The following is a 57,139-nucleotide window of genomic DNA, read 5'->3' as shown; positions in this document are numbered from 1 at the left end:
TAACTCGTTCATCACAGGGAAAACATCAATGATGTCACCACGCCGACTCCATTGCCCTTCTGTTTCCACCAAAGTTGTCCGCTCATATCCTAATTCTGCCAACTGTTCACAAAATGCCGTCAGACTGTATTCCTGTCCTGCTTGTAAAACGATCGTTTTTGCTTGTAATTCCCTGCTACTGGGAAGATGAATCTGTAAAGCCCGATCGGTACAAACTATTGCCCGCTTGTGTTCTTGGTAGAGTAAATCGGTTAAAACTTCCATCTGTCCCCACATGATCTCCACATCGGGAACGTAGGGTTCGTAGGGTAGAGCGTCAGAGGTGGGATAGAGAAAGACAGAAGACCACCCCATCATCTCTAACTGTACCGACCAACGACCAGCTTCTTCTATCGTAGAGGTGACTAGTAAAAGGTTCTTGCCTTCTGCTAAAGCAGTACTAATTAATCCCTTTCCTATCCGATTTAACCCGCATAATTCCAATTGCTGACGGGTTTGCAGCTTGTCATTTAGTTCTTCCAGAAAAGGAGAGCGAACAATAGTACGCAGCACAGAGGTCAAAGGCATAGGGCACAGGAGACCTTTCTCTACATCAACTATAGCTTAATTCCCCATCAGTCCTGCGGTCAGCCGTTTGATTGCTGCCATTGCCACATCCCGATAGCGCAGTTGCCCACAGAGAATTTGTCCCATGCGCCGTGTGGAGACAGGACGTTTGACCCCAATGCGATAGGCAATCCCTGGTACCCTGTAGAAAATCGCTGCCAGTTTCTGTGCCCAAAACATGTCTTCTCCCCACTCTGTCTGCACTTTTTGACTGTATTCAGCCAGGGCTTGGCTGTCTCCCGCTAAAGCACGATCGATGGCTACCGCTGCCAACATTCCCGTTAAAAGGGCAGGTCTGATACCCTCAGCGGTAAAGGGGTCAACTACACAGGCAGCTTCCCCCGCTAATAGGGCATTCTGGGTGTGTAGCTTCTGATGTCCGTCCCAGAGACAGAGGGGATGTCCATATTTCTTGATTTTGCTAATGTCTACACCAAAGGTACGGGCATAGGTTTCAGCAATGTCTTTTAGGTTCTGTTTTTCTTCTGTTCCTCGAAAAGTGCCCGCGCCAATGGAATAACCGTCCGCCTTGGGGAAATTCCACAGATAGCCGTTGACTACGGAACCAAAGTCAAAGTGAGCGGCCAGACGGTCTGGTTCACTCAAAGGCACTTCCACTTCCAATGCCGCGCCCATGCGTCGTTTGCGCTCCCTGAACCCCAGCAACTTGGCCATTGTCCCCTTGGCTCCGTCCGCCCCCACGAGGTAGAGGGCTTGGAAATCTCCCCGTTCTGTATGTACCGTCCAGCGGTCATTGTGCCAGGTCAATCCTGTCACGGTGGTCTGGGTCTGCAGTTGGGCTCCCGCCTTTTGTGCTTGCTGCAGCAAAAAGTAGTCAAACACCTCCCGCCGTACCATCCACACTGCTTCCGTGCCATCGAGGGGAGCCAGAAACTCATCTCCCATCTGCCAGGTGTAGCGAATTTGGCTAATTTTGTTGGCTATGGCGGGGCTGAAGTCAAAGTCAAACCATTTTTGCACGGCAGGGGATACCCCTCCTCCACAGGGCTTGTAGCGAGGTAGGGCTTCTTTTTCTAATACCAGTACTTCCCGCCCCCGTTTTGCTAGATGGTAGGCTGCCGACCCCCCCGCCGGTCCCGCCCCCACCACAATACATTCCACCATCCCTAGGTACCCAAGACGCACTCAACAATTGTTTGAGGGTCAATATCGGCAATATTCCCCGTCCCTGACTGCACAAACTTGTACTTGGCAAGGGGGGGTAACAATTTCTTGGGGTCAGTCGGTCCAAACAACGCTACTAGAGCTGTGCCCACGGCTACTCCCAGGTGCATAGGCGCACTGTCCGTACAAAGTAGTAAATTTGCCGCCGCTACCATCCCCGCTGTTTTGCCAAGGTCGCTGGGACTAGTCACTTTCACTTCAACAAGATTCTGCAGTTTGCTGACAAACTCCCCATCCTCCGGTCCCTGTAACACCACGATCGGTAGATTTACCCGCTCCCGCACCTGCTGCAATACCGCTGCCCATTGCTGGGGGGGATAGATTTTGGCGATGCCCTTTTTCACTGCCAGTTCACTTGACCCGCCGTGGAGGAGGATATAGCCACTCTCCTTGATACCTAGGCGCTGCTGCTCTGCCTCTGCCCACTCTAGGTCACTCTGGGGGACTTGAATTTTGATGGGGGGGCATGGGGCTTTTATACCAAAACCTTGCAGTAGGTCATGGTACATCTCCGCTGCATACTGCTCCGTCTTGAGGGGAATCGGGTCAGTTAGCCAAAAATTACTGCCGTCAGCAAAGGCTATACGCTTGGGAATGCCCGTCAACCAGAGGAAGAAACCCACTGCCCAGCTCTTACCCAAAGACATCACCGCGGCGTATTCCTGCTCCCGCACATTGCCTAGGAGGTTGCCCCAGTCCGCCAGGCTGTTGCGGTCTTTGAAGTCAAATTCCCAAACCTTGTCCACCAGGGTTGTGAGGCGATAGGCTCCCACCGATCGGGGTTCCACCACCACATCGATCGTGGCTTGGGGGTATTTCCCTTTTAGGCTTGCCAGGGTGGGAAAGAACAGGAGTTGGTCACCAATGCCACCGGGTACCAGAGCAAGGACACGCATCATAGGTATTTACCGCTTTAACCTTTGTCATCCTAGCGCAGTTTTAGCTTTCTTGTAAGGGCGAAATTAACAGAGTATCGGGTTTACCAGTGTTCCCCTCCAGGTTAATGCGGAAGTTAGCGTCTAGGTGGCGCACAATGTGATAAATTGCTTCAATGTCTCCGCCCGTTTTGCTAGCGAGTTCCTCTAGGGTCATAGGGCGATTCTCTTTAGCCAAGACTTCTAGTAGCTGGGTTTGCAATTGTAGTACTCGCTGTGCCTCTTTTTTCCCTGCTTCTACCCCCGGTTGGTCGTAGGCATTGATGTTGACCAGACTGGCATAGAACCCCACTGCCCTTTCGTAGAGAGCAATCAGGGCACCCACGGTTTTAGGCGTGACATCCCCGATCGTGATCGTAATAGAATCCCTGTTGTTGTCATAGAGTGCTTTCCGCGTGCCTAGGAGTGCCCCCATCAGGTAATCCCCGCTGTAAATGCCTGGTTCTACTTCGGGAGCAGGGTTGTCAACTTCGCGGGGGGGACGATCGGTCAAGACCTCAATAAACGTGGCAAAGAAGTTGTTGACACCGTCCCGCAGTTGTTGCACGTAGGCATGTTGGTCGGTCGTTCCTTTGTTACCATAGACAGCGATGCCCTGTTCCACTACTTGCCCTTGGCGGTCTTTGGCTTTCCCCAGGGATTCCATCACTAGCTGCTGCAGATAACGACTGAGGAGTACCAGGCGGTCTTTGTAGGGCAAGATCACCATATCCTTTTCCCCCTTACCCTTGGTCTCCCAGTACCAAGCCATTGTCAACAGAGCCGCGGGATTGTGGCGTAAATTGGGCACACGGGTGGCACTGTCCATCACCTTTGCCCCTTCCAGTAATCCCAGCACATCAATTCCCTCTAAAGCTGCTGCTAGCAAACCCACCGCTGACATCTCGGAAGTGCGACCCCCAATCCAGTCATACATAGGGAAGGTATCCAACCAGCCCTCCTGCCGTGCCTGTAAATCTAACTTGCTGGCTTCCATCGTCACCGCTACTGCATAGGGGGGAAACTCCAAACCCATCTGGGCGTAGGCATGGCGCACTTCCTTCATCCCATTGGCGGTTTCAGGCGTACTGCCGGATTTAGAAGTCACGATCGTCAGAGTTGTCTGCAGTCGCTCTCCTAGTTGGGCCAGTAACCGATCGATGCCGTCGGGGTCAGTGTTATCGATAAAGTGGAAGCGCAGGGGGGGGCGGAGGGGTGCCAGGGCCTGGGAAACAAACTGGGGTCCCAAGGCGGAACCGCCAATACCAATCCAAATCACATCGGTAAAGTGGGTCAGGGCTGGGTTAGGGGGGGAAATCAAGCCATTGTGCACATCCTGGGCAAAGCTGAGGACTCGTTGCACCGTCCCTTCTATGTCCTGGCGGATACGGGGTGTAGGAGCTAACTCTGGCGCGCGCAGCCAATAATGTCCGACCATCCTGCCTTCATCGGGATTGGCAATCTCCCCTGCCTCCAGGGCTTTCATCTCCGCAAATGCCCTCTCAAACTGAACTTCCATTTCATTGACAAACTCAGGCGTAAACCTTACCCGACTGATGTCTACATAAAAATCCAGCTGCGGATGGTAGTAGAGCCACTCTTTATATCTTTGCCACATGGATTTACCTTCTCTCCCTTGGCTTTAGCTTACCACTCCCTGCTGCCCTGCCGAATATTACCTAACGTTAACCTTTTGTTAAGATCGTCTTAGCATTCTCCCTGAACGTCGGCAAGGGTGATAGTGTGAAAGTAAGACCGATCGTGACCAAACCACTGTAAACATACCTAGATCGGTGATTTCAGGAGGTAAATGTATGAAATTAGTGATTCAGGGCAAAAACATTGACATTACTGATGCCATTCGCGACTATGTCCGTCAAAAGATCGACCGGGCAGTCAGCCACTATCAAGCCCTTACCCACGAAGTCGATGTCAATTTGTCGGTAGCGCGCAACCCCCGCATCAGTGCCAGCCAGGCAGCAGAAGTGACAGTGTACGCCAATGGTACAGTCATTCGGGCGGAAGAAAAGAGCGATAACCTCTATGCCAGTATCGACCTGGTAGCGGATAAAATTGCCCGTAAGCTGCGCAAGTTCAAGGAAAAGAAGAGTAGCAAGACTCCTGAAAAAACCTCGATCGCAGTGGAACATCTGCAGCTGCCTGCTCCCACCACTAATGGCAAAGGGCCTGTGTTACCACCCCCAGTCATTCGCAATAAGTTTTTCGCTATGCCCCCTATGTCCGTAGAAGAGGCATTAGAGCAACTGGAGTTGGTAGATCACGATTTCTATGTCTTCCGCAACAAAGCCACGGGTGAGATCAATGTCATTTACGAACGCAATCACGGTGGCTATGGTCTAATCCAGCCGCGGCAAGTAGCTACAAGCTAAGTAGTCCCCGCTTTGGTCCGTGAATAGGGTCTTCGATAATGATTGTCTGACCCCGATTTGCTCCCAGGGAGACAATAGCGATGGGGATTTCCATCAGGTCTGCCAAAAATTTGAGGTAGTCCCGCGCTTCCCTGGGCAGTTCACTGAGGGAACGACAATGTTGGGTGGAGGTGCGCCAGCCGGGTAGGGTCTCGTAGATGGGTGTAGCTTTGGCAAAGGCACGGCTGTTGCTGGGGAAGTCCCGTACTACCTTGCCCTCAATTTCGTAGGCAATACAGACCTTTATTTCTGGTAGCTCGTCTAGGACATCCAGTTTGGTGATGGCCAGACAGTCCAAGCCGTTGATGCGCACGGCGTAACGTCCAATAACCCCATCAAACCAGCCACAGCGTCGCTTTCTCCCTGTTGTTGTACCGTATTCTGCGCCCCGCTGGCAGAGATATTCACCTATGTGGTCATGGAGCTCCGTCGGGAAGGGTCCCTCCCCCACACGGGTGACATAAGCCTTGGCTACACCAATAATACGGTCAATCATTGTGGGCCCTACCCCCGCGCCAATACAAGCTCCCCCCGCAATGGGATTAGAGGAGGTGACATAGGGATAAGTGCCGTGGTCCAAATCCAGTAAAGTACCCTGCGCCCCTTCAAACAGGATGTTGCGCCGCTTCCTGATCGCTTCACTGATTTTGAGGGAAGCATCCACCACATGGGGACGGAGCCGCTCGCCGTATGCCAAGTACTGCGCCACGATCGCTTCCGCATCAAGGGGTGGTAACCCATACAACCGCTCCAGGACTAAATTTTTGTGCTCCACTGCCCAGCGGATTTGTTCTGCCCCCGCTTCCCGATCGAGTAAATCTAAAACCCTTACTCCAATCCTTTCCGACTTATCCGCATAGGTAGGACCAATCCCCCTTCCCGTCGTACCAATGCGGTGTTTTGCCCGCTGCTGCTCCACTGCCTGGTCGATCAAGCGGTGGTAAGGCATTGTCACATGGGCAGTTTCGGCCACATACAACCGCTCAGTAGAAATTCCTAGGTCGTGCAAACGATCGATTTCCTCCAGGAGAGTTTGGGGGTCGACCACCGTCCCGCCGGCAATGATACAGTCCTTGTTGGGGTAGAGAATGCCCGAAGGGATTAAGTGTAGCTTGAAGACTTGATCATTGACTACTACTGTATGCCCTGCGTTGATGCCACCCTGATAGCGCACAATCACATCCGCCGAGCGGCTCAATAAATCCGTGATTTTTCCCTTCCCTTCGTCCCCCCACTGGGTACCGATTACAATTACGTTTGCCAAGGCTCTTACCAAAGTCCACAAGGCTTTAATTTTTATTCCCCTGCCCTTTCTTGTCAAGTATTCTGTTTACATTGCTTCATACTTGCGTTAGTAAGATTTTAGAGAAACCCTTAAGTTTGGTGAAGGGGATTGGTGATTGGTAAAGGGATTGACAAATAGTGGCTAACTCGTAGTAAACTATTCTCCCTAGTTGTTGTGCTCAGGGGAAGGTTATAATAATTCATTTGATTGTATTAGCTAATGTTAGATATTAAACTAATTCGCCACAACCTGCAGGAGTGTCAAACAGCCCTCAGACACAGAGGAGATAATACAGACTTAGCGGCTATAGTTGCCCTTGATGACCAAAGACGGCAATTAGAACAACAGCGATCGGCATGGGAAGCACAGGCTAACGAATTACAAAAGCAGGTAGGTAAATTAAAGCAGACTGACCCAGCGCATCCCCAAATTGATGACCTCAAACACCAAGCAAATCAAATTAAAGAACGAATTGCTACCCTAGCGGAACAAGAAGAAGTTGTCAGACAACAACTCCATCAACAACTGCTCACAGTTCCCAACTTACCCCATCCCTCCACACCGATCGGGACTTCCGAGGCAGACAATCGGGTAGTGCGCACTTGGGGAGAAGAGTACAAGCCCACCTATCCTGTCCTACCCCACTGGGAAATTGGTGAGAAGTTAGGCATTTTGAACTTTGAGCGAGCAGTGAAGGTAGCGCAAACCCGTTTTGTCAATCTAGTGGGGGCAGCAGCACAGCTGGAGCGGGTACTGATTAACTTCATGCTTGACCAACACCGCCAACGGGGATACACAGAGGTCATGCCGCCCTTTTTAGTGAACTCCCAATCCCTGCAGGGGACAGGGCAATTGCCCAAATTTGCTAGTGATGCCTTCCGCTGCCAGGATGATGACCTATGGTTAGTCCCCACCGCTGAGGTACCTGTAACTAATCTCTACCGTGATGAAATCCTCGACAGCAGTCAACTACCCATTAAGCACTGCGCCTACACTCCTTGCTTTCGGCGGGAGGCAGGCAGCTACGGTAGGGATACCAGGGGATTGATTCGTTTACACCAATTCAACAAGGTAGAACTAGTGAAATTTGTCTTGCCAGAGGAATCAGAGCGAGAACATGAGACCCTTGTTCAAGATGCGGAACACATCCTCCAGCTGCTCAAGTTGCCCTATCGGGTAGTGGAACTCTGCACGGCTGATCTAGGCTTTGCGGCACGTAAATGTTATGACCTGGAAGTATGGTTACCTGCAGCGGGGCAGTATCGGGAAATTTCTAGTTGTTCTAACTTTGGCGATTTTCAGGCGCGGCGAGCTAACCTGCGCTACAAAACCAAGGGTAAGAAGGGCACAGAGTTTCTCCATACCCTCAACGGTTCAGGGCTAGCTATTGGTAGAACCATGTGTGCTATCTTGGAGAACTATCAGCAACCAGATGGTACAGTGCTCATGCCAGAAGTTTTGCACCCCCTCTTGGGCTGGCAGTCTCTCTAGGCACTTTGGGGCAGCCTGTACTTGTTGATTATCCCCATAATTTTAACCCGATCGATCGGTTTGCTGATAAAGTCTGTAGCTCCTACCATCTTTGCTCTGACGCGATCAATTAAGCCATCATTCCCCGTGAGGATGATAATAGGTGTATGTTGGAAAGCCTCTACCCGCCGCAGTTGGGCACAAATTTCGTAGCCATTCACAATAGGCATGTGTAAATCCAAAAATATGAGGTCAGGTTTCACCTTGAGTAGAGTAGTCACTGCTACCATAGCATTACTAATTTGCACTAGCTGACAGTTACAGCCCTCTAGGAGGTGTTCCAGAATTTTCCCTTCGCTAGGGCTATCGTCAATGTGAGCTATGGTCATTTTAGGGACAAAATTGTTCTGTAGTGCTATCCCAGTCTTTTTCTCTGCTCGCCACAGAGTCAACTTGCCCCCCGTCTCAACTACCAAGCACTCAATCCCCAAGTTGCGATATTTTTCTGCCATAGAGAGAACAAAGGCTTGGGAAGTACCAGGAAAGGTGCCCCCTTCCAAAAACGTTTGCCCCTGGAAACTCAGCTTTCCATCACCTAGGACAGCTGCACCTGCTGCTTGCAGTTCATCAATTGTCAAAATTTTCATAGCTACGTAATGCCTAAGTTATGGTTAATTTTTTATTATAGCTAGGGAAAGTAAGACGGCGATAAAATGAAGACAATTGTAACAAATTGTTCACTAAGACATATGCCAAAGGGAATTTTTACTGTGACGTTTGGGAAAACTATGCTAGGTAACAAAATTAGGTTATAATTTGCAGAATTAACATCATTGTGCTGAATTTGGTCGCAACTAGCCCTTATCCTGCGGGCTGATTTCTGGTAGTATGAAAGCAATTGCTGCTAATAACCTTGCCTAACCATGACAGGGGACAACTTTCCCGACTTCTCGGCACAGGGCTATCAAGTCCTCCGTGAACTTGGACGTAATCCTATTGGTGGGCGTGTCACTTACTTAGCACAACATCAGTCGGGTAACTTCGTTGTTATCAAACAATTCCAGTTTGCTAAAGCTAGTAATTGGGAGGGGTTCAAGGCGATCGAGCGGGAAATCCAAACCCTCAAAGACCTGAACCACCCTGGCATCCCTCGTTATCTGGATACATTTGAAACAAGAGATGGTTTTTGCCTGGTACAGGAGTACAAGCAAGGACAAATGCTTTCCCAAGTCCGTAGTTTCACAGCGGACGAGGTCAAACAGATTGCTATCAAACTCCTGGAGATACTAGTTTACTTACAAGACCGTATTCCTCCCATCGTTCATCGTGACATCAAACCGGAAAATGTCCTCATTGATGAGGAGTTGAATGTTTACCTGATTGATTTTGGCTTTGCCAGAGTAGGAACTCATACTATAGCTATCAGTAGTGTCAATGCGGGGACATTGGGGTTTATGGCTCCCGAGCAAATTCGCAATCTCAATCTCACTAAGTCCTCTGACCTGTACAGCCTTGGACTGACGTTAATTTGTCTGTTGGGAGAAATTCCTTCCCATGGGATTGGGGACTACATCGATTGGAATAATCAACTAAACCGTAAAAAAATTGCTGCCAAGTTAAAAGAATGTAATCCCCGTTTCCTGCGATGGTTGCAGAAGATGACAGAGGCTGACCCCAGCAAAAGATATAGAGATGCCAAGACAGCTCTGGCAGAACTCAGACCTCTTGTTATTAGGGGTGGCTATAAGTTTCTGTGGCTAGAGATATTGTTGGGGAGACAACAAAGGTCACTGGATTATTTCTATCAAGCCAAGGCTAGGTATGATGCGGGAGACTATGTAGGTGCAATTAAATACTACACCCAAGCCCTGCAAATTAATCCTAAAGATGTATATGTATATTACAATCGTGGTCTTGCTAAGTCTGCCGTCGGTGATTACCAAGCAGCAATCTTGGACTACAACCAAGCCTTGACTATTAATCCGCGCCTAGCGGAGGCTTTTAATAATCGCGGTATAGCAAAGTTCATGGTGGGAGACTATCAGGGAGCAATTGCTGACTATACTGAAGCAATCAAGCTCAATCCCAAATTAGCGATGGCTTACAGCAATCGTGCCTCGGCAAAGTTTCTCCTCGGTGATTATCAGGGATCAGTGGCTGATTACAGGCAAGCTATTCAGGAAAATCCTAATTTAGCTGAGGTCATTAACCCGAAATTGGTGGAGGCATATCATAGTGACGGCATTGCCAATTACATGTTAGAAAACTACGAACGGGCGATCGCCAATTATTCTGCGGCTATTGCTATCAATCCCCAGGATGCGGAAGCTTATTATAATCGTGGCATTGCCCACTATGATTTACAAAACTATCAAGAAGCTATAGAAGATTATACCCAAGTCATTGCTATCAATCCGCATCATCCAGAAGTGTATTACAATCGGGGACTAGCAAAATTTGCTCTGGGTGACTATCATGGTGCTATCGCAGACTATACCCAGTCTATTGCTATTAACCCCCACGACACTGCTGTCTATAACGATCGGGGTATAGCTAAATTTGCTCTAGGGGATCAGCAGGGAGCAATTCAAGACTTCGATCGGGCACTTGCAATTAATCCTAAGTATGTAAAAGCCTATGTTAATCGGGCAAAGGCTAGGTGTGAAACAGGAGATTACAGAGGTGCTATTGCTGATTGCAATCAGGCGTTAACAATAAATCCCAAGTTGTCACTCGTGTATTACTTGCGTGGTAATGTCAAACATGGGTTGGGAGATAGACAGGGAGCAATTTCCGATTTCACCCAGGCATTGCAGATCAATAAAAAGTTTGCTGAAGCATACTTCAGGCGTGGGCAAGTTAAGTATGAATTGCAAGATTATTTGGGAGCGATCGAGGACTACACAAAGGCAATTCAAATTAATCCCAAATATGCCAATATCCGTTTTAACCGCAGAAAGACAAACATAACCGATCGTGCTACAGATAGCCCAGTTCAGTAGCGTTTACAGTGAGTTCGGTTGCAAAAATATTTGTGTCTAGCCCAGAGTGACATCCAGGACTATCATAGCGATGGGTTATGCCAAATTACTGGTACCAACCTCTTTGATGTCCACCAAAAGGGCAACTGCATTGTGCTTATCAAGACGATTTTACCTAGTCATAGCATTCCTGTTTAACCAATTGCAAAGTGTTTAGTCTGCATAGGACAAAACCTGTCTATGGGCGCACCAAGTCAAACAATAAGAATTCACTAGACTGGGTTCCCACAACTTCAATCTTGTTTTCCTCTGTAATTGCTACTCCATCGCCAGCCGCAAGGGAATAATGCCCATTGAGTGTTACCTGTCCTCTTGCTACCTGTAACCACGCCATCCGATCGTCTTGCAGTTGGTAGCTAACTCCATCACCGGGTTCCAGTAAAGAAGCAAACAAGTTGACATCTTGGTGAATAGTGACTGAACCATCCCGTCCATCTCTGGAGCCAACTAGCTTCAATCTACCCCGCTTTTCTGCGGCACTAAAAGACTTCTGCTCATAACTAGGTGGTAGATTTTTTTGCTCAGGCAGCACCCAGATTTGCAAGAAGTGAACTACATCCCGATCGGAGGCATTGAATTCACTATGACTGATGCCTGTACCAGCGGACATTCTCTGTACATCCCCAGGATGAATAACTGAGCCTGTACCAATACTATCTTTGTGTTCCAAGGCACCTGACAAAACATAGGAGATAATCTCCATATCCCTGTGGCTGTGAGTGCCAAAACCCTTGGCCGGCTGCACCTTGTCCTCATTGATAACCACCAGGCTACCGAAACCCAGAAATTGCGGGTCGTGGTAGTGACCAAAAGAAAAAGTGTGACGACTAAAGAGCCAACCTAAATCAGTCAAACCCCGATCGTCTGCCTTTCTAATGCTGATCATCGCTCCACGCCATTTAACTAGTTTTCATCCCTAACAGTAGAAGATCGGCACTATAGTCGTCTATCGGTTTGTTGTAATTTTTAGCAGATTCTTGCCATTAAGTACGCATTTGCTTTGGGGTTATCCCTACAATACGCTTAAAATGCTTAGTAAACTGACTTTGACTCGCAAATCCCACTTCTAATGCTACCTCAGCAATGCTTTTTTCTCCCTGAGAGAGAAGTTCTTTTGCCCGATCGATACGACACTCAATTACATACTGATAAGGTGAAATACCCATAGATTGCTTAAACAAACGGCAGAAATAGTAAGGACTCATACCTACTGCAGTTGCCATTTCTGCTAGGGAAATATCTTCTGTTAAATGAGCCTGGATGTAAGTAATCACTTGTTTTAGTTTGAGTTTTGATAATCCGCCTACATAGCTTGGTAATTGAACTTTGCTATGGCAATATCTACGCGCCAGATGAGCAACCAGAAAAGCAGCAGCAGATTCAGCATAGAAACGGTCACTATTCCCCTGTTCAAGCTCCGATTTCAAGGCTAATCCAATTTCCTGAATTAATGAGTCTCGTATACCAACCTGGGGCAATAATTCAGTAACGGTTGTTTGCCTAAAATCTTCACTAAGCTCAACAAAAAGCTGTGGCTCCAGGTACAAATGGATAGATTGTACCTCTGCATGCCAACAATGCTGGATAGGCTGTTTAGCAGGATAGATGTAAATATCACCGCTTCTGTCATACCTGGCTTTGCATTGCCCTTGCTCTTTGCGCTCGTTCAGGTAAGGATGCTCAGTTGTAACTATCGAGATGATATGTTCTTGGGCAAGAAACTCAGGTGTTGCCCAGGGTGGCTGCTGGTGATATTCCAATCTAATGCCACCCCAATCTGTTCCTTCACTGGATAAAAGGGGATGTCTGGGTAGCACCTGCAGTGCGGCTTTCTGCTGGGAGAAGTTAAGAAGAACAGGTTGTTTAGGGTTATCTATATTCATTTTTTCTTGACCTACTTGGAAAATAAAGTTAGGCAAGGCACACAACTATTTACAGTAGCACGGAATGTTCTTAACTTGACTAGTTGTTAAGTATAAAATTGGAATAAAAAGTGCTGCTGTAATTACTAAACAACTGACTGGATAACACGGGGTTACGATGGTAGAGGCTACAAATCTGCCTAGAAATCAAAACCTAGCTGCAGCTGACACAAGATTATCACTTCCTCCACTGCTCAGCGAAATGATTGATTATAAAATCGGTACAATTACGGGATTATTGATTATCACTAAATTCTTCAAGATCAGGCATGGTTTTATGGAAATAAGAGTAGTCAATAATCACTTCATCAGATTGAGTCTCTGTAATTACATCCATAAAATGGTGTTGGAGACGAATATCGTGCATGCGGTAGTCATGGCGGGCATAAATAGTCTGAGAAAAGGTATCATCAATCCCAATCAATGTTACCACTAAGACCGTATCTTCATCTATTGCTTTGTTGTGGAGAGGACTTGCCTCATTAATTGGGTGCATTACTAACCAAGTCAAGAAAAAGACAGGGGTTTCAGAACGAATTAAAGCTAAGTCATAAAATCGCCGCATCCTAAAACCTTCAGCACTGACTTCATGGCGCACACAAGTTACCCTGACTTGAGCTTCCAGTATCTGATTACTCCGTTGATTTGCCATGCGAAACATTAGGGTAGGTACACCATTAAATTTTGTAATTACAGCCACCTTACTAAACAGGACACGGGCAGAAGGATTAGAGAAACGGGCAAAAGCTAGCCCAGTAATCATTGCTACCCCCAATAACCCAACCAGGGATTCAGCAGTAACTAGTAGATTTGCTACTATCCCTTGCGGGTGCATATTACCATAACCAATGGTAGCCAAAGTTTGAACACTGAAAAAGAAGTAATCGCTCAAGTGCTGCTTACTAGCATTCGCCACCTCAGCAAATGTCATATACAAAAAACCAAACAACAAGTTAATTAATACATATACGCAGCTAATAATTAACCAAAACATTGCCCAAGAAATGTTGAGTAGACGATGATAAAGATCGTTCCAAAAAGATGATGCAGTGTTGAGTAGTACTACTTTTGCCCCACCAAATCCTTCTACAATTTGCTGGCGATGGCTGTACCAACGGTATATCATTAGAGTTTAGCTACCTCACTTACTAGTATACATACTACTACTGTGACTGAAGTCATAAATCATTTCATCTAATTCTTCTAATCGATCGGGGGTGATGTGATTTGTTGAGACCGATCGGTTCTGCTGCATTGAAGGTGTATCGTAGCAGATTTGCCTAGGCAAAGATAAAACAGCATTTCCTGGGATATGGCGCAAATCATCTGATGTAAACATCCTCTCAATCTGCCAGTTCGGCAAGCGTTTGACTGCAACATCCCAAACTCTGGGGATGATACCAGGGTCAATTCCCTGCCATCCACCAACCTACTGAGGAAGAGCCAGTCTTGTACCGGCTTCTGTATAGCCTTTGTTCAAGTGCGGTATGTCATTCCCATCCTTTTCATGCGAATTGAACCCACGCCAACGGGGAAGTTGAGTATAAGTAGCAGACTTTAGCGTGCCAAGCGACCTAAGTGTCATGTTTGATACAGGTGTAACACCAAAAGATGTGATGCCAAAGCCAATTGCTGAGGTTTCAGACAAGCTTAAGAACTTTCGTCGTGTTAGATATAGCATAGTAAGAATTCCCTTTTGTTCGCCCGTTTGAAAAGCCGCACTAAGTAGGTAACAGTGTATCTGCAAATGCCTGCTTACGCAACGGGCTCGCCTAACGACGGCGACAAACGTTATTGACTGACAGACCACTCTCGACAATCAACCCTATAGGCATCCAGTTTCCAATTTTTACGTAACGCGTTGAAGTTCATCTGTAATGCTTGATAGCAGAAAGCTGATGGTTCAAGCTCGTATTCAATAATGAAAACAGGCTTACCAACTTGAACAAAGGGCAGCAGCAATTCGCATTCTCTATAGGAGAAACACTCTTCGTTGAGAATCCAATCAAAATGCGATATCAACTCCGGAACTTGCCCTAAATCATTCTTCAGACCAATTGAAAGCCCCCTTTGATGAGCCGCTTCCGTGAGAAAGATGTTATAACGTTTCTGGTCCTCAGACATCAAAGGAAATCCTGTATCGTTGGTATATCCATTGACATTATCAGGATCGACACCATCGCAGCCTTTGCTAACCGCAAGGTCAAGCCTCGCTTTTATAATGGGCGCAAGCAGATCAATGCGCCGAATGTCTAACCATTTCTCGCCTGGCCAGCCTTCCATATTATTTCCCAGCACTTCGGTTGGAAACCTGTTGGCATCGGGCCGCCACTCTTCATAGGAACCTGCGCTGAAATAACACATTACAAAAATACCACGCCTGTGTAAGGACGCAATAGTGGAAGATGACACATCAAATAGGTCGAGGTTGAACACATCAACCTTGAGACTCGTGTCGATTTCTCCGGTGTATTGGATTTGCCAAAAGGCTTCCTGAGGCGGTAAGCGAATGCTCCTTGTATCAGCGGTGACAGTAGATACAGGCGTAGCATTTTGCGACCGACGCAACACGACGATGTTGTCGGCAATCTTGCGCACAGTTGGGTGGAGTTCAGTATGAATAGCCAGGTACGATGAATAGAGTTCGTTGTCCCAACGCCACATATACCACCAGGCACCACTTATTTCTGGACGGCTATACACCAGGCTTGCATAGTCCCACATTTCCTCGCTGGTGGGCATGCGGAGATCGTCCGCATAGTACTCAAACGCGGGCATGGTCCAGATCAGCCGCGATTCGGGCGCTAAGCGTCGCAATGTTGCGATCTCACGCTGTATATGAGTGATTAGTTCATCGCGTTGGTATGTTCCATCAGTGAGGAAAGGATAGAACCCGGTTTGACAATAGTCACAAACCCCAGGCGCAATAGCTTTCTCAGGGGTTGCCTCAGCCCAGAAGGTAAAGCCGTTGATCTCAGAATATATCGGTACAGGCGCAATTTGCTTGATCGCCTGGTAGAGCGCTTGTTGTTCGGCCGTTGTGTAGCCGCATGTGTCGCACTCCATCCAGTAAGGTTCATGCAACGCATATACAGCAAAGGTTGCCGGATGTTCAGCAACGGTTTCGAGGAACCGCCTTGCTGTTGCATCAATTGTCCAGACACCTGTTTGGCGGTTTAGCTTCCAGCCCTCGGGCCAGAGCCAGGGAATTACCCGCATACCTAACGACCAGGCTGTGTCAAGATATTTAACCCATTCGGCTGGGTCTGCATTGTAGGCGAAATCGGTGAGGACTAGGTCGAAGCCAAGGGCACGCACTTGTGGCAGTTCCGCTAGCGGAACATACTGAATGCCGTAGAATGGCAATGCTAGACTGGCTTGGGATGCGGTATCTGGTGTTACTAATGGCATTGGCTTTGCCGTAGAGTGATTGTCCGAAGCTGATTGAGTAGGCACATTCGTGCGTAACCAGTAAGAACTGATCGTAGCTAAGACTACTAGGGCAAGCAGAATAATAGCCCGCAAATAGGTGCGCATACGCGACCCTCCTCTGTTAACTAACTGTGTCCTTTGTCTAATTTTCTCTGAGGTACGGCTAGAAGTGTCTCGAGGAGACCATTTAAGCGGGGCAATCAGCTCCCCTAATCCGCTCAGAGCATCAACCAAACCAATTACTGAGAGCAAGGAATTGGATGGGGTAAGGGGCAGAACAAAAGATAAAAACCCGATCGAGTCGCTAATATAGTTCATCAACGGTTGTGAAATCGAATAATATATCTGCTAGTTCTTCCAACCTATCGATCGGGAGCAAGATTGCCAAAACTTTCGGTGTAAACGATTCCTTTAGCCCCGCACTGGGAGAACATTTTGACAATGGTATAAGCCTTGTAGTTGAGACCTTACCAGCTGCTACCCATCTGATGGTGCTTACCGCCAATTCGATCGTTTGTGATAAAGCGATCGTGGCATACCCGTCCTTTTCCCCTTTCGGATTTGCAAAAAGTTTTTTAGGTATCTATACTACGTTTGTGGATAAATACCAAGCCTCCCAGATTAATGGGCTTTCTCCAAAATACACCTAACAAATGGTAACGATCTCATCGAGAGTGTTCACTATGTCAAGCCCAACAGCAGTATTATTTGCTGCAATGCTAAGCTGCTCACGGACTGAATGTAAAATCCCCATGACCAGGTAGTTCATCAAAGGGCAATCGAAATCTATCAGCTAGGATTGTTGAGTCGCAAGGGGAACCGCTCCTAATGACTGACATCTACATTGCCTCTAATACGCTAAGGTTTGCACTGGGGCAATCTGGTGATCGACCCGTCCTAGTTCTAGGTCTCAATCCCAGCACTGCCACTGACGTTAAATCTGACTTAACTTTGAGCAAGGTCAGGCGTATCAGCCAGTGCAAAGGGTTTGATGGATTTATCATAGCCAATCTCTGCCCCATCAGGTCTACTCATATCCTGGCATTGCCAATCCGTGTTCCCGATCCTGTTCATGTACAAAATCTAGCCATTATCAGTCAAATCGTGAAGGCTTATTCTCTAGCCTTTGTCTGGGCGGCATGGGGAGCAGGGATCATCAAGAGACAATACTTTGTACGCGCACTCAAAGAAATTGTTAGTTGTCTCGATCGGGAGGGATTGAATTGGCTGTGTTATGACTACTTGACCAAAGAAGGGCATCCTCGCCATCCATCGCGGGTGGGTTATGGAAAATCCTTTTATCCCTTTGATGTACACGAGTACACAACGAGGCTAGAAAGTATTTACAAAGACCAGTAATACAGGAGCTGAAAAAGTCTTATTCAATGGGAAATACAAACTTTCCACAAATCTAAAGCTCACTACTGGAGAGGGCTTGAGGTTATCGGAGCGGCGGGATTTGAACCCACGACCCCCACTACCCCAAAGTGGTGCGCTACCAAGCTGCGCTACGCCCCGACTGCAAGCCATATAATAATACCAGAATTAGTCCCCCGTGCAAGACCTAATTTTGCCGTCCTACCGAGGTTAGGGAGATTTATGTAACCTCTGTCTCCTGATTTTAGTAAACAGCCAAATACCTAGGTAATAACTAAATACACTGCTCACACTAGCCATCACGAATGAACCAAAAAACAGCACTATGAGTACAGTTTTGCCCAGCTGCCAGATATCCGATTGGTAGCTAAAGTTTATCTTTGTCCTCAGCAACCACTGCCCTAGGTAAAAGTTAAAGGTATAGATGGGCACATAGGTGAGAGGGTTGCTAACCCAAGTTCCTAGGGCTGCTACTAACTGGTCACCTCTAATCAGGGTAGCCAGTAGAACTGCCACGATCGTTTGGAACCCAAAGATCGGAAACATGCCGGCGAACACACCTGCTGCCAGTCCCCTAGCCAGGCGAGGGGGGGTACTACGCCGCCGCAACCGTAAATACCAGTAACGCACTAACCGCCGCATAATTTTATGCTAGATTGAGCTAAGTCTTGATATTTAATCTGGAGAAGGTTTCCATGCTTACCCTTAAGATAATCGTTTATGTGGTTGTGATCTTCTTTGTCTCGCTGTTTGTGTTTGGTTTCCTCAACAGTGACCCTGCCCGTAACCCCAGCGGTAAAGACCTGGAGTAAGTTAGCATGGGGGGGTAACGCTTGTCCCCCTAGCTATGGCAGAGACAACCAAATTAACTGACTGGCAACTATTCCGCTACCTCCTCCCCTATGGCAATCGCTATCGGGGGCAGTTTGCTGTATCTATTCTCCTATTAGTACCGCTAGCAGTGGCAGGTGCAGTCCAGCCTGTTATTGTGCAAAGGGCAATCGATGGTCCCCTACAGTCGGGTAATAAAGCCTGGCTAGGGATAGTGTGTTTCGCTCTGTTTCTGTCTGTGGTGGTACGCCTATTGTTCTTGGGCTGGCAGGGGTTTGTCGTGCAAAAGGTGGGGCAACAAATTACAGCAGACATTCGCCAAGACCTCTTCCAGCATATTACTTCCCTATCTACCAGTTTTTTCGATCGCATGCCTGTCGGTAAATTGATTACTCGGCTGACGGGGGATGTGGAGGCATTGGGGGATGTCTTTGCTACGGGAGCGGTGGGGATTTTTAGCGATATTGCTAGTATTGCAGTCACGATTGTGGTGATGATCTCCCTGCGCTGGGATTTATCTTTGTTCTTGATTGCTCTGATTTTCCCTGTCACAGGTTTGATTATTTATTTCCAACTGGAATACCGCCGCGCTAACTTCAAAGTCAGGGAGTATTTATCAGAATTAAATTCTATTTTACAGGAAAATATCATCGGTATCAATGTGGTACAACTCTTCCGTAGAGAGGATTATAACCGTCGTTATCACCAACAGGTCAATCAAAAGTACAATCAAGAGGTCAATACTACAATTTTCCATGAATCAGCGGTTTCTGCTACGTTGGAGTGGGTAGCCTTGATTGGCATCGGCGGGGTTCTGTGGTTCGGTAGCCAGCAAATTTTAGGGGATAGATTGACGTTTGGGGAGTTGTCGGCGTTTATTTTGTTTGCCCAGCGGTTGTTTGAACCCCTGCGTCAATTGGGGGAAAAGTTTACTGTCATCCAGTCGGGATTTACAGCGATCGAGCGGATTCAGTTAATCATGCAACAGCCGATCGAGATTCGTGACCCTGCCCAACCACTCCATCTACCAAGGACAGGACGGGGGGAAATTTGTTTTGACCACGTGTGGTTTGCCTACAAGGAGGGGGAATATGTCCTCAAGGATGTGACATTTACAATCGCGCCTGGGGAAAAGGTGGCTTTGGTGGGTGCAACAGGGTCAGGGAAAAGTACGATCGTGCGCCTGCTCTCCCGCCTCTATGAACCAACTGCAGGAAGAATACTGATTGATGGCGTGGACATCCGCCAGCTGACCCAGAGGGAACTGCGCACCTATGTGGGGGTAATTTTGCAAGACCCCTTCTTGTTTTCGGGGGATGTGGTAACCAATATCACCCTTGGGGATAACTTTTCCTTGGCAGAAGTGGAAGCAGCAGCAAAGCGGATGAATGTCCATGAATTTATCCAGGCACTGCCCCAGGGCTACTTTACGGAAATTAGGGCACGGGGGACAAATCTATCAGTGGGACAAAAACAACTGATTGCCTTTGCTAGAGCTGCTATCCGCCACCCCAGAGTGTTGGTTCTGGATGAAGCTACCGCCAACTTGGACGTGGGAACAGAGTACCTAATTCAGCAAGCACTGGCGGATTTATTGCGAGACCGTACTGCTATCATCATTGCCCATAGGCTATCGACTGTGCGCCAGGTCGATCGGATTTTGGTCATGCGGCGGGGGGAACTGGTGGAAATGGGTACCCAGGCAGAATTACTGGCAAAGGGGGGAGTTTTTGCTAGTATGTACCAATTGGAGCAGCTGGGGGTGTAATTGCCCATTGGCGGAGGAGGTGGTCACAGAGAACTAGGGCTACCATTGCCTCTACCATGGGCACAGCACGAGGGAGAACGCAGGGGTCATGCCTGCCTTTTGCTTTTAAGGTAGTGGCTTCCCCAGTCACCGAGACGGTCTGCTGTTCTTGTAAAATTGTAGCGGTAGGCTTGAAGGCTGCTCGCAGGATAATGTCTTCCCCGTTGCTGATGCCCCCCTGAATACCCCCCGATCGGTTGGTCACTGTCCGCAATCTGTTGCCTTCCATGTAAAATTCGTCGTTGTGTTCTCTGCCCGTCAAGTAGGTGCCAGCAAAGCCAGAACCAATCTCAAAACCCTTGGTGGCAGGGAGAGAGAGAATAGCTTTAGCTAGATCGGCTTCCAATTTGTCAAAGACAGGCTCCCCCAAGCCTGGCGGTACATTACGGGCAACACACTCGATTACCCCCCCCACAGAATTCCCCTCATTGCGCACTGCCTCGATCGCTCTGATCATCTGCTCAGCTACCTTTGGGTCAGGACAACGGACAATATTGCCTTCGATTTGCTCAAACGTGACCGTACGAGGATCAATTTGGGCGCTGATGTCCTTGATACGGGTAACATAGGCAAGAATTTCTGTATTGGCATATTGACGGAGAATTTTTTTGGCAATTGCTCCCGCTGCCACCCTGCCGATCGTTTCCCTAGCGCTAGCTCTACCCCCCCCTTGCCAGTTACGAATACCATATTTTGCCTGGTAAGTAGCATCGGCGTGGGAAGGACGGAATTTAGTTGCCATTTCCTCATAGTCCTGACTGCGGGCATCGCGGTTTTTCACCAGAATCATAATAGGAGTACCCAGGGTTTTCCCCTCAAATACCCCCGATAGAATCTCACACTGGTCTTCCTCTTGGCGGGGAGTAGTAATTTTGCTCTGCCCTGGGCGACGGCGATCGAGTTCCCGCTGAATTTCACTACTATCGATGGCGATTCTGGGCGGACAGCCATCAATAACTACGCCAATAGCCCCACCGTGGGACTCACCAAAGGTAGTAATGCGAAACAGGTGACCAAAGGAATTGCCCATGATATATAACATCGGGTGGAGCGATATTATACCGCAGAAACACAGCATATTTAGTAATGGTGACCTGATTTGCGATGATGAATAGCCGTCAGGCTGTTTTCCTGTAACACCTTACCAGTGGTAGCAGTGGCATAGACCAGCCAGTGATCCCCGCATTCCATTCTTTGACTGACTTGACATTCAATGTAAGCCAAACTATCCGTCAGAATAGGGTTGCCGTGGGGAGAGACAGTAGTTGCCAGGGCACTTAGGCGGTCCTCCCCGGGTGCAAAGGTTTTCATAAAGTATCTCTCTGTCTTCTTGCCCTGTTCCAGGATGTTTAGTACGAAATAGTCCCCCTCTTGCAGATAGGTCTCGATCGCTCTGTCTTTTGCCACTGCCACCGTCAGCCCAGGGGGGGAGAAGGAAGCCTGGGATACCCAAGAAGCTAGCATGGCACTAGTGACATCATCTTTCTTTACTGTCACCACACACAGAGAACCCACAATCCGCCCGACTGCCTGCTCGATCGCTGTGGCATAGCCCGATCGGGCTTTAATTCTTCGCACTTCTTTCAACTGCTGGGCAAAATCTGTACCTGTTTCTTCACAGAATTGTAAAGTGGCTGCTGTAGGCGTGAATTTAACCCTGATTGGTTCAAAGGCTAAAGTAAAACCAGCGTCTTTTAACTTTTGGGCAATCACCTCTACGGCTTCCCCACTCCAGCCATAGGAGCCAAACACCCCTGCGGGTAAACTCTTGGGCGCACAATCCAAGACAATCCCCAACGCCGTCTGCACCTGGGTCGGAATGTGACCACCGAGGGTGGGAGAGCCAATCAGAAACCCCGCCGATCGTTCTATCGTCTGACGAATCTCCTGCGGCTCTGCCATCTCACAGTTGATCAGTTCCACCGCCACGCCCACTTTTTCAATCCCCCGCGCCAGGGCATGGGCTAGGGTAGCTGTATTGCCATAGGCAGAAGCATAGATCATTGCTACCATGACATTCTTTTGCTGCTGATTTTGCAGCCATTCACGATAACTCTGCACTAACTGATGTAAACCATACTTGAGAATAGGACCATGACCAGGGGCGTACATTTGGGCAGGATACTGTTGCAAACGATCGATAATGGTCAACAACTGGCGACTCTGTTGTGCTAACACACAGTCAAAGTAATAACGCCGATCGGGTAAGTAGGTTAAATAGCCTTCATCAAAAATCTGGTCAGTACAGACATGGGCACTAAACAACTTATCAGTAAAGAGAATCTGAGTTTTTCTATCAAAGGTACATAAAGCTGTAGGAAAGCGGGGGATAGGGGTAGGAACAAACACTAACTCATGCCCTCTGCCTAAATCAAGAGTTTCTTCCCCACGGACAACAATTGTTTTGAGGTCTTGTTTTTGCAGGGTGTCTGTATATTTCTGTTCCAAAATCTCTTGCAATGCCTTAATTGAGGGATTAGACCCAATAAAAGTAATTTGAGGCGCTAATTGCCACAGAGTATGCAGAGTCTCTACACGGTTAGGGTTGACATGACCCAAAATTACATAATCTATCTTTGCCAAGTCTTGGCGCGCTTGTAATTCAGGTAAGAATATTTCCGTAAAAGTTGCCCCTGGGGGGTCAAATAGAGCTACCCGATCGGCTTGAATCAAATAACTATTGGCTGTGGTGCCCCGCTCCCTAGCATATTCAATTTCAAATCGCAGGCGCTTCCAACTCCTACCTCTGACAATGAGAGTATCTGTGCCGATCGGTGCTACTTGGATATCCCTTGGCTTTGTTGTCATTGCTGTCTGCCCATTCTGACAGCTTTATTGTAAGCCCACCCATCTATGAAATGGGATTAGGAATTCAAATTACTGGCATTAGTTTCCTAGGGGACAGGCAGATTTTTCAGCACCATGGGCAATAGGGAGCGATTGTTGACACAGTTCTCAGTTAAAGAATGACCATAATAAAATCGGGGCAGAATTTACCCCGATCGTTCATTCAACAAGTCCTTAACTAGAAACTAGGACAGAGAGTTGATGAGGTAGTCAAGGAGAGCGTTGTACTCCGTCAGAGCTTGAGCGGACATATCGCGGGGAGCGCAACCACGATTGCGGGCAAAGGTCAAAGCAGCCACATAGGGAGCAGTAGGCAGCCCCAGCGCGCGATAAACTTCCCGCTGACCAGCAATACCCCACTCATCCAGAGGGCCAGTACCACCTACGATCAAGCAGTATTGGATTAGACGCAGGTAGTGCTTGATGTCGCGCAGGCACTTAGCCTTGAAAGTATCAGTAGAGTTAGCTTCCCCAGGGTTGTTGAGGTAGGGGTACTTCTTGATGGCAGCTTCATAGGCTTCCCGCGCTACAGCATCGAGGTTAGCGCCCAACTTTTCAGCCGCTTCCAGGCGAGCAGCAGCCCGTTGGATAGAACCTTGTACTGCTTCCAGGTCAGAAGTAGAAGGGAAACGACCAGCCGCATCAGCAGCCGCGATTACAGTGGTAACTACAGACTTCATCTCTTATCTCCGTATTATTAAGGGTGGACAACAAACTAGCTCAGAGCAGCAATTACCCGATCGAAGTAGCTGCAAGCTTCTGCAACCAAGTTAGCGCAGCGGTCTTCTACCAAGGGAGGATTCATCTTACGCAACTTAGCACCAGCAAACTTCTCACTGGGGTTGTCTTGAATATGAGCTACAGCTTGTGCCTTCATGATTTGGACAGCACGGATAGCGGAAGAAGTGGGTACCCCCAGAGCCGCATAGGTTTCCTTCAGACCGTTTAGGCAACGATCGTCCAGTACGGAGGAATCCCCAGCCAACAGAGCGTAGGTTACATAGCGGAGAATGATTTCCGCATCGCGCAAGCAGGCAGCCATACGACGGTTGGGATAGCAGTTACCACCGGCTTGAATCAACCCTTGGTTTTCGCAAATCATACCGGCGACGGCATCGGACACCATGCAGCTAGCGTTGCTGGCAATAGCATTAACGGCATCCAAACGGCGGTTACCGTTGGCAACAAAGTTTCTGAGGGCAGCAATGTCGGATACTACAGAGGTGCTAGCATCCGCATTCACAACAGCTCTGGAAAATGCGTCGAGCATTGCGTTCTCCTTATACGTCGGTTTGTCAAATAAGATTCTTATCTCGGATAAGACAGCCTAAACTTTAACCCAAGCCCATAGCCCCTGTCTCACTTCTGTCAGACAAAGTAACATTCCTTAATATTCCTTGAGAGGTATAACCATTGCTCGATCGTCTTTTGCAACTGTAGGCGAAACCGCTGGGGGTTAAATTTTTGGGCGTAGTTGTGGCAAGTCTGGGGGTCAAACTCCTTTTGCTCAAAGTCTTGGATAGCTTGACAGAGACTCTCGATCGTTTGGTGGGGAAATAATACGCCGACCTCTGGGGTGATGGTTTCTCGGAGTCCCCCCTGGGCAAGGGCAATTACGGGTGTCCCACAACTGAGAGCTTCTAGGGGAGTGATACCAAAATCTTCCACACCGGCAAAGAGAAAAGCTCTAGCCTTTTGCATATATTCTTTGACTACGTTTTGAGGCTGGTAACCCAAGTAAGTGATATTCGGTGTGAGCTGAGATAGGATTTTTTTTCTTTCTGTGCCATCACCAATGATAACTAAAGACCGATCGGGCATTGTCTTGAAAACTTCGACAATTAGATCAACGCGTTTGTAGGGCACTAGTCGACCGACGTATAGATAGAAGTCTTGGGGGGGAGAGGTTTTGCAGGGGAAGTTATCAACAGCTACGGGGGGATAGATAACCTTAGCGGTACGACGGTAGTACTTATGGATACGCCGACGGATGAAGTGGGAATTGGCAATAAATTTGTCAACTCTAGTAGTAGAACTCACATCCCACAGGCGTAAGTAATGGCAAAGCAAATGAACGAGGGGTGACCGCCAACTATCAGCAAAATAATCTGATTGCAAATCCCAAATGTAGCGCATGGGGGAGTGAACATAGGCGACATGGAGTTGATCGGGAGCAGTAATTACCCCTTTAGCCACCGCGTGGGAACTGGAAATAACTAGGTCGAAACCCCGTAAATCCAGCTGCTCGATCGCTAGGGGCATCAAGGGCAGATATGACCGAAAATATTGCCGTGCTAGTGGGAGATGTTGAATAAAGGAAGGGCGGGTTGGCTTGTGTTGAATAATATGGCGATATTGGTCAGGTAAAAAATCAACAACACAAAAAATTTCTGCTTGGGGAAATACCTGCAACATCTGTTCCAGGACGCGCTCTGACCCCCCGTAATCCACTAGCCATTCATGCACGATCGCCACTTTGAGGTCGTCCATTATCCCAACAAACCAGGGATGACCTTGATTTCAATGCGGCGGTTAGGGAGATCAACAATAGGGACTAAATCCATCACAAAGGGTACTAAATAGGTGCCCGTCTCCGTCTCAACTTCTAACAAATCATTCCCTGCGGGAACCACAGAAATTACTGTGCCAATCAATTTGTCCTTACCATACTCCCACACCCCACAGTCAATTAAATCTGCCACATAAAATTCATCTGGTTCTAGGTGGGGACGATCGGTAGCTGGTACTAGAAATTCATAGTTGCGTAGCTTTTCCGCCTGTTCACAGGTAGTAATCCCTGCTAGGGTGACAATGTAAATGTTACGCTTGCCCGCATGGGGATAGCCACTTACTAAATCGATCGGTTGGGGGGAGTGGTGAGGAGTAGCCCTAATCCAGCGTTGACCGGGTACTTGAAAACGTTCGGGAAAGTCAGAATAGGAAAGGATACGTACTTCCCCTCTCAACCCCTGGGTAGCTACTATTTTCCCTACCACCAACCAATCTTCCATACCTATAGTCTGCCACATTTCCAGGCAACAGGAATACTACTGATGCCTACGGGAACTTACTCGTAGTCTCCCTAATCTACTCACATTAGGCAGCGTTGCTAGTTAGCCATGTACCGATCGAGTTTAGTTCTGTCTGTTGTCGGGGCATTGCTTGCTCCTACCGTCACCTTGGCGCAACCGGCACCGGAAATTTGGACAGTAAGTAGCCCCCTCAATCTCTCTCAGAGTGAATGTATCCGCCAGGCCAACATATCTCTACAAGCACAACGCTGGAATCTGACTTGGACTGATGGCAATGCCACCAATGGTAGGGCTAACAACTATAGTGCCCAAATTCTCTGCAATGCCAACGATCGGGTGGTGTTTGTAACAGTAGCTGGTCCTTCTCGCATGCGTGCTCGCATCCTAGCAGAAAATCTCCTGCGGGGTAACAATGTTTGGCAAAGTGGTACCTCCATATCTTCCTTGCAACCACAACCCCAGCTTCCTGCAGCCAATGTGTTTGATGAGAAGTTTTACCTGGAGAACAACCCCGATGTGGCAGAAGCAGTGAGAAATAGAGCCTATCCCAACGGTTTTGCTCACTACAATGAACATGGCAGGAGAGAAGGACGAGCGCCTAGCTTTGATGAAGAGTACTATCTCTCCCGTAATCCAGATGTCGCCAGGGGTGTCAGGATGGGACAATACCGCAGCGGGCGTGAACACTGGGACCGCTTTGGTAAATTTGAGGGTCGTCCTGGCGGTGTAGGTACGCTAGGTCAACCCCCTGGTCAACTGTCGAATTAGGAGTCGCTAATGTTAACTAAGCCTGAATCACTATCTAATTTGGTTGCCACGCCTGGGGTTCAGGCTTTACTGAAACTGGACAATGTCACCAAGGTCTACGGCACGGGGGAAGCCCAAGTGACAGCACTGGCAGGGGTGAGCTTTGCTGTAGCGCCAGGGGAATACTGCGCGATTATGGGTCCATCGGGGTCGGGCAAGTCCACAGCCATGAACATCATTGGCTGCCTCGATCGCCCTACCTCTGGTGCCTATTTTTTGGCGGGGGAAGATGTCTCCCAGCTATCAGAGGCGGAATTGGCAGTAGTCAGGAATCGCAAGATTGGCTTTGTGTTCCAGCAGTTTCACCTGTTGCCCCAGTTAACAGCCTTGGAAAATGTAATGTTGCCGATGATTTACGCTGGGGTGAGACCAAAGGAGCGTCAGGAGCGGGCAATTGTCGCTTTAGAGCAGATGGGTTTGGGGCATCGCCTGTATAACCGTCCCAATCAGTTGTCAGGGGGGCAGCAGCAGCGGGTGGCTATCGCAAGAGCGATCGTTAATAACCCCTTGTTACTACTAGCGGATGAACCGACGGGAGCACTGGATACCCGCACCACAGCAGAAATTTTACGTATCTTTGAAGAGTTAAATAAACAGGGTATGACCATAGTTTTAGTCACCCATGAGCCAGAAGTAGCTAAGCAAGCCGATCGGATTATTTGGTTTCAAGATGGTAAAGTAATTAACGATCGTTTGCATCCCTTGGACTTGGGTTCAGTGTTGTGAAATTTCGCGATTTTTTTAGTCTGCAGCAGCAGGAAGTAATCAGGCAATTAAGTAATTTAGCCCCCGATCGTTTGTATGCGGTGGGGGGAATTGTGCGGGATTATTTGTTAGGCAAACCACCCTTCCCCAAGGATATTGATTTAATGATTGAGGGAGATTGTATTGCCGTTGCTAAGGCGCTACACCGCTTGTATCCCCACACTAAGTTACAGACATTTCCTAAGTTTTTAACCGCAGAATTGGTTTTTCCTGAATTTGTTTTAGACATTGCCAGTGCCCGCCGTGAGGCCTATCCCTACCCAGGTGCTAACCCCCAGGTGACGGCTTGTAGTTTTGGGGAAGATTTAGCACGCCGTGATTTCACAGTCAATGCCCTTGCTATTGCTATTAGGCCTGATTTTGTAGTAGAAGAGGGGGCAATTATTGATCATTTCCATGGTTTGGCTGACCTAGAGAGAAGACTAATTAGACCGATTAAATCTGGAACATTTGTGGAAGACCCCCGACGCATTTTTCGGGCGATTAGATTTGCGGTTAAGTTGGATTTTGCCCTAGCAACAGAGACTGTCCAAGAAATTCAATCTACTATTGCCAGTAATATCCATAGAGATGTGGGTGGCAGTCGCTTTCGGGCGGAACTATTGTATATCCTAGCCCCAGATTTTTTCCCCCACCGATCGGTAATCATGCTAGAAAAACTAGAGAGTTTCCATGCCCTCAGTTGTATCCACCACCAGTTACGATTGCCTGCTAACTTGGGTCTGTTATTGCGGCGGCTCCAGCGTTGGCACAGCTACTTTTTACCCCACTACGATCGGCAGGAGTTAGCCCTAGAGTTATTGGCAAGTAATCTATCCCTAGAAGCGGGAATCAAGGTGGAATTAATTAGGGGCGAGGCAGTTAAACATTTAACCCCACTGCCCAAACTCCTGCACCAATTGCCTGCTCTGACACATGCCTCTACCAGTCGTATCGTCAATACCTTGGAAAATTACGAACTGCCTACGCTCGTTCTGGCGGGTGTATTGAGTCCCGATCGCTTAGTAATCTGGCAATACCTCACCCGTTGGCGTAATTGTCCTCCCCTGGTTAATGGTCATGACTTGCAAAAGTGGGGGTGTCCCCGCGGCAAAACAATTGGTTTATTCCTCAAAGAATTGCGCTCCCTCCAACTGGATGGCAAGTTGCATTCCTATCAAGAAGCAGAACATCTCGTCAAAAGTTGGCTACGGGAATATAGCTATGCCCCTAGCAGTTGAGGCGACACACTGAGCCAACGCCGATCGTGGTGGGATTGATGACACAAATCCATTAATTGTTGAGAGTAAACCCCGTCTTTCAGGGTGGGTAATTCTGTTATTTCCCCTCTAACTGTGCGGACAAAATCCTGACAGAGGGCAATGAAGGGAGCTAAACGCCCATCGCTAAATACTTCGGGGAAGGTCTCCGCCGTGGCGACAAATTCCAACTCCTTACCCACTGGGGCAAACTGTACCTGAAACCCATGCCCGTAATCCTTGAGGTTGGAACTGCCCAACACCAGCGTCCCCTCCTCCCCATAAACCGTAAGCCAATGTCCCCGCCCCTGATAGGTCACCGTACTGATGCTGATACTGACAGGGGTACCATCCACTAATTCTGCCAGGATGTGACAAGTATCATCCGTATCCACGGGCTGGAGGACACCCGATCGATCGGGTCTGGCTTTAATTGCCGTACTGAGATGGGCACAGAGTTGCCTTACCCCCCCAAAAAACCAGCGCAAATAGTCAAACACGTGCGAACCCAAGGCTCCTAGCGCTCCGCCCCCCAACTCCTTCCGACTATACCAATTCCACTCCCGCTGGGGATTTGCCCGCCCCTGCACCAGCCACTCCACCTGCACCAAGCGCTTTTTGCCAACCCTAGGGATCAACGATCGGAAATGCTTCCACTGGGGGATGTAGCGCAACTCAAAATCCACCGCTGCCACCAAGTTCCTACTGCGCGCCAGATGATACAGTTCCAATGCCTCCCCTGCATTCATGGTTACAGGCTTCTCCAGGATGATGTGCTTGCCTGCCTGCAAACTATCCCGTGCCATCTCAAAGTGCAAAAACGGTGGCGTAGAAATGCTCACCACCCGTACATCCTCCCGTTCCAGGAGGTCAGCAAACCGATCGGTAGCCCTGGGAATGTGGAATTCCTGCGCCACTGCTTGGGCTTTAGCCAAATTCCGGTCATAGACAGCCACTACCTCCAGCCCCTCACACCGCTGCAGACCCGGAATATGCACCTGCTTACCAAAACCTGTTCCCGCCACCGCTACACCCAAAGTTGCCATCTTTTGCTGCCCCACTCCTTTCCTGAAATTCGTAACAGTGTGTAAACTTAAAGAGTAATACAAAGATTGCAACTATGGTCAATCCCATACTCCATGCCTTTTTTGTCGGTCGAGCTACAGCCGAAGTCCTCACCGATCGACTAGAGGATGCGATTACTGATTTTTTAAGTGCCCTAGGCAAATTTGATGCTGAACAAAGGGAAAAACTACGGCAGTTCACGGAGGAGGTGATGGCAAAGACCAAGCAGCAGGAAGAAACCATAAGCACCTCACCGCCCCCTGACCTCCAAGAAGTCCTAGACAACCTGAGAGCAGAGATCGCCCAACTCAAAGCAGAATTACAGCAGTACCGCGCCCAACATGGCAGCTGAAGCCCAGTACCGCTGGAGCCGTGACAACTACTCCGAACTCGCCCGTGCGATCGATATATGGCGAACGGTGCTGACGTTTTTAGTCATGATCTGGCTGGACAGCAAGGACTGGAGCTATATCGGGGGCAAGACCCCCCAAAAAGTGAAGAACCGCACCCGCGAGCGTGCCCGTTGGCTACGGGAAGCCCTCCTGGAATTGGGACCCACCTTCATCAAAGTAGGACAACTGCTATCCACCCGTGCCGATGTCCTCCCCACGGAGTCCGTAGAAGAACTGAGCAAACTGCAAGACCGCGTTCCCCCCTTCCCCTACGAGAAAGCCAAGCAAATTCTAGAAACAGAGCTAGGAAAACCAATGGGGGAAATCTTTACCTACTTTGACCCCCAGCCCCTCGCCGCTGCTAGTTTGGGGCAAGTACACCGCGCCCGCCTCCACACAGGGGAAGAAGTAGTAGTCAAGATTCAGCGCCCTGGACTCCTCAAACTATTTGCCATAGATTTAGCCATCCTACGGAAAATAGCCCAGTATTTCACCAACCACCCCCGCTACGGCAGAGGCAGAGACTGGCTGGGAATCTACGAGGAATGCCGCCGCATCCTCTACCAGGAAGCCGACTACCTCAACGAGGGCAGAAACGCCGATACCTTCCGCCGCAACTTTCGCAACGACGATCGCATCCTCACCCCCCGGGTTTACTGGCGCTACTCCACTAAACGCGTCCTCACCCTGGAATACCTTCCCGGCATCAAAATCAGTGATTACGACCAGCTGGAGGCACAGCGGATAGACAGAAAAAGCATTGCCCGCCTGAGTGCCGAATCCTACCTACAACAACTCCTCTACCATGGTTTTTTCCACGCTGATCCCCACCCCGGCAACCTCGCCGTTACCCCCGAAGGTAAGCTAATATTTTATGACTTTGGCATGATGGGGCAAATCCCTATTCTCACTAAAGAGAAACTCCTGCGCACGTTTTTTGGTATCGCCCAGAAAGATGCCGATGCCGTAGTAGAAGCCCTAGTCGATTTGGGTGTACTAGAATTAAATGGAGACCCAGGACCAGTACGCCGCTCCATCCAGTACATGTTGGACAACTTTGTCGGCAAACCCCTCGGTCCTCAATCCTTGGTAGCTATCAGCGATGACCTCTACGAAATTGCCTATGAGCAACCTTTCCGCTTCCCCGCTGCCTTTACCTTTGTTTTACGCGCCCTCTCCACCCTGGAAGGACTAGGCAAAGGACTCGACCCCGACTTTAACTTCATCGAAATCGCCAAACCCTACGCCCTTAATCTTATGGAAAATGGCAACAATCGACAAGAATTAACAAATTTTTCATCAGGTTTCTTGGGGGAAATTGGTAGACAAGCTGCCCAGATGAGTACATCTGCCCTGACCCTACCACGCAAACTGGAAGATACAATTCTTAAGCTGGAACGGGGAGACATTAGGCTGCGCGTAAAAGCACAGGAAACTGATAGAATACTAAGAAGGATTAGCAGCGTGGCAAACGCGATCGTGTTAGCGATAATGGGAACAGCGTTTTTACTATCAGCAACAGCTTTATTCATCGCGGGATGGCGTTGGCTGGCTGTGGTCCCCTTGATTGTATCTCTAGCCCTGATGGGTGGCACGCTCAGGCTGTTAGGGCGGCAGGATAAACTCGATCGATCGTTTTAGCCTATGAAACTACTATTTGCAGGAGAAACTGACCCAGGTTGTGTACGGAGTTCCAATCAGGATTCCTACTACATTGATCCCCAAGCGCGCTTTTTTGTCGTAGCTGATGGTATGGGAGGACACGCAGGAGGGGAAGAAGCAAGTCGGTTAGCGACAGCGGTAATCAGTGCCTACCTGGACCGGCAATGGGATCGGGAGCTGCCAGCGGAGGAGTTACTGCAGGAAGCGATCACCAAAGCCAATTATGCCATCTTGTCCGACCAATACACCCACCCTGAACGGCAGGACATGGGAACAACAGTAGTACTTCTGATGATGTACCAAAACGAGACCTGGTTTAGTCACATTGGCGATTCCCGCCTATACCGCCTGCGGGGAGGGGAACTGGAACAACTCAGTGATGACCACACCTGGATCGCCCGCGCTATTGCCACAGGCATTTTAACTCCAGAGGAAGCCCGCCGTCACCCCTGGCGACATATGCTCCTGCAGTGCCTAGGCAGAGAAGACATCCAACTGATCGAGACCTGTAGAATTGACATGCAGCCAGGGGATCGGTTTTTAATGTGCAGCGATGGTCTGACAGAGGAATTGACGGATGATGTCATTAAAGACATCTGGCTCAACAGCAGTTACCAAGAAGTGCCCAAGAAGATGATCGATGCCGCTAAAGCCAGGGGGGGCAAGGACAACATTACGGTTGTGGTGGTACATAATGAAGAAGAGTAGTTGCGAGGCAAAACCCATGAATCCCATGCTGCGTACCAAAATTGAAGCCCAGATCAAAAACAACAAGATTATGGTCTATATGAAGGGCACACCTGATATGCCCCAGTGTGGCTTTTCCGCGGCTACAGTGCAAGTGTTGAAGTCCTTGGGCTATCCCTTTGCAGCTGTTAACGTTCTGGAAGACCCCGAACTGCGCCAGGGAATCAAGGAATTTTCCAATTGGCCCACCATACCTCAGGTTTATATCAACGGTGAATTCATTGGCGGCTGCGATATTATCCAAGAAATGTATCAACGGGGTGAACTACAGCAGTTACTCAAGGAAGTCCATGGATGACTGTAAAAATGTCATTGAAGACTTAGTAGTGCGGGAAGTCAAGGAGCAGTTGGAGATACTGTCAGAAAGTGTGAGGGCAACTATCTCCCCCCACGAGGTAGCTGCCTATGCTCTTAACCGCTTACCTACCCTATATGCTACTAGTCGCGATGGCTGGCATCAACAGCGGCAGCGGGCGGAGAAGGAGCTAAAAAAAACGATCGAGCAGCAGGTCAAGCGGGCAATTGTGGCAGTACGGCGGGATACCATGCGGCCAGCTGACCCCCTGCCGCCGGAGGAAATGGCAGGAGAAGCCCGCGCTTTGGCAAAGTTGCGTAAAATACTGCAGAGAGAAAACCTGACTTGGAACGAAGTGCCCCAGGCAGTGGAAGAAGCACTCAAAACCATTAAAATCAGGGGTGCTTTAGAGTACAAAAAACTATCAGAGAGTAAGCGCAGCGCTATTGCTGTCCAGGACTATCTGAAGCGGCGGAAAGTGCAGGCAGCAGACTGGAAGGGGCGGGAATCCTTTGCCTATTTTGGCACCCAGCCCAAAACAGTGGATAAAGAATTTGCTACCTATTTGGAGGCAGAGGGGGCAGACTTTGTGAATGTTTTGGAGCGTCTGGTTTATTCTTTAGCGGAGCAATATTTGCAGCGTTCCAGTCCCCACATAAGGGAAAAGGTGAATTTGTATGAAGTTGTCGCCTACACTCTCAACCGTGTACCTCCGATGTATGCTACTACTGCTAAGGGGCTGAAAGAGTTGCGCCAAAAAGCTAAGGAAGAGCATGGCAAACAGATTGTTAACACTATCCACGAAGCTGTGACCGTGGTATTGCATAATCCCCACCGATCGGTGGCACCTCTACCTTTCAAACGTTGGCAGGGTGACTGTCAAGCGGCTTTGAAAAAACTAGAAAAAATACTCCATGTCACTGATGTGGATTGCAGTAATGTAGCGCTAATAGTAGCAGACGCTTTAGACCAGACGATTTCGGGGTTTATTACGTAGTTCCCGCCAGATTTTTTGGTAGGCTGTAGCAACAGAGGGAGGTAGGGGCAATATAGGTTCACATTTATTGAGATAGGCGGTTGGTAAAAAGTGGTCTGTATCAGTAACACCAATGCCATCCGTTAGAACAGTAATCAAGTGGCTTTGTTGCGGTTGCAGACAGTAGTCAATCCAGGCAGGGTTAAGGGGATTGGGTTTTGCTACTGCCCAACAGTCAAACCAAAGGGCTGTACCTTCTTGGGGATTAACTACCTTAAGGTGGGGATAGCGTTTAACAATTTCTTGCACATCATTTGACCAACCCACCGCTGCCCAGGTGTCCTCTTGCACTAGGGATTGTACATAGTAGTTGGATGTATAGGTCAAAGTTTGCTGGTCTAAACTAGCGAGGTCTGCCTGCAATTCTGTCCTGTTGACTAATTCCGTTTGATTGTAAGAAAATCCCCGTCGTTTCAGGCACAGACCAATGACTTCCCGATCGCTATCTGGCAAACTAATCCTTCTTTTCAGCCCCGGATGCCAGAGGTCTTGCCAACTTTGGAGAGGGGGAATATTGAACTTTTGCAGTTGCCTAGTGTTGTAGATAATTACTGTAGTACCCCAGCGATAGGGAATACCATAGAGTTTATTATCAATGACACCAACTGAGCGCCACTGGCTAGGAATTAAATGCCAATTAGATAGAGATTGGGGATCAATTTCTTGCAGAGAGTCACGCAGGAGCGGTAACCAACTATCCCCCAAACTGGACACATTTGTTTCTGTCTGACCTTCAGTCATAAGCTTTGCTATTTCTGCGTAGTTGTTACCTAGCTTGGGCAACAAACGCACCCCCTGCTGCCGTTGAAATTGCCGCAAAAACTGATTAGGAATCGCCCCGGCCAGTAGGGTTATGTTTAGCCGATAGGCATCAGACAACTGCCTGCAGCCAGTGATCCCCAGCGTTGTCAATCCCGCAAGGAAGTAGCGGCGTTTCATGGGTGAGTAAAGGTAGTATTTTCAAACTTGGTAAAGCGGGGATCAAACAGTAGCTTAACTACACCAGTGGGGCCGTTCCGATGTTTGGCAATAATAATTTCGGCAATACCTCGATCGGGGGTATCGGGATTATAGTATTCATCGCGGTAGAGCATAATCACAATATCGGCATCCTGTTCTATGCTACCTGACTCCCGTAAATCTGATAGCATTGGTCGTTTATTAGTACGGGTTTCTACCCCCCGACTTAACTGGGACAAAGCTACCACTGGTACCTCTAATTCCCTAGCTAAACCCTTGAGCGCACGGGTAATACGAGATAATTCTTGCACCCGGTTATCTGACCCTGAACCTTCCATTAGTTGCAGGTAATCAATTAAAATCATGCCCAATTTCCCCCCCTTTTCCATCTGCAACCGTCGGGATTTTGACCGCAGTTCATTGATGGAAGGATTAGGGGTATCATCAATATAAATGGGTAATTCGGAAAGAGTACCAACTGCCATAGCGATCGTTGCCCATTCTTCATCGCGCATCTGAGCTGACCTAAGTCTGTGGCTATCAATCCCCTCTTTACCAGGGCGTTTAGTCTGACTAGCTAGTAGCCGGTATACTAACTGTTCCTTGGACATTTCCAAGCTATAAATTGCCACTGGTAAACGATGATTTTCCGCAATTTTTTTCGCCAGCTCCATACCGAAAGCTGTTTTACCCATAGAAGGACGACCTGCCACGATGATTAAATCCGATCGTTGTAACCCCTGCGTCATAGCATCGAGGTCGTAGAAACCTGTAGTCAAGCCTGGTAGGACAGCCCCACTTTCTCCCAGATTGTTGTAGCGCGTTTCAATTTCAAAATAGGTTTGAGTGATGATGTCAGCTACTGGTGTTAGTCCCTGGAGATTGCGGGATTGGGTAACAGCAAATAACCTTTGTTCCGCACTGTCTAGGACTTGACTCAAGGGTAGAGCATTATTTTGGCTGAGATTAATAATTTCGCGACCCACTTCCCCCAATTTGCGCCTGATATATTTTTCCGCCACCAACTGGGCGTAATAGTCAATGTTGACAGCACTTAGCGTGGCGTCACACAGGCGTACTAGTTTACTTTGCCCCCCCACTTTTTCTAACAAATTGCGGTCACTCAGCCAAGTAGCTACACTCATTAAATCCGTTGGGCAAGACTGGGAGTAAAGAGTCAAACAGGCGCGGTAAATTTCTTGGTGAGCAACTACATAAAAGAATTCAGGGCGCAGTATATCACTGACTCTAGTTATGGCATCAGGGTCCATTAAAATCCCACCCAGAATCGCTTCTTCTGCTTCAATATTTTGGGGGGGCAGGTAACTGTAACCGTCATCACTAAAACCGTAGTTATATTCCTCACTCATAGACTAACTTCCCCTAACCCTAAATAGTAAATTCCTTCGGGTCGGACACGAAAGCGACAGGCAAGAATTTCCAAACCTTTGGTCACTCCCCAGCGTAACAATTCCCCATAGACAGGATCAGCTTCGTCCCCTGGGGCAAACTTGTCACAGTCTCCCCGATTGATAAAGAATATTATGGTAGCCCGCTGCTGGGGAGTAATTGTATTTGAGAGTTCCCGTAAATGCTTTTGCCCCCTAATTGTAACTGTATCGGGGAACAGAGCAACTCCCTCTTTACTCCAAGTGGTATTTTTAACTTCCACATAACGATTAATACGATCGCCTGATAGGAAAAAATCGACTCTGCTCCTTTCCTGCCCGTATTCTACTTCACTCCTGCACTCTGTATATGGCTCCAATTCAGGGATGAGATGGCTGGCAATCATATTGCCTATGACGCGATTGGGTAAAGAAGTATTTATGCCTACTAATTCCCCCTCTACCTCGACTATTTCCCAGGTGTAAACCAGCTTGCGTTTGGGATTATCACTGCGGGAGAGAAAGACGCGATTACCGATCGGGCACACCCCTGTCATGGGTCCAGTGTTAGGGCAATGGGCGGTGATAATTTCCCCTGTCATGAGACGGACATCAGCAAAAAAACGCTGGTAGCGCTGTAGCAAAATTCCCTCTACCAGGGGAGGGTAAGCATAAACCAACATTGTTACCGTGGGTAAAATAGCATTGTGGCAAAAATCATAGCGAATGATCCAACAACTTACATCCTTTGTCCTCAGTTTGTTGCTGTGGTGGAGTGTCACTAACCCTGCTCTGGCAGACATCACTGATTACTTCCAGGAGCGGCAATTGTTTAACCATGTCTGGCAGATGGTGCAGCATGCCTACGTCGACCCTACTTTTAACCACCACGACTGGGGCAAGGTCCGCAAAGAGTTCGCTAACCGCAAACTAGAGTCACGGGAGCAGACCTACGCCGCGATCAGGGACATGCTAGCTCTCCTAGGAGACCCCTTTACCCGCCTCTTACCCCCAGAGGAGTTCCGCAGTATGCAGACTAGTACTAATGGCTCCCTGTCAGGTGTGGGGCTACACATTGCTACTGACCCCGATCGGCAAGCCCTGATCGTGATCTCCCCCGTAGAAGGCTCTCCAGCTGACAGGGCTGGTATTCGCCCCCTCGATCGGATCCTTGCCATCGATGGCGTACCTACTAAAGACCTGACCCTTGACGAATGTGCCGATCGGATGCGGGGACCAGTGGGTACCGATGTCACCATTTTAGTAGAGCGGGATGGGGAAGCCCCCTTCTCGGTGACTATCACGCGCTCCCTTATTTCCGTCAACCCCGTAGTTAGCAAACTGGACAGAGTCAATGGTAAGCAGATTGGCTACCTGCGACTAACACAATTCAACGCTAATGCCCCCAAGGACATGGCAAGAGCAATTGAAAATTTAGAAGCGCAAGGGGCAGAGGGTTATGTCCTAGACCTGCGGGGCAATCCTGGGGGGCTCCTGGAGGTGGCAATCAGTGTGGCAAGGCTGTGGCTAGATGAAGGGGTGGTAGTATATACCACTGACCGCCAGGGCATAGAGGAAGTGTTCACCGTAGGCGAAAACAATCAGGCAATGACCCACGATCCCCTGGTAGTTTTAGTAGACAAGGGTTCCGCCAGTGCTAGTGAAGTACTAGCAGGCGCTCTACACGACAACCAACGGGCAAAGCTAGTGGGAGAGCAGACCTACGGCAAGGGTTCTATCCAGTCTTTGTTTGAACTAGAAGACGGAGCAGGCTTAGCTGTCACAATTGCTCACTATGAAACTCCTAGCCATAAAAACATTAACAAGGTTGGTTTAGAACCAGATATCGTTGTCAAACCCAGCCATCCCCTCAGGCGCGAAGAACTGGCTACCCCCCAGGATGAGCAATATGCCCGAGCAGTTGCCCTTCTAACTACCTAGGAGTTGCAACTTTTCTTTACTGTTAAGCCAGAGAGATTATGCTAGTTTAGCTAGCAGATAATAAACGGAATATAGGCTATGAACGGGAAATATCGGTTTTCTTGCAACCTCACCCTGGGAGATATTCTGGGTCAGATAGTAATCTGGCTAGGGATTGTCTTCGCTAGTCTGGCGGCGGGTCTCTCCCTAATGAGTCAACCCCTCTATGCTTTTGCTGCAGTGGGTTTAATTATTGTGGTTTCCCTACCATTTCTACTGTTTGCCTTCGTCACTACCCTGTTCAATCACATTCAAATCACTCCCCTCGATCGTTAAATTGTAGCGTTTTGTGAAGAGTTGCCCAATTTCTTAACTTCTCTGCTGCCAGGATGCCGTCCCACTTGTAAACTTAGAAGTGGATTTACCGCTAAAGTTGTATGGAAAACACCCTGGGACTAGAAATCATCGAAGTTGTAGAGCAAGCCGCCATCGCTGCTGCCCGCTTTATAGGTAAGGGGGACAAAAATGGGGCTGACCAAGCTGCCGTGGAAGCAATGCGGGAACGCCTCAACAAAATTCACATGCGGGGCAGGATTGTAATTGGGGAAGGGGAACGGGATGAAGCCCCTATGCTCTACATTGGCGAGGAAGTGGGTATTCACACTCAGCCTAACGCTGCTAGCAGTGGTTCCCTGGAAAAACTAGTGGAAATCGATATTGCGGTTGACCCCTGTGAAGGTACTAACCTAGTGGCAAAAGCCCAGAATGGGGCAATGGCAGTGCTGGCAATCTCCGAGAAAGGTGGTCTATTTGCCGCACCTGACTTCTACATGAACAAATTGGCTGCTCCCCCCGCTGCGGCCGGGCAAGTGGACATCCGCAAAACTCCCACTGAAAACATCAAAATTTTGTCTGAGTGCCTGAACCTGCCTGTAGAAGACATAGTGATCGTTGTCATGGACCGCCCCCGCCACAAGGAACTGATCGAGGAGATTCGCCAAACGGGAGCGAGGGTGCGCTTGATCAGCGACGGCGATGTATCTGGTGCTATCTCCTGTGCTTTCGCGGGCACTAACACCCACGCTCTTATGGGTATTGGTGCTGCCCCAGAAGGGGTGATTTCCGCTGCTGCTATGCGGGCTTTGGGGGGACACTTCCAAGGACAGTTAGTCTATGACCCCGCTGTTGTGAAGACTCCCGAGAGCGAGAAATGGACTAGGGAAGGCAACATTGAGCGGCTGAAATCTATGGGGATTGACGACCCCGATCGGGTTTACAACGCAGACGAACTAGCCTCTGGTCAGACTATCCTCTTTGCTGCCTGTGGCATTACCCCTGGCACCCTGATGAAGGGGGTACGTTTCTTTGAGGGTGGTTGCCGTACCCAGTCCTTAGTGATTTCTAGCACCAGCCGTACAGCCCGCTTTGTTGACACTATCCACATCACTACCGATCGTCCCAAGGTACTCACTCTTGACTAACTTCATTGCTTGTCATCTATAAAAAATCTTTTAGTAAACTTTTATGAACATAGCTGTTATTGGTCTTAGTCACAAGACTGCTACCGTCGAAGTGCGGGAGAAATTGAGCATTCAGGAAGACCGTGTCCAGGTAGCGTTACAAACTCTGTGCAGTTACCCCAGTATCGAGGAAGCAGCCGTTCTTAGCACTTGTAACCGCATGGAGTTATACGTGGTTACGAAGGAGACGGAGGGGGGGATTCGCGAAACCATGCAGTTTTTAGCGGAATTCAGCCAAGTCCCCCTGCAATTTCTGCGGCGCTATTTGTTCATTTTGCTGCGGCAAGATGCAGTTATGCACCTGATGCGGGTAGCAGCGGGTTTAGATAGTTTGGTACTAGGGGAGGGGCAAATCCTGGCGCAAGTCAAGCACACCCATAAACTAGCTCAGCAGTACAATGGCGCAGGACGTATCCTCAATCAACTGTTTAAGCAAGCACTGACAGCAGGAAAGCGGGTGCGCACCGAAACGGAAATTGGCACGGGAGCAGTCTCTATTAGTTCTGCTGCCGTAGAACTAGCCCAGTTGTATCTGGGGAATCTGGCTCAAAAGCGGGTGATGGTTTTAGGGGCGGGCAAAATGGCTCGTCTTTTAGTCACCCACCTGGTAGCAAAGGGGGCAACACAGATCACGATCGTCAATCGCTCCCCTCAGAAAGTCAAGGAAATGCTTTGTCAAGTGGGCAAGGCAGAGGGAGTACAGTTTGGCATAGAACCCCTCGATCGGATGCTGGCTGTGATTAGCAACTCCGACCTAGTATTTACCAGCACAGCTTCCCCTGAAATTCTCATCCACAAAAGCGACCTAGCCCCCCTACAACACCCTGGCTTGATGCTGGTGGACATCTCTGTTCCCCGCAACGTCGAGGCAGCCGTGGGGGAGCTACCGCATATCAAGTGTTTCAATGTGGATGACCTCCAGGCAGTGGTTTCCAGCAACCAGGAAAACCGTCGCCAGATGATGGCAAAGGCGGAAGTGATTTTAGAGGAATGTTTAGCTGAGTTCGACAGCTGGTGGCGTTCCCTGGAGACAGTGCCTACGATTAGCCAGCTGCGCCAGAAGATGGAAAATATCCGCGAACAGGAAATGGAAAAGGCTCTATCCCGTCTGGGGGGGGAATTTGCCGAACGCCATCAAGAGGTCATCGAGAACCTGACGCGAGGGATAATCAACAAAATCCTGCATGACCCCATGGTACAACTACGGGCGCAACAGGACATCGAAACCCGCCGTCGCTGCATGCAAGCGCTGCAAATGCTCTTCGACCTGGAACCGACAAACCAGTTTCGGGAAAGTTAACGGCAGTTGTCCCGCAACCAAGCCTTTACAGCATCTGCCACAGCTCCTTCGCTGACATCGATCGGGGGAGCTTCTCCTACTCTCGTAAATGCCATGGCTAAGCGCCAGCCTTGGGGAGTGGACACCAGAAATAGCCAGTAGGATTGGGACTCTAGCTGTAATTCTCCCGAGCGGCGATGCGTAATTTTAAGGAACAGCTGTTGAATGGAGGGGTCTGCCTCTTGCACTGGCAATGGCTCTAGCTCAGGTAGACTTACCGTCTGGGCATAGACTGGAATAGCAAATTTGGTGTAAGACCGATTGATATAGTGGTGTAAATCTTTAGCTAATCTGCTCGCAAGCTGCCCAAAATCCCTAGGACAAGCTCCTACGGGTAGAATGACCAAGACAAGAAAGAAAGGAAAAAGCTTTAACACAAGTAATATTTTACTGTAAGATATTTAATCTCCAGGGGGTATGGCGGAATGGTAGACGCTACGGACTTAAAATCCGTTGGGAGCAATCCCGTAAGGGTTCAAGTCCCTTTACCCCCATACCAGTTCCCCGCAAAATTTTTGCCCATTTTTCCCTTCATGTCAATTTGAATATTTGGCACCTTGACAGTCATTCTCAAATTAGCCTCAACACAGAACTGGAGCTAGACAAAACATTAACATTAATTTAGAGGGTTTAGGGTGGTACCAAGTGCTATATTTCACCATTTAAGCGGTGGCTAGACGGAGTTAGCTGACATCTAAACATCAATTGAGAAGAAGCCCCTGCAGCCAGGATTAGCTACTCTCGGAGGCTGAGGGGACATAGCATTGATGAGACAGGATTTAAGTAATTTACTCGTCTAACTCATGACTGGGCTAAACGAGAAACAAAGATTTAGTAAAGATTTTACTGTTGATGAAATAAGCTGCAACTATTGTACAAGTTAATTTGTTGCCGAAAGCTACCGAAATTAAATTCTATCCAGCACAATATAAACACTCCCCCAAGGGGGGGAAGTCCATTAGACAATTAGCCCTCGAAGGGCTTGCGTTCGGGTTTGGCAGCAGGTTGTTGTTGACCCTTCAAGTAAGCCAAGACAGTGTCAGCATCAGAGACCTCAAAGGGGTCATCGGGGCAGTTATCGCTGTAGCCAGGCTCGATAAACATCTTCTCGATCTTACAGTCGTTGACAATCATGGCATAACGCCAAGACCGCATGCCAAAGCCTACATTAGACTTGTCTACCAGCATCCCCATCTTGCGAGTGAATTCGCCATTACCATCGGGGAGCAGCATCACCTTCTTTGCACCCTGTTGCTTGCCCCAGTTGTACATGACAAAAGCATCGTTGACGGACAGGCAGATAATTTCGTCGATACCTAGGGCTTTGAATTCATCGTATAGCTCCTCGTAACGGGGCAGGTGAGTAGAAGAACAGGTGGGAGTAAATGCCCCAGGCAGAGCAAACAACACTACTTTCTTGCCCCCAAAGATTTCTTGGGTCGTGCGGTCTTGCCAACGGAAGGGATTTGGACCAGGCACAGACTCATCCCGTACACGAGTCTTAAACACTACATCAGGTACACGCTCAATAACCATGCTTACCTCTCCTCTAACTTAGGTTTCTCTGACAGGCAAACTGTCTATCTCATAATAATTCTTATTTCGGAAAAAAGCAATCCTAACAAATACTCAGAGACTATACTAAAATAGGGGATTATGGGCACAAACACATCTAATCATGAAGCGGGAGGAAATTATCGAGAAACTGAAGGAGAAGGGTTTGCGGGTTACGCCCCAGCGCTATGCCGTCTATGCCCACTTACTCAGTCGCAACGACCATCCGACGGTAGAGCAGATTATGGTGAGTTTGAATCAGGAGGTGCCCGTATCTTCCCAGGCGACGATCTACGCGACATTACAAACTCTACGGGAAGTAGGCTTGGTACGGGAGGTACTGTTAGAAGAAGGGGTATCGCGCTACGATGCCAACATGCAGCCCCACCACCATTTCCGCTGTCGCATCTGCGGCAAGATTGAGGACATTCCTTTTGCTGCCTTTCCTGATTTGGATTTGTCCATGTTGCGACCAGGCTTGCGGGGGGAAAGATACGAGGTAATTGTAGAAGGAATTTGCGATCGGTGTTGACAAGGCAGGGGGGGCGTGGGATGATATAAACTCACAAACAAAAGTGCGGGTGTAGCTCAGTGGTAGAGCGTCTCCTTGCCAAGGAGAAAGTCGAGAGTTCGAGTCTCTTCACCCGCTTGGCGGCAGAGTAGAACTGTTAAACATTTACAGTTGCAGGGGGGAGCAGGCGCTACAATCTTTCCCCAGGCAGTTTAAGGAGAAGCGAGTGACGAAAGGCAAAGCTCTATTGGTGTTGGCAGATGGGACTACCTACAGGGGATTTAGCTTCGGTGCCCCAGGAACGGCGATCGGGGAGGTGGTATTCAACACGGGCATGACGGGGTATCAGGAGGTAATTACTGACCCTAGCTATAGGGGACAAATTGTCACTTTCACTTATCCCGAATTGGGCAACACAGGGGTCAATCACGAAGACCAGGAGTCCGATCGTCCCCAAGTCAAAGGGGTGATTGCGCGCAATGTCACCTATCAGCCCAGCAGTTGGCGGTCGGAACAGTCTTTACCTGACTATCTCAGAGCTAACCAGATTGTGGCGATTGGGGGGGTGGATACCCGTGCTTTGACTAGACATATCCGATCGGCGGGAGCGATGAATGGGGGAATTTCTACAGAAATACTGGAAGAGGAAGTGTTGTTGGCAAAGGTACAGTCTGCCCCGTCAATGGTAGGTTTGAACCTGGCGCAGGAGGTCTCTACTAAATCTATCTATGAGTGGAAGGAGCCTACCCCTCCCCATTGGCAATACGGTGCCCCCCCCCAGTCGCCGCGGTTTACGGTGGTAGCCATCGATTTTGGCATTAAGCGTAATATTCTCCGTCGGTTGGTGAGCTACGGCTGTCGCGTGATTGTTGTGCCTGCTGATACGCCCCCTGAGGTTATCCTCTCCTATGATCCTGACGGTATCTTTCTCTCCAATGGCCCTGGTGACCCCGCTGCCGTTACTACGGGGATTGTGACCGCCAAGTCTCTCCTGCAGGCGGGGAAGCCCATGTTTGGTATTTGTCTGGGGCATCAAATTCTCGGTTTGGCTATGGGGGGAGATACCTACAAGCTCAAGTTTGGCCATCGCGGCTTGAATCATCCCTGTGGTTTAGAATCCAACGTGGAAATTACCAGTCAGAACCATGGCTTTGCCCTCAGTGCTGAAAGTTTCAACTCTAATGTGCTGGTTACCCACTGGAACTTAAACGATCGGACAGTGGCGGGTCTTGCCCATACTGAGTTACCTATTTTTTCTGTGCAATACCACCCAGAAGCTAGTCCTGGTCCCCATGATGCTGATTACCTATTCGCTCGTTTTATCGAGATGATGGAAAAATATAAGCAGCGTAGTGAGACTTGAGGTATGGGGTTGACGGTTAAAGACCTAGAGAAGGTACAGGCAAAGTTAGAAGACGAGTATCGGTTGGAGCTGGTGGGGGGTGAGATTATTGTTATGCCTCCATCGGGCTATGAGTCAGATGAAGTGGCTGCTGAATTTTCCAGACAGTTAGCCAACTGGGTTAGACCCCGCAAGTTAGGTAGAGTGACGGGGGCAGGGGCAGGTTTTATCCTCCCCAATGCTGATACCCGCGCTCCCGATGTGTCGTTTGTCAGAGCCGATCGTTTACCCCGTAGTCCCCAGGGATTTGCTGCTATTGTTCCCGATTTGATTGTGGAGGTGAAGTCCCCCACGGATAGGCTGCTTGCTTTGCGGCAAAAAATTGACAGTTTTCTGGAGCAAGGCACTCAGGTGGGCATCCTAGTTAACCCAGAACAGAGGTGGGTCGAGGTACGGCGATTAGGGGTTGAACCTATCCAACTGCAAGATGGGGATGTATTAACTCTGCCTGAACTTCTCCCTGGCTGGCAGTTAGCGATTGCTGACCTGTGGTCGCCTATTTTCCCATGAGTTTACTGAGGGAAGCCCAAACTGCCCACAGATTTTTGCAAAGAAAAGATGAGAGTTGGAGTTAGGAGTATGTCCTTAACTATCAAGGACTTGGAGAAAATCCAGTCTAAATTAGGCGATGAGTATCGGCTGGAGCTAGTGGGGGGAGAGATCATTGTTATGCCGCCATCGGGTTATGAGTCGGATGAAGTGGCCGCCGAATTTACGGCTCAACTACGCAACTGGGTTAGACCCCGCAAGTTAGGTAGAGTGACGGGGGCAGGGGCAGGTTTTATTCTCCCCAATGCTGATACCCGCGCTCCCGATGTGTCGTTTGTCAGAGCCGATCGTCTACCCCGTAGTCCCCAGGGATTTGCTGCTATTGTTCCCGATTTGATTGTGGAGGTGAAGTCCCCCACGGATAGGCTGCTTGCTTTGCGGCAAAAAATTGACAGTTTTCTGGAGCAAGGCACTCAGGTAGGCATCCTAGTTAACCCAGAACAGAGGTGGGTCGAGGTACGGCAATTGGGAACAGAGCCAATCCAACTGCAAGATGGGGATGTCCTGACTCTACCGAACCTGCTCCCTGGCTGGCAGTTACCTATTTCTGACTTATGGTCACCTGTGTTTGAGTAAAACCTAAAGAATCCACAGATAAGCAATTGCCAAAGTACCGATCGTTAAAGGTATGCCATAACAAGCGTGAGTCCAGAAATTGAGTTTGTGACCTTCCCGCTCCGCTGCTTCTGCTGTGATTAAGTTAGCCACCGCGCCAAATAAAGTGAAATTTCCGCCCAGAGTAGAAGCTGCTGCTAGCAGTAACCAACTATTAGTATCCCCCTCACCGATTAATGGGTAAAGTAGTAGCACCGTAGGCACGTTAGAAATCAAGTTCGATAGAATTGTTACAGTAGTCAGAAAACCGATCGGGTGTTGTATAAGGGGAAAAAACACTGTTAGTAAATCTGTAGAACGTACCACTTCTGTGAGAACAAATAGCCCGCAGAATAAAATCAATAGTCCCCACTCAATATGATGGAAAAAACGATCGGGTTTTAATCTTCTCGTAATTAAAAAGCCTGTTGCCGCCAGTAGAGCAGATTCTGCTAGGGGTAAGCCCAGCAAAAAAGCCACCATGAGACCGATCGTGATAGCAATACTTTTGTAGAACAAAGGGGGATAGGTCTTTACGCTACCTACATTGGGTAGGGGAAATGGCTTTAGTGACCGCAAATCAGGATAGTAGAGGTATAGCAACCCCACAGTGAGAATGAGACCAAAGATCGCAATAGGGGTCATCACTAAGGCAAAATCCCTATAGGGAATGCCAGAAAAAGAACCGATGAGAATATTTTGGGGATTGCCACTCAAAGTAGCCACAGAACCGATATTAGTTGCTGCTGCCAGTCCCAATAAATAGGGGACAGGATTGAGTTGTAAAACTTGACAAATTTGTACAGTAAGGGGTGTACAAACTAATGCCAAAGTATCATTCAATAAAAAGGCGGATAAAAAACCACTACCCCCCACTAAGGTTACCAACAAACCAAGGGGATTATGAGTTAAACGAATCAAATTAACTAATACAACTTGAAAGAATCCTCCATAAGCTAGCCCTGCATTGACAACCATCATACTGAGCAAAAAAACGATCGTTTTGCCGTCAATACTGCGCCAAGCCTGTTCTACAGATAAAGCACCCAAACCAATCAAAAGGGCAGAACCTACCAGGGCGATCGTGGGACGATTCATGCGCAAACCAGGGATATAACCCAACGCAATGCCTAGGTAAGTGACCAGCAAAACAACGTAAATCAAAATCTCACGCACTTTTTTAATGGGTAATCACTTCTTGAATTTGGTTGAGGCGATAGTATAAGCCCTGCTGCTTTAGTAATTCCCAGTGGGTACCCCGTTCTACAATCCGCCCCCGATCGAGGACGAGAATTTGATCCGCTTCCCGCACAGTGCTGAGACGGTGAGCAATAATAATAGTCGTCACTGTACCTTGAATTTGCCGCATGGCTAACTGAATTGCCCGCTCTGATTCGTAGTCTAAACTGGAGGTAGCTTCATCAAAAATCAGCACATCGGGATTAACTAACAGTGCCCTAGCAATGCCCAAACGCTGCCTTTGTCCCCCTGATAACCGCAAGCCCCGTTCCCCCACGATCGTGTATAAACCTTGGGGCAATAGAGGTAAAAAATCATCCACCTTAGCAATAGCACAAGCCCGCTTTACCTCTTCCAAACTAGCCTGGGGATTGCCATAGACCAAATTTTCTAAAAGTGTACCATTAAAAACATCTACCTCCTGATGCACAATTGCCAGACGTTTCCGATACCCTAAAATTTCAAAATTTTCGATCGGTTCTCCATCCAACAAAATTTTGCCTGTAGTGGGGGAGAAATAGCGCAATAATAACTTCACTATGGTAGATTTCCCTGAGCCAGACTTCCCCACTAAAGCCACAGTTTGGTAAGGCTCGATCGTAAAGTTAATATCCTCTAAAACCAATCGGATACCGTCATAGCTAAAACCTACATTTCTAAACTCAATTTTCCCTGCAAACTTATAGGGCACGGGCTGGGCAAAAATATTAGGACTGTCCTTACCGACAGGTAATTGCATAAACTCATGAAAACGAATCATAGAAGCATAGCGGCGGGCAAAAATTTCCATAAAAGTACTAATTGGCTCTAACTCAGAATAGGCCATACTGGAAATAGTCAAAGTAGTAATAAATTGCCCTAGGGTAATTTGCCCTGCTAAGGTCGCCCTCAAAGTGAGAACAAGGACAATAAATACCCCTGCCTGTACTAACGTCCGCTGCTTTGTCCCCAGCACTACATAACCTAGGTGAATGCCATGGATGATAGATTTTAATTCCCGCTTTAACCGATCGTGTTGCCGTTTCCACTCCCTCCCCTCATTGGCAAAGGCTTTTACGGTTTTAATGTTAGTAATAATTTCGGAAGTACGACTTTCAGTATTTTCCTGATGCTTTTCCAGTAATTCCTCCTTGCTAATTAACTTATATAAATCCCGCACGGAAAATTGCAAAATAAACACAAATAGCCCTAAAAATAAAATGGCAATTCCTGGGGCAACTGCTAAAATCATCAAAAAAATCGCCGTCACCCTGGCTAACTTGGGAATTAACTGCCCCGCAATATCGGGATAACTCCAGGTGTGATTGGATAAGCCCCGCGCCACCCGCCCTGCAATGCGACCAGGATTATTCTCCTCATAAAATTCCAAAGGCAAAGAAAGAATTTTGGCAATTGTCCGATCGGTCTGTTCCCGCCGTGCACTCAGAGCAATTAACCAGTGAAACCAAGAACTAACCCAGGGTTGAATCGGCGCCCGCACCACCGTTGCCAAAAAAGTAATAAATAGCAATACCCCCAGAGTTAACGATCGTTGATCTGTAGTAAACCAACCCTCTACTTGTCTAACTAGATTGTTAACCAAGGGGTCAACGGGCTGCTGGGATAACACATTCAAAATTTGCCCAATGGCATAGGGCACCACTAAATCAATCACCTCAAACAGACAGGAAGCCACAATACTAAATAACGCTATCCCCCTGTAGGATTTGTAATAACTAATGATGTCTTTGAAACTTGCCATAGGTGCCGATCTGTAGTTGCCCTCCCCTCATTTTAATGTTTTCTTCACAAAACAGGTGTACCCCCCTTGCTCTATCTTTAGGTATAGGTAGAAATCGATATTGACATTCCCCTGACAGAGGGGTTGACTTGATCCCGAACAAAACATTAAATTTTTGTGAATAATGGGTGGTGAAGTGGCAACCTAGTAGATAGCGATAGTGTTGTCTTTGCTACCAAGTTTGTCCACAGTAGAAGGAAGTTGGGGTGTATCTATGAGTGCTGCATTAGTCTCACCTGTAGTTTTAGTAATTTTGGACGGTTGGGGCTATCGAGAGGAAAAGGACGGTAATGCTATTGCAGCTGCCAAGACCCCCGTTATGGATTCACTGTGGCAGACCTACCCTCACACACTGTTGCAAGCATCGGGCAAGGACGTGGGGTTACCCAGAGGACAGATGGGCAACTCAGAGGTGGGTCACCTCAACATTGGTGCAGGCAGGATTGTCCCCCAGGAATTGGTGCGGATTTCCGATGCGGTCGAGGATGGCACGATCCTACAGAATGCTACCTTGCAGTCTTTATGTGAAAGAATCAAGGGGCACAAGTTGCATCTCCTCGGACTTTGTTCCGATGGGGGGGTACACTCTCATATTGACCATTTGATTGCATTGCTGGATGTTGCCCAACTGCATGGAATTACGGAGGTCTGTATCCACGCTATCCTGGACGGCAGAGATACTCCCCCAACCTCAGGGCGGGGCTACATTGAGTATTTACAACGGGCGATCGATCGGCGGGGCATAGGTCGGATTGTCACAGTCAGTGGTCGCTACTTTGCTATGGATAGAGACCGCCGGTGGGACAGGGTACAAAAGGCTTACCACGTCCTGACTACGCCAGAGATAGGGGAGTATACCTCAGCGCAGGAGTTGCTTCAAGCCTGCTATGACCAAAACATTACGGATGAATTTATTCCCCCCACCCGTATAGCACCGGGGGTAATTGAAGCGGGGGATGGGGTAGTGTTCTGTAACTTTAGACCCGATCGGGCGCGGGAATTGACCCAGGCTTTGGTTGACCCTGAGTTCAAGGGGTTTGCACGGGAGCTAATCTCACCGCTGGCAATGGTGACTTTTACCCAGTATGACCCTAATCTGCCTGTAGGAGTAGTATTCCCACCCCAAAGTTTGACCAATTTGCTAGGTCAGGTGATTGCGGAGCACGGACTGCGGCAGTTTCGCATTGCGGAGACGGAGAAATATGCCCACGTCACCTACTTTTTTGACGGTGGTAGAGAGGAACCCAATCCCTTAGAAGACCGCCACCTAGTTAACAGCCCCCAAGTTTCTACCTATGACCAGCAGCCGGCGATGTCGGCCCGGGAAGTAACGAAGATTCTGAAAAATGCGATCGAGCAGGGGGTTTACTCCTTTATTGTGGTGAATTACGCCAACCCCGATATGGTGGGACATACGGGTAACTATGAAGCGACGGTGGCGGCGATCGAGCAGGTGGACTATTGCCTAGGAGAGGTATTGGAGAGTGTAGCGCGGGTAGGGGGAACAGTTTTAATCACTGCCGATCATGGCAACGCGGAACTGATGTGGGACGAACACCACCAGCCCTGGACTGCCCATACAACCAATCCTGTGCCCTTTATTTTGGTGGAAGGAGAGCGGCGCAAGATTCCAGGCTCTGGGGGCGAGGTAAGATTACGATCGGGGGGCAGACTAGCAGACATTGCACCGACTGTCCTGCAAATTTTGGGCTTACCCCAACCCCCGGAAATGACCGGTGTGTCACTGATTGAACCAGTGGAATATGAACTGGTTACCTCCAGGGTGCCTGTAAAAATAGGAGCCTAATTTATTCGTCTTCGGCAAACTGGTAAAGGTAGAGGTCTTTGGGATCGGGTTCAGGGGAATCGTCAGCAAATTGTACGGCATCCTCAACTACCAACTGCACCTTACGCTCGATCGCCTCTAGTTCAGCCTGGGTAGCTAGACCCCATTCCAGGATTTTTGCCTGCAGTAGTTTGATGGGATCGCGGGCGAACCAAAACTCCTTCTCCTGGGGGGAACGCAATTCATCGGGATCAGCTAAGGAATGCCCACGGAAACGGTAGGTCATACATTCTAGGAGGGTGGGACCTTCTCCCGATCGTGCTCTGGCGATTGCCTCTTGGGTCGCCTGTCTAACAGCTAAAACGTCCATGCCATCTATTTCCTGTCCCGGCATGCCAAATACCGCTGCTTTTTTGTGAATTCTGGTATCCGCTGCTGCCCTGGGGTGTGCCATCCCGATCGCCCAGTTGTTATTTTCCACGATGAAGATGATGGGCAATTTCCATAGTGCTGCCATGTTGAGAGTTTCAAAGAACTGACCGTTGTTAGTTGCCCCATCGCCAAAGAAACAAGCAGTGACTTGGTCTGCATTTTCCCCCAGGACTTCCCGCCGATATTTAGTTTGGAACGCTGCCCCTGCTGCCACAGGGATGCCCTCAGCCACAAAGGCAAAACCCCCTAAAAAGTTGTGCTCAGCGGAGAACAAGTGCATGGAACCACCCCGTCCTTTGCTACAGCCAGTCACCTTGCCAAACAGTTCTGCCATCACTGCCCGTGGCGAAATGCCCTTACTGAGGGCGTGAACGTGATCGCGGTAGGTGCTGCACACATAGTCATCCGAGCGCAATGCCTTAATTACCCCTGTGGACACCGCCTCCTGCCCGTTATAGAGGTGGACGAAGCCAAACATCTTTCCCCTGTAATACATCTCGGCGCATTTATCCTCGAAGGTACGCCCCAAGACCATGTCTTCGTAGAGAATGAGAGCCTCGCTCTTGCTCAAGTCAGAGGGGTTTGCCACAGCTTGTACCATAGATGACGTACTACCTCAAAATAAACAAATTGTCTTCCAGTTTAACCTAAATTGCTAGAAAAGCAGACGCAAGACTTATACTATACATAAATGGAGAGTTATGAAGTTTTATGGACGAACTGCGCCCTATCTGGGAGGCTTTTGCGCTGCAGCCCGTTGCTTTTTTGGGGGGGTTGTTGTCTGGCTTTTTGCGTCTTGACCCCCAGCAGGACCCCCTCAAATCTTGGCTACAGGAACAGGGCGTAAACACTCCTATCCCCACCCCAGAAACGGAAAAACGTCCTCAAAGTATTTCCATTGAATAGGGGGGGTATAATCAAAGCAGTGTGATGAGGAAGTGCCAAGGTGGATACTAAGCCAACTGACAGTGCCTTTCCCTTTAGCTATCATCCTGAGGGAGATAACTTTGCCCAGGGGATGACTAAGCGGGAATTTTTTGCTCTCATGCTGATGCAGGGATTGAATGCCAGCAACCTGCAGTTTGAAGATATTTACCAAAAAGCGAGACAGGCGGTAGCAGAGGCAGATGCCTTAATTGAGGTCCTCAACGAGGTGGAATGAACCCTAGCGTTGGGCAAAGCGAATTTTTAAGAAGTCTTCTTCCATCTTGGCACCACTAGGTTGGAGAAGGGAGAGAGCTTGGGGAAGAACTAGGTTGCGGCGATGATTGCCTATGCGGATGTTAAGTTCATCCCCTGTCTTGGACAGTTCGATCTGCTCCTTGGGTACCCCAGGTAAATATAGCTCTAAGCGATACTCGCTGTTCTCTTCTACCACACGAATGGTGTTTTCTTTGTAGTAAACCTGGGTGGGGTCTTCATCACCGTAGAGGGTGTCTTTCAACCTTTCCAGGGCAGCTAGTCCACACATTTCCTCTTCGTAGAGGGGTACCTGCTTGATGGGTAGAGGATGAAAGTCAGCTTTGATCTGCTCACAGTATTCCTTTTGCATCTTCTTCCAGGTCTGAAAGAAGGGGTCTTGGACTGTGTCGGGAATGATGCGATTGGCAATTACTAAATCAGTGGCAACATTGTACAGACTGAGATAGGCATGGGCGCGTAGGGACTCCTTGATGACCATTTTTTCTGGGTTGGTCACTAAACGAACAGTGGTCTTACTATTGTCTACTAGGATTTTTTCTAAGGCTTCTAGTTGCTGGTAAAACTCATAGGGAGCATCCATTACCTCTTGGTTGGGCAGGGAAAAACCAGCGATCGGGCGAAATAGGGGTTCCACTAGGGGACGCAGTGCCGCCGATACTGCCTGCAGGGGTTTGTAAAAGCGCCGCATGTACCATCCCGCTACTTCGGGCAAGGAGAGTAAGCGTAAAGCTGTACCTGTGGGGGCGGAGTCAATAATCAAGACATCAAATATCCCTTCGTCATAGTGGCGTTTGACCCGTACTAGTCCAAAAATTTCATCCATACCAGGGAGAATTGCCAATTCCTCTGCCTGTACTCCATCTAAACCCCGCGCCTGTAATACGTCGCTGATGTAGCGCTTGACTGCCCCCCAATTGCCTTCTAGCTCCCGCAGGGCATCTAGTTCCGCTCCCCAGAGGTTAGGGCGAATTTGTATAGGATCATGGGATAATTCCCGATCGAAACTATCCGCTAGGGAGTGAGCAGGGTCTGTGCTCAATACTAAAGTTTTGTAACCAAGTTCTGCACAGCGTAGACCTGTAGCCGCTGCCATGGAGGTCTTGCCTACCCCTCCTTTGCCTGTCATTAAAATTGTGCGCATGGTTAATTCTCAATAGTTTATCTATCTTAACATCACCTGCACTGGCTAGGTCTTACCACTAAAAACGATCGCTAGGAGGGGTAGTTCTGTATGGGGCTAGGTTGTGTATTCTGCGTTGATGCGCACGTAGTCGTAGGTGAGGTCACATCCCCAAGCTATCCCCTGCCCCTTGCCTTCTCCAATCTGTACCTGAATCACTACAGGAGCGTCAATTTTTTGCTCCTTGCCCGATCGTTCCGCTTGCTCTCTGAGATATTGGGAAGCACCAGCCCGATCGAATTCCAGGGGTTGTCCCCGTTCCATGAGCAGATAGTCCCCCAGTTGAATACGGAGTTGGGTGGGGTCAAAAGGTACGCCACTGCGACCGGCTGCTGCTGCAATCCTGCCCCAGTTGGGGTCTCTGCCAAAAATGGCTGACTTCAGGAGAGAGGAACTAGCGATCGTTCTAGCCATTTGCCTAGCCTCCTCATCAGTGCCAGCCCCCTCTACCTGTACTTCGATTAGGCACGTTGCCCCCTCTCCATCCCGCGCTACTTTTTTAGCCAGATAAATGCACAAATCCGTGAGCATAGACTCGATCGTTTTTGCCGCCTCCGAGTCGGGGTCAGAGACTAGGGGTAACCCAGACCGATCGTTACACAGCGCCAACACCATATCGTTAGTGCTGGTATCCCCATCGACGGTAATTTGGTTGAAACTTTTGTCTGCCGCCCGCCGTAACATTGCCTGCCACAGAGAGGGTTCCACAGGGGCATCACAGGTAATGAAACCTAACATAGTTGCCATTTGGGGGTGGATCATCCCTGACCCCTTTGCCATCCCTCCTATCCGTACCGTTACACCCTCAATCTCCGTTTCGAACGCCTGTACTTTTGTCACTAAGTCAGTGGTCACGATCGCCTGGGCAGCTGCCATTCCCCCCTCCCTGGACAGAGCTGCTACTGCTTGGGGAATCCCCGTTAGGAATTTCTCCCGATCGATTTGTCTGCCAATTACCCCCGTTGAAGCCACCAAAATGCCATCTTGCGTGCCTAATGCCTCCTGTAAACAGCGGATACTTGCCAGCATGATCTCTTCCCCCAGCTTGCCTGTACAAGCATTTGCCTGGCCCGCATTGCAGAGAATGGCTTTGAATTTGTTTTGGCTAGACAGTACCTGTCGATCGTAGTCCACACAAGCCGCCCGCACCACGGAAGTAGTAAACACACCCGCTCCCGTGGCTGGCACTTCCGAGACTATCAAAGCTAAATCCGGCAAGCCCGATGGCTTTAATCCCGCCCGAATGCCACTGGCCCAAAAGCCCTGGGGTGCTGTCACCCCTCCCTCAACTACCTTCCAGTTCACCGATCGTCCTCAATTAAAATTTCCCACAGTTGCGTAATCACCCGCTCGGGGACAAAATCCAGGAGGGGGACAGTTTTCCCACTGCCTAGCGTAATCGGCGTACTGGCAAAGATGGCAGCAATCCGTTCCCGTTCCAGCTTGTGCGCCTCAATTAGGGGTGCAATTTCCTCTGCCAGCTTGACGTGGAGATGGGCATCGTTAGCATACAACCGCCATTTTGCTACCTCCAAATAGACAACCTCCCCGATCGTTGCCGCCAGTTGTTCAATTTCCTCGCTCGTAGTCATTAGGACTTCCTCTTGCTCAGTACCCACAGGGCGTGGCTAAGGAGAACTGTCGCCCAACTAATAGTTAACCACCTCCACCCTAACCAGTCCGATCGTTGTAACAAAACGAAAAACCACAGTCCGCTATTCACTGCAGCGAAGACCATCAAATGTAAAAGAAAATTGACACGGCGTTCTAATCGTTGGTAGCCAGGGTCGTCAGGATGGGGAGGATAGGGTAGGCTAGGGGGCATGGACAATCTCTCACTTACGCCTAGCTATTACAGCATAAAAGGGGTCACTAAACCAACTGGGACGGGCAATCACCTCTGGCTCCGTAAATAGACCGCTTTCAGTAAAATAACCCTTTACCAGCTCTACTCTTTCCTTCTCCGAGGCATTGATCCAAGCTTGAATTGCTTTGGTGAAAAACATGCGATTAGAAAAACTCACGATCGCTATTCCCCCTGGTTTAAGAATACGGGCAATCTCCCTAAACACAGCCTCTGGATACTGCAGATACTGCACTGATACCGCATTCAACACCGCATCAAAGGTGGCATCCTCGTAGGGCAATCGCTGATTTTGATTGAGATTTTGCACAAAATAACGATCGAGTTGGGGATTGTGGGCTAACTCCTCTGCATTGAGACCATGCCCTTCCACCCTGGCATATTTTATCTCTTTGGGCAGATGGGAAACCCAACTACTCATCAGATCAAGAATGACCATATCGGGGCGCAGATACTTACGGTAGAGATTAGTCAATTGCAGGATGAACAGTTGGTCAACATGAGTAACTAAGCGGGGTTGCAAATAGAATAAGGTGTCGTCTGTTTCATCTAACTTGCGCCGCTGTTCTGCAGAGAGAATCATAAAATTAAGTTAGTAATTAGTCCGTGGTTAGTCAACTTAGCATAAATTGGGGTCAAAAATATATAGCCAGGGGAATAGACATTCAAGGCTGGATTAAGTGTTGCTCATTTTGTTCCTGAGACAAAATTGCTTGTCTTTGTCTGAAATACCACCACCAGGGAATGATGTATGAGCTACAGAATAGTCCACCTGCTCCGATGCAAAGGAGGGTCACGATAGGGGAAAAGCCAAATTTGGAACCAAAGCCCAGACTAAAACCCAAGAAAATACTTGTGATAACTCTATAGATAAACTTTATAGTTCTGATTCTTTTTACTTTGACAAAGGCAGGATCATCATAAAAACTTGAAGAACTTAATTCATTCGCGTGCAGTAAGACTACAATTCCGAACAAAAAAGATAGCGGCGCTAGAAAAGGCACTAAAACTCTAAACCAAAACGGCAGAGTTTCTACAAATAGTATTCTAAACCCTCCAAAAATACCGATAAATAACCCCAGACCAGCAATAGTAAATAGAGCTATAGCCAAGATTATATCTTTTGAACCTTTCAAAATAGGGCGTACTGCATGTTGAAACACCACGACGGGGTGAGTCACAACCTATGAGTTGAGAGAGCATGCGTCCTTGTTTGTATTCCTGCACCAGGCAAAAGCCGTCTGCTGTTTCCAAGGTATCGAGGTAGCGGGGAATGCCAGGATGGTCTAATTCTTTGAGGGTTTGCATTTCTCGTTCGATGGCTTTGAATCCGTCCCAGGTTCTGCCCTTGGCAAACTGGAATTGTTTGATGACCACAGGTTGACCTGCTTGATTGTGAGCCAGGTAGGTGACGCGTCCGCCCAAGGGATTACGTCCCAGTTCACACAGTACCTGGTAACCTTGCCTGGAAAAGTCAGGAAAGTTGTTCACAGTAACTGCCCGCTTACCCAACCCCTGCAGTCACATCTGTATCATCCCGTGCCTATATCTCAGACAAAAATTTACGAAAACTTAATCTCGTAATTCTGCTTTTTCCATCCAGATGATTTGCTCTTATGCGTTTGCATTAATTGTTTTCTATAGACCTTTGTTATCTAACTTCAATCTATATCTACTAGCCATCGTCCCAGAGTTTGAAAAAGGGGATTAGCTTCTGTACCCAATGCCTGCAC

58 protein-coding genes and 3 tRNA genes (1 of these 61 cut by a window edge) are annotated in these 57,139 nt (G+C 48.7%); 27 read left to right on the top strand and 34 right to left on the bottom strand.

The window, feature by feature from the left end; all coding sequences use genetic code 11:
* The 4 genes in view from mfd to NZM01_11550 are tightly spaced (at most 40 nt apart) and all read right to left on the bottom strand, a layout consistent with a single transcriptional unit that may run on beyond the window.
* Positions 1-567, bottom strand: the start of a protein-coding gene (mfd, locus tag NZM01_11565) for a transcription-repair coupling factor (protein ID MCS6960670.1). It extends 2,757 nt beyond the left edge of the window; 567 of the gene's 3,324 nt are visible here — the first part of the coding sequence; the start codon lies at positions 565-567; its stop codon lies beyond the left edge, outside the window.
* Positions 568-603: 36 nt separating this feature from the next.
* Entirely contained in the window at positions 604-1,731 is a 1,128-nt protein-coding gene (locus NZM01_11560; protein ID MCS6960669.1) for a geranylgeranyl reductase family protein, read from the bottom strand.
* 2 nt (positions 1,732-1,733) lie between these two features.
* A complete protein-coding gene (locus NZM01_11555; protein ID MCS6960668.1) occupies positions 1,734-2,690 on the bottom strand; it encodes a glycosyltransferase family 9 protein in 957 nt (318 codons plus the stop codon).
* Positions 2,691-2,730: 40 nt separating this feature from the next.
* Positions 2,731-4,323: a glucose-6-phosphate isomerase gene (locus tag NZM01_11550; protein MCS6960667.1), complete on the bottom strand. Its 1,593-nt coding sequence runs from the start codon at positions 4,321-4,323 to the stop codon at positions 2,731-2,733.
* 196 nt (positions 4,324-4,519) lie between these two features.
* Here NZM01_11550 and raiA point away from each other — a divergent pair, with 196 nt between their 5' ends.
* On the top strand, positions 4,520-5,095 hold the full coding sequence (raiA, locus tag NZM01_11545; protein ID MCS6960666.1) for a ribosome-associated translation inhibitor RaiA: 576 nt from the start codon (positions 4,520-4,522) through the stop codon (positions 5,093-5,095).
* Here raiA and NZM01_11540 read toward each other — a convergent pair.
* Positions 5,085-6,398, bottom strand: a complete 1,314-nt coding sequence (locus NZM01_11540; protein ID MCS6960665.1) for an adenylosuccinate synthase — start codon at positions 6,396-6,398, stop codon at positions 5,085-5,087. The genes raiA and NZM01_11540 overlap by 11 nt on opposite strands.
* 240 nt (positions 6,399-6,638) lie before the next feature.
* Between NZM01_11540 and serS the strand changes: the two genes are divergently transcribed.
* Complete coding sequence (serS, locus tag NZM01_11535; GenBank protein MCS6960664.1) at positions 6,639-7,910, top strand: serine--tRNA ligase; 1,272 nt, start codon at positions 6,639-6,641, stop codon at positions 7,908-7,910.
* Here the strand turns inward: serS and NZM01_11530 are convergent.
* Positions 7,907-8,536 carry a response regulator gene (locus NZM01_11530; GenBank protein ID MCS6960663.1) on the bottom strand — a complete coding sequence of 210 codons (630 nt, stop codon included), beginning with the start codon at positions 8,534-8,536 and terminating at the stop codon, positions 7,907-7,909. The two genes, serS and NZM01_11530, sit on opposite strands and share 4 nt — an antisense overlap.
* Positions 8,537-8,812: 276 nt before the next feature.
* Between NZM01_11530 and NZM01_11525 the strand changes: the two genes are divergently transcribed.
* On the top strand, positions 8,813-10,891 hold the full coding sequence (locus tag NZM01_11525; protein MCS6960662.1) for a tetratricopeptide repeat protein: 2,079 nt from the start codon (positions 8,813-8,815) through the stop codon (positions 10,889-10,891).
* A gap of 217 nt (positions 10,892-11,108) precedes the next feature.
* On the opposite strand, the gene NZM01_11520 is transcribed toward NZM01_11525, so the two are convergent.
* From NZM01_11520 to NZM01_11500, 5 genes are all read right to left on the bottom strand, one after another.
* Complete coding sequence (locus tag NZM01_11520; GenBank protein ID MCS6960661.1) at positions 11,109-11,816, bottom strand: pirin family protein; 708 nt, start codon at positions 11,814-11,816, stop codon at positions 11,109-11,111.
* Positions 11,817-11,913: 97 nt separating this feature from the next.
* Complete coding sequence (locus NZM01_11515; GenBank protein MCS6960660.1) at positions 11,914-12,849, bottom strand: AraC family transcriptional regulator; 936 nt, start codon at positions 12,847-12,849, stop codon at positions 11,914-11,916.
* Positions 12,850-13,087: 238 nt separating this feature from the next.
* The gene (locus NZM01_11510; protein ID MCS6960659.1) at positions 13,088-13,978 is read right to left on the bottom strand and encodes an ion channel; all 891 of its coding nucleotides are present in this window, start codon (positions 13,976-13,978) and stop codon (positions 13,088-13,090) included.
* A gap of 15 nt (positions 13,979-13,993) precedes the next feature.
* Entirely contained in the window at positions 13,994-14,191 is a 198-nt protein-coding gene (locus NZM01_11505) for a hypothetical protein (protein ID MCS6960658.1), read from the bottom strand.
* 452 nt (positions 14,192-14,643) lie between these two features.
* The gene (locus NZM01_11500; protein MCS6960657.1) at positions 14,644-16,389 is read right to left on the bottom strand and encodes an endo alpha-1,4 polygalactosaminidase; all 1,746 of its coding nucleotides are present in this window, start codon (positions 16,387-16,389) and stop codon (positions 14,644-14,646) included.
* 723 nt (positions 16,390-17,112) lie between these two features.
* Between NZM01_11500 and NZM01_11495 the strand changes: the two genes are divergently transcribed.
* Positions 17,113-17,643 (top strand): DUF1643 domain-containing protein, encoded by a 531-nt coding sequence (locus NZM01_11495; protein ID MCS6960656.1) that lies wholly within the window; start codon positions 17,113-17,115, stop codon positions 17,641-17,643.
* An 85-nt stretch (positions 17,644-17,728) separates the two neighbouring features.
* Here the strand turns inward: NZM01_11495 and NZM01_11490 are convergent.
* A tRNA-Pro gene (locus tag NZM01_11490) sits at positions 17,729-17,802 on the bottom strand.
* A gap of 69 nt (positions 17,803-17,871) precedes the next feature.
* On the bottom strand, positions 17,872-18,303 hold the full coding sequence (locus NZM01_11485; GenBank protein MCS6960655.1) for a DUF2062 domain-containing protein: 432 nt from the start codon (positions 18,301-18,303) through the stop codon (positions 17,872-17,874).
* 53 nt (positions 18,304-18,356) lie between these two features.
* Between NZM01_11485 and NZM01_11480 the strand changes: the two genes are divergently transcribed.
* Positions 18,357-18,473 (top strand): photosystem II reaction center protein I, encoded by a 117-nt coding sequence (locus NZM01_11480; GenBank protein MCS6960654.1) that lies wholly within the window; start codon positions 18,357-18,359, stop codon positions 18,471-18,473.
* 35 nt (positions 18,474-18,508) lie between these two features.
* Complete coding sequence (locus tag NZM01_11475; GenBank protein ID MCS6960653.1) at positions 18,509-20,260, top strand: ABC transporter ATP-binding protein/permease; 1,752 nt, start codon at positions 18,509-18,511, stop codon at positions 20,258-20,260.
* Here the strand turns inward: NZM01_11475 and aroC are convergent.
* From aroC to rimM, 6 genes are all read right to left on the bottom strand, one after another.
* Complete coding sequence (gene aroC, locus NZM01_11470; protein MCS6960652.1) at positions 20,226-21,329, bottom strand: chorismate synthase; 1,104 nt, start codon at positions 21,327-21,329, stop codon at positions 20,226-20,228. The two genes, NZM01_11475 and aroC, sit on opposite strands and share 35 nt — an antisense overlap.
* A gap of 50 nt (positions 21,330-21,379) precedes the next feature.
* Positions 21,380-23,107 carry a diflavin flavoprotein gene (locus NZM01_11465; GenBank protein ID MCS6960651.1) on the bottom strand — a complete coding sequence of 576 codons (1,728 nt, stop codon included), beginning with the start codon at positions 23,105-23,107 and terminating at the stop codon, positions 21,380-21,382.
* A gap of 224 nt (positions 23,108-23,331) precedes the next feature.
* A complete protein-coding gene (locus tag NZM01_11460; protein MCS6960650.1) occupies positions 23,332-23,826 on the bottom strand; it encodes a bleomycin hydrolase in 495 nt (164 codons plus the stop codon).
* A gap of 35 nt (positions 23,827-23,861) precedes the next feature.
* Positions 23,862-24,416, bottom strand: coding sequence for a C-phycoerythrin subunit beta (gene cpeB, locus NZM01_11455; GenBank protein ID MCS6960649.1), 555 nt, complete (start codon positions 24,414-24,416; stop codon positions 23,862-23,864).
* Between the two features lie 98 nt (positions 24,417-24,514).
* Entirely contained in the window at positions 24,515-25,636 is a 1,122-nt protein-coding gene (locus tag NZM01_11450; GenBank protein ID MCS6960648.1) for a glycosyltransferase, read from the bottom strand.
* Complete coding sequence (rimM, locus tag NZM01_11445) at positions 25,636-26,157, bottom strand: ribosome maturation factor RimM (GenBank protein MCS6960647.1); 522 nt, start codon at positions 26,155-26,157, stop codon at positions 25,636-25,638. Before rimM ends, NZM01_11450 begins: the two co-directional genes overlap by 1 nt.
* Before the next feature lie 108 nt (positions 26,158-26,265).
* On the opposite strand from rimM, the gene NZM01_11440 reads away from it, so the two are divergent.
* From NZM01_11440 to NZM01_11430, 3 genes are read left to right on the top strand one after another with little or no spacing between them, the layout of a single operon-like run.
* On the top strand, positions 26,266-26,946 hold the full coding sequence (locus tag NZM01_11440; GenBank protein MCS6960646.1) for a hypothetical protein: 681 nt from the start codon (positions 26,266-26,268) through the stop codon (positions 26,944-26,946).
* A 9-nt stretch (positions 26,947-26,955) separates the two neighbouring features.
* A complete protein-coding gene (locus tag NZM01_11435) occupies positions 26,956-27,711 on the top strand; it encodes an ABC transporter ATP-binding protein (protein ID MCS6960645.1) in 756 nt (251 codons plus the stop codon).
* Positions 27,708-28,970: a hypothetical protein gene (locus tag NZM01_11430; protein MCS6960644.1), complete on the top strand. Its 1,263-nt coding sequence runs from the start codon at positions 27,708-27,710 to the stop codon at positions 28,968-28,970. The genes NZM01_11435 and NZM01_11430 overlap by 4 nt, the downstream gene beginning before the upstream one ends.
* Here NZM01_11430 and NZM01_11425 read toward each other — a convergent pair.
* A complete protein-coding gene (locus NZM01_11425; GenBank protein MCS6960643.1) occupies positions 28,952-30,034 on the bottom strand; it encodes a Gfo/Idh/MocA family oxidoreductase in 1,083 nt (360 codons plus the stop codon). The two genes, NZM01_11430 and NZM01_11425, sit on opposite strands and share 19 nt — an antisense overlap.
* Positions 30,035-30,108: 74 nt before the next feature.
* Between NZM01_11425 and NZM01_11420 the strand changes: the two genes are divergently transcribed.
* Genes NZM01_11420 through NZM01_11400 form a run of 5 tightly spaced genes read left to right on the top strand, consistent with a single transcriptional unit; the run spans position 30,109 to position 34,146 of the window.
* A complete protein-coding gene (locus NZM01_11420; protein ID MCS6960642.1) occupies positions 30,109-30,405 on the top strand; it encodes a hypothetical protein in 297 nt (98 codons plus the stop codon).
* On the top strand, positions 30,395-32,086 hold the full coding sequence (locus NZM01_11415) for an AarF/ABC1/UbiB kinase family protein (protein MCS6960641.1): 1,692 nt from the start codon (positions 30,395-30,397) through the stop codon (positions 32,084-32,086). Before NZM01_11420 ends, NZM01_11415 begins: the two co-directional genes overlap by 11 nt.
* Positions 32,087-32,089: 3 nt before the next feature.
* Entirely contained in the window at positions 32,090-32,815 is a 726-nt protein-coding gene (locus tag NZM01_11410) for a protein phosphatase 2C domain-containing protein (protein MCS6960640.1), read from the top strand.
* A gap of 25 nt (positions 32,816-32,840) precedes the next feature.
* The gene (gene grxD / locus NZM01_11405) at positions 32,841-33,152 is read left to right on the top strand and encodes a Grx4 family monothiol glutaredoxin (protein ID MCS6960639.1); all 312 of its coding nucleotides are present in this window, start codon (positions 32,841-32,843) and stop codon (positions 33,150-33,152) included.
* The gene (locus tag NZM01_11400) at positions 33,145-34,146 is read left to right on the top strand and encodes a late competence development ComFB family protein (GenBank protein MCS6960638.1); all 1,002 of its coding nucleotides are present in this window, start codon (positions 33,145-33,147) and stop codon (positions 34,144-34,146) included. Before grxD ends, NZM01_11400 begins: the two co-directional genes overlap by 8 nt.
* On the opposite strand, the gene NZM01_11395 is transcribed toward NZM01_11400, so the two are convergent.
* From NZM01_11395 to sfsA, 3 genes are read right to left on the bottom strand one after another with little or no spacing between them, the layout of a single operon-like run.
* Positions 34,114-35,124: an extracellular solute-binding protein gene (locus NZM01_11395; GenBank protein ID MCS6960637.1), complete on the bottom strand. Its 1,011-nt coding sequence runs from the start codon at positions 35,122-35,124 to the stop codon at positions 34,114-34,116. The two genes, NZM01_11400 and NZM01_11395, sit on opposite strands and share 33 nt — an antisense overlap.
* Positions 35,121-36,515 carry a replicative DNA helicase gene (gene dnaB, locus NZM01_11390; GenBank protein ID MCS6960636.1) on the bottom strand — a complete coding sequence of 465 codons (1,395 nt, stop codon included), beginning with the start codon at positions 36,513-36,515 and terminating at the stop codon, positions 35,121-35,123. The genes NZM01_11395 and dnaB overlap by 4 nt, the downstream gene beginning before the upstream one ends.
* Positions 36,512-37,216 carry a DNA/RNA nuclease SfsA gene (gene sfsA / locus NZM01_11385; protein MCS6960635.1) on the bottom strand — a complete coding sequence of 235 codons (705 nt, stop codon included), beginning with the start codon at positions 37,214-37,216 and terminating at the stop codon, positions 36,512-36,514. The genes dnaB and sfsA overlap by 4 nt, the downstream gene beginning before the upstream one ends.
* Before the next feature lie 43 nt (positions 37,217-37,259).
* Between sfsA and NZM01_11380 the strand changes: the two genes are divergently transcribed.
* The 4 genes from NZM01_11380 to NZM01_11365 all read left to right on the top strand — a co-directional run bounded on the left by NZM01_11380 (position 37,260) and on the right by NZM01_11365 (position 41,273).
* Positions 37,260-38,474 carry a S41 family peptidase gene (locus tag NZM01_11380; GenBank protein ID MCS6960634.1) on the top strand — a complete coding sequence of 405 codons (1,215 nt, stop codon included), beginning with the start codon at positions 37,260-37,262 and terminating at the stop codon, positions 38,472-38,474.
* A 78-nt stretch (positions 38,475-38,552) separates the two neighbouring features.
* Positions 38,553-38,789 carry a hypothetical protein gene (locus tag NZM01_11375; GenBank protein ID MCS6960633.1) on the top strand — a complete coding sequence of 79 codons (237 nt, stop codon included), beginning with the start codon at positions 38,553-38,555 and terminating at the stop codon, positions 38,787-38,789.
* 101 nt (positions 38,790-38,890) lie between these two features.
* The gene (gene glpX, locus NZM01_11370; GenBank protein MCS6960632.1) at positions 38,891-39,934 is read left to right on the top strand and encodes a class II fructose-bisphosphatase; all 1,044 of its coding nucleotides are present in this window, start codon (positions 38,891-38,893) and stop codon (positions 39,932-39,934) included.
* 43 nt (positions 39,935-39,977) lie between these two features.
* A complete protein-coding gene (locus NZM01_11365; GenBank protein MCS6960631.1) occupies positions 39,978-41,273 on the top strand; it encodes a glutamyl-tRNA reductase in 1,296 nt (431 codons plus the stop codon).
* On the opposite strand, the gene NZM01_11360 is transcribed toward NZM01_11365, so the two are convergent.
* Positions 41,270-41,689 carry a hypothetical protein gene (locus NZM01_11360; protein ID MCS6960630.1) on the bottom strand — a complete coding sequence of 140 codons (420 nt, stop codon included), beginning with the start codon at positions 41,687-41,689 and terminating at the stop codon, positions 41,270-41,272. The genes NZM01_11365 and NZM01_11360 overlap by 4 nt on opposite strands.
* Positions 41,690-41,723: 34 nt before the next feature.
* Between NZM01_11360 and NZM01_11355 the strand changes: the two genes are divergently transcribed.
* Positions 41,724-41,806 (top strand) — tRNA-Leu (locus NZM01_11355).
* A 472-nt stretch (positions 41,807-42,278) separates the two neighbouring features.
* Here the strand turns inward: NZM01_11355 and NZM01_11350 are convergent.
* Positions 42,279-42,848: a peroxiredoxin gene (locus NZM01_11350; GenBank protein MCS6960629.1), complete on the bottom strand. Its 570-nt coding sequence runs from the start codon at positions 42,846-42,848 to the stop codon at positions 42,279-42,281.
* 142 nt (positions 42,849-42,990) lie between these two features.
* Between NZM01_11350 and NZM01_11345 the strand changes: the two genes are divergently transcribed.
* From NZM01_11345 to NZM01_11325, 5 genes are all read left to right on the top strand, one after another.
* Positions 42,991-43,398 carry a transcriptional repressor gene (locus tag NZM01_11345; protein ID MCS6960628.1) on the top strand — a complete coding sequence of 136 codons (408 nt, stop codon included), beginning with the start codon at positions 42,991-42,993 and terminating at the stop codon, positions 43,396-43,398.
* A gap of 45 nt (positions 43,399-43,443) precedes the next feature.
* Positions 43,444-43,515: transfer RNA gene (locus tag NZM01_11340), tRNA-Gly, on the top strand.
* 88 nt (positions 43,516-43,603) lie between these two features.
* Complete coding sequence (gene carA, locus NZM01_11335) at positions 43,604-44,740, top strand: glutamine-hydrolyzing carbamoyl-phosphate synthase small subunit (protein ID MCS6960627.1); 1,137 nt, start codon at positions 43,604-43,606, stop codon at positions 44,738-44,740.
* A gap of 3 nt (positions 44,741-44,743) precedes the next feature.
* Positions 44,744-45,289, top strand: a complete 546-nt coding sequence (locus NZM01_11330; GenBank protein MCS6960626.1) for a Uma2 family endonuclease — start codon at positions 44,744-44,746, stop codon at positions 45,287-45,289.
* A gap of 69 nt (positions 45,290-45,358) precedes the next feature.
* Complete coding sequence (locus NZM01_11325; GenBank protein MCS6960625.1) at positions 45,359-45,904, top strand: Uma2 family endonuclease; 546 nt, start codon at positions 45,359-45,361, stop codon at positions 45,902-45,904.
* A gap of 3 nt (positions 45,905-45,907) precedes the next feature.
* On the opposite strand, the gene NZM01_11320 is transcribed toward NZM01_11325, so the two are convergent.
* Complete coding sequence (locus NZM01_11320; GenBank protein MCS6960624.1) at positions 45,908-47,098, bottom strand: anion transporter; 1,191 nt, start codon at positions 47,096-47,098, stop codon at positions 45,908-45,910.
* Between the two features lie 4 nt (positions 47,099-47,102).
* Entirely contained in the window at positions 47,103-48,902 is a 1,800-nt protein-coding gene (locus tag NZM01_11315; GenBank protein MCS6960623.1) for an ABC transporter ATP-binding protein/permease, read from the bottom strand.
* A gap of 253 nt (positions 48,903-49,155) precedes the next feature.
* On the opposite strand from NZM01_11315, the gene gpmI reads away from it, so the two are divergent.
* Positions 49,156-50,748 carry a 2,3-bisphosphoglycerate-independent phosphoglycerate mutase gene (gene gpmI / locus NZM01_11310; protein MCS6960622.1) on the top strand — a complete coding sequence of 531 codons (1,593 nt, stop codon included), beginning with the start codon at positions 49,156-49,158 and terminating at the stop codon, positions 50,746-50,748.
* 1 nt (position 50,749) lies between these two features.
* On the opposite strand, the gene pdhA is transcribed toward gpmI, so the two are convergent.
* Positions 50,750-51,760 (bottom strand): pyruvate dehydrogenase (acetyl-transferring) E1 component subunit alpha, encoded by a 1,011-nt coding sequence (gene pdhA / locus NZM01_11305; GenBank protein ID MCS6960621.1) that lies wholly within the window; start codon positions 51,758-51,760, stop codon positions 50,750-50,752.
* A gap of 110 nt (positions 51,761-51,870) precedes the next feature.
* Between pdhA and NZM01_11300 the strand changes: the two genes are divergently transcribed.
* Together NZM01_11300 and NZM01_11295 are read left to right on the top strand one after the other, a co-directional pair.
* On the top strand, positions 51,871-52,065 hold the full coding sequence (locus NZM01_11300; GenBank protein ID MCS6960620.1) for a hypothetical protein: 195 nt from the start codon (positions 51,871-51,873) through the stop codon (positions 52,063-52,065).
* Positions 52,066-52,105: 40 nt separating this feature from the next.
* The gene (locus NZM01_11295) at positions 52,106-52,321 is read left to right on the top strand and encodes a hypothetical protein (GenBank protein MCS6960619.1); all 216 of its coding nucleotides are present in this window, start codon (positions 52,106-52,108) and stop codon (positions 52,319-52,321) included.
* A 3-nt stretch (positions 52,322-52,324) separates the two neighbouring features.
* Here the strand turns inward: NZM01_11295 and NZM01_11290 are convergent, their stop codons facing one another.
* The 6 genes from NZM01_11290 to NZM01_11265 form a co-directional block, all read right to left on the bottom strand.
* The gene (locus tag NZM01_11290; protein MCS6960618.1) at positions 52,325-53,503 is read right to left on the bottom strand and encodes a TRC40/GET3/ArsA family transport-energizing ATPase; all 1,179 of its coding nucleotides are present in this window, start codon (positions 53,501-53,503) and stop codon (positions 52,325-52,327) included.
* 96 nt (positions 53,504-53,599) lie between these two features.
* Positions 53,600-54,847 (bottom strand): bifunctional glutamate N-acetyltransferase/amino-acid acetyltransferase ArgJ, encoded by a 1,248-nt coding sequence (gene argJ / locus NZM01_11285; protein MCS6960617.1) that lies wholly within the window; start codon positions 54,845-54,847, stop codon positions 53,600-53,602.
* Positions 54,844-55,134 carry a DUF3181 family protein gene (locus tag NZM01_11280; protein ID MCS6960616.1) on the bottom strand — a complete coding sequence of 97 codons (291 nt, stop codon included), beginning with the start codon at positions 55,132-55,134 and terminating at the stop codon, positions 54,844-54,846. Before NZM01_11280 ends, argJ begins: the two co-directional genes overlap by 4 nt.
* A complete protein-coding gene (locus tag NZM01_11275) occupies positions 55,134-55,367 on the bottom strand; it encodes a 2TM domain-containing protein (GenBank protein ID MCS6960615.1) in 234 nt (77 codons plus the stop codon). The genes NZM01_11280 and NZM01_11275 overlap by 1 nt, the downstream gene beginning before the upstream one ends.
* A 10-nt stretch (positions 55,368-55,377) precedes the next feature.
* A complete protein-coding gene (locus tag NZM01_11270; GenBank protein ID MCS6960614.1) occupies positions 55,378-55,989 on the bottom strand; it encodes a class I SAM-dependent methyltransferase in 612 nt (203 codons plus the stop codon).
* Positions 55,990-56,453: 464 nt separating this feature from the next.
* Positions 56,454-56,897 (bottom strand): hypothetical protein, encoded by a 444-nt coding sequence (locus NZM01_11265; protein MCS6960613.1) that lies wholly within the window; start codon positions 56,895-56,897, stop codon positions 56,454-56,456.
* Positions 56,898-57,139 lie beyond the last annotated feature (242 nt).

The organism is Pseudanabaenaceae cyanobacterium SKYG29, assembly GCA_025055675.1.
Lineage (GTDB): Bacteria > Cyanobacteriota > Cyanobacteriia > Pseudanabaenales > Pseudanabaenaceae > M5B4.
This window is presented reverse-complemented; position numbering and strand designations above follow the sequence as displayed.

Bases quoted from the DNA above. Each gene is read 5' to 3' on its own strand.
- NZM01_11560 (MCS6960669.1), bottom strand. From the start codon at position 1,731: ATGGTGGAATGTATTGTGGTGGGGGCGGGACCGGCGGGGGGGTCGGCA.
- NZM01_11555 (MCS6960668.1), bottom strand. From the start codon at position 2,690: ATGATGCGTGTCCTTGCTCTGGTACCCGGTGGCATTGGTGACCAACTC.
- NZM01_11550 (MCS6960667.1), bottom strand. From the start codon at position 4,323: ATGTGGCAAAGATATAAAGAGTGGCTCTACTACCATCCGCAGCTGGAT.
- raiA (MCS6960666.1), top strand. From the start codon at position 4,520: ATGAAATTAGTGATTCAGGGCAAAAACATTGACATTACTGATGCCATT.
- serS (MCS6960664.1), top strand. From the start codon at position 6,639: ATGTTAGATATTAAACTAATTCGCCACAACCTGCAGGAGTGTCAAACA.
- NZM01_11530 (MCS6960663.1), bottom strand. From the start codon at position 8,536: ATGAAAATTTTGACAATTGATGAACTGCAAGCAGCAGGTGCAGCTGTC.
- NZM01_11525 (MCS6960662.1), top strand. From the start codon at position 8,813: ATGACAGGGGACAACTTTCCCGACTTCTCGGCACAGGGCTATCAAGTC.
- NZM01_11520 (MCS6960661.1), bottom strand. From the start codon at position 11,816: ATGATCAGCATTAGAAAGGCAGACGATCGGGGTTTGACTGATTTAGGT.
- NZM01_11510 (MCS6960659.1), bottom strand. From the start codon at position 13,978: ATGATATACCGTTGGTACAGCCATCGCCAGCAAATTGTAGAAGGATTT.
- NZM01_11505 (MCS6960658.1), bottom strand. From the start codon at position 14,191: ATGTTTACATCAGATGATTTGCGCCATATCCCAGGAAATGCTGTTTTA.
- NZM01_11500 (MCS6960657.1), bottom strand. From the start codon at position 16,389: ATGCGCACCTATTTGCGGGCTATTATTCTGCTTGCCCTAGTAGTCTTA.
- NZM01_11495 (MCS6960656.1), top strand. From the start codon at position 17,113: ATGACTGACATCTACATTGCCTCTAATACGCTAAGGTTTGCACTGGGG.
- NZM01_11485 (MCS6960655.1), bottom strand. From the start codon at position 18,303: ATGCGGCGGTTAGTGCGTTACTGGTATTTACGGTTGCGGCGGCGTAGT.
- NZM01_11480 (MCS6960654.1), top strand. From the start codon at position 18,357: ATGCTTACCCTTAAGATAATCGTTTATGTGGTTGTGATCTTCTTTGTC.
- NZM01_11475 (MCS6960653.1), top strand. From the start codon at position 18,509: ATGGCAGAGACAACCAAATTAACTGACTGGCAACTATTCCGCTACCTC.
- aroC (MCS6960652.1), bottom strand. From the start codon at position 21,329: ATGGGCAATTCCTTTGGTCACCTGTTTCGCATTACTACCTTTGGTGAG.
- NZM01_11465 (MCS6960651.1), bottom strand. From the start codon at position 23,107: ATGACAACAAAGCCAAGGGATATCCAAGTAGCACCGATCGGCACAGAT.
- NZM01_11460 (MCS6960650.1), bottom strand. From the start codon at position 23,826: ATGAAGTCTGTAGTTACCACTGTAATCGCGGCTGCTGATGCGGCTGGT.
- cpeB (MCS6960649.1), bottom strand. From the start codon at position 24,416: ATGCTCGACGCATTTTCCAGAGCTGTTGTGAATGCGGATGCTAGCACC.
- NZM01_11450 (MCS6960648.1), bottom strand. From the start codon at position 25,636: ATGGACGACCTCAAAGTGGCGATCGTGCATGAATGGCTAGTGGATTAC.
- rimM (MCS6960647.1), bottom strand. From the start codon at position 26,157: ATGGAAGATTGGTTGGTGGTAGGGAAAATAGTAGCTACCCAGGGGTTG.
- NZM01_11440 (MCS6960646.1), top strand. From the start codon at position 26,266: ATGTACCGATCGAGTTTAGTTCTGTCTGTTGTCGGGGCATTGCTTGCT.
- NZM01_11435 (MCS6960645.1), top strand. From the start codon at position 26,956: ATGTTAACTAAGCCTGAATCACTATCTAATTTGGTTGCCACGCCTGGG.
- NZM01_11425 (MCS6960643.1), bottom strand. From the start codon at position 30,034: ATGGCAACTTTGGGTGTAGCGGTGGCGGGAACAGGTTTTGGTAAGCAG.
- NZM01_11420 (MCS6960642.1), top strand. From the start codon at position 30,109: ATGGTCAATCCCATACTCCATGCCTTTTTTGTCGGTCGAGCTACAGCC.
- NZM01_11415 (MCS6960641.1), top strand. From the start codon at position 30,395: ATGGCAGCTGAAGCCCAGTACCGCTGGAGCCGTGACAACTACTCCGAA.
- NZM01_11410 (MCS6960640.1), top strand. From the start codon at position 32,090: ATGAAACTACTATTTGCAGGAGAAACTGACCCAGGTTGTGTACGGAGT.
- grxD (MCS6960639.1), top strand. From the start codon at position 32,841: ATGCTGCGTACCAAAATTGAAGCCCAGATCAAAAACAACAAGATTATG.
- NZM01_11400 (MCS6960638.1), top strand. From the start codon at position 33,145: ATGGATGACTGTAAAAATGTCATTGAAGACTTAGTAGTGCGGGAAGTC.
- NZM01_11395 (MCS6960637.1), bottom strand. From the start codon at position 35,124: ATGAAACGCCGCTACTTCCTTGCGGGATTGACAACGCTGGGGATCACT.
- dnaB (MCS6960636.1), bottom strand. From the start codon at position 36,515: ATGAGTGAGGAATATAACTACGGTTTTAGTGATGACGGTTACAGTTAC.
- sfsA (MCS6960635.1), bottom strand. From the start codon at position 37,216: ATGTTGGTTTATGCTTACCCTCCCCTGGTAGAGGGAATTTTGCTACAG.
- NZM01_11380 (MCS6960634.1), top strand. From the start codon at position 37,260: ATGATCCAACAACTTACATCCTTTGTCCTCAGTTTGTTGCTGTGGTGG.
- NZM01_11375 (MCS6960633.1), top strand. From the start codon at position 38,553: ATGAACGGGAAATATCGGTTTTCTTGCAACCTCACCCTGGGAGATATT.
- glpX (MCS6960632.1), top strand. From the start codon at position 38,891: ATGGAAAACACCCTGGGACTAGAAATCATCGAAGTTGTAGAGCAAGCC.
- NZM01_11365 (MCS6960631.1), top strand. From the start codon at position 39,978: ATGAACATAGCTGTTATTGGTCTTAGTCACAAGACTGCTACCGTCGAA.
- NZM01_11350 (MCS6960629.1), bottom strand. From the start codon at position 42,848: ATGGTTATTGAGCGTGTACCTGATGTAGTGTTTAAGACTCGTGTACGG.
- NZM01_11345 (MCS6960628.1), top strand. From the start codon at position 42,991: ATGAAGCGGGAGGAAATTATCGAGAAACTGAAGGAGAAGGGTTTGCGG.
- NZM01_11330 (MCS6960626.1), top strand. From the start codon at position 44,744: ATGGGGTTGACGGTTAAAGACCTAGAGAAGGTACAGGCAAAGTTAGAA.
- NZM01_11325 (MCS6960625.1), top strand. From the start codon at position 45,359: ATGTCCTTAACTATCAAGGACTTGGAGAAAATCCAGTCTAAATTAGGC.
- NZM01_11315 (MCS6960623.1), bottom strand. From the start codon at position 48,902: ATGGCAAGTTTCAAAGACATCATTAGTTATTACAAATCCTACAGGGGG.
- gpmI (MCS6960622.1), top strand. From the start codon at position 49,156: ATGAGTGCTGCATTAGTCTCACCTGTAGTTTTAGTAATTTTGGACGGT.
- pdhA (MCS6960621.1), bottom strand. From the start codon at position 51,760: ATGGTACAAGCTGTGGCAAACCCCTCTGACTTGAGCAAGAGCGAGGCT.
- NZM01_11300 (MCS6960620.1), top strand. From the start codon at position 51,871: ATGGACGAACTGCGCCCTATCTGGGAGGCTTTTGCGCTGCAGCCCGTT.
- NZM01_11290 (MCS6960618.1), bottom strand. From the start codon at position 53,503: ATGCGCACAATTTTAATGACAGGCAAAGGAGGGGTAGGCAAGACCTCC.
- NZM01_11280 (MCS6960616.1), bottom strand. From the start codon at position 55,134: ATGACTACGAGCGAGGAAATTGAACAACTGGCGGCAACGATCGGGGAG.
- NZM01_11275 (MCS6960615.1), bottom strand. From the start codon at position 55,367: ATGCCCCCTAGCCTACCCTATCCTCCCCATCCTGACGACCCTGGCTAC.
- NZM01_11270 (MCS6960614.1), bottom strand. From the start codon at position 55,989: ATGATTCTCTCTGCAGAACAGCGGCGCAAGTTAGATGAAACAGACGAC.